General features: G+C 49.1%; 37 protein-coding genes and 1 pseudogene (2 of these 38 only partly in view). 8 read left to right on the plus strand and 30 right to left on the minus strand.

The features are described 5' to 3' along the window. From H608_RS22825 to H608_RS0117625, 12 genes are all read right to left on the minus strand, one after another. Positions 1–650, minus strand: partial view of a PKD domain-containing protein gene (locus H608_RS22825; protein ID WP_211227081.1) — the start only. 4,516 nt of this gene lie to the left of the window's left edge; only the first 650 of its 5,166 coding nucleotides appear in the window; the start codon lies at positions 648–650; its stop codon lies beyond the left edge, outside the window. 100 nt (positions 651–750) lie between these two features. Then, positions 751–11,445, minus strand: coding sequence for a right-handed parallel beta-helix repeat-containing protein (locus H608_RS22830; RefSeq protein ID WP_081658939.1), 10,695 nt, complete (start codon positions 11,443–11,445; stop codon positions 751–753). Positions 11,446–11,999: 554 nt separating this feature from the next. Continuing rightward, positions 12,000–12,890, minus strand: coding sequence for an alpha/beta hydrolase (locus H608_RS0117580; RefSeq protein WP_028788836.1), 891 nt, complete (start codon positions 12,888–12,890; stop codon positions 12,000–12,002). A gap of 60 nt (positions 12,891–12,950) precedes the next feature. After that, entirely contained in the window at positions 12,951–14,495 is a 1,545-nt protein-coding gene (locus tag H608_RS0117585) for a RagB/SusD family nutrient uptake outer membrane protein (protein ID WP_028788837.1), read from the minus strand. Positions 14,496–14,516: 21 nt separating this feature from the next. Then, on the minus strand, positions 14,517–17,714 hold the full coding sequence (locus H608_RS0117590; RefSeq protein ID WP_071836976.1) for a SusC/RagA family TonB-linked outer membrane protein: 3,198 nt from the start codon (positions 17,712–17,714) through the stop codon (positions 14,517–14,519). A 55-nt stretch (positions 17,715–17,769) separates the two neighbouring features. After that, on the minus strand, positions 17,770–18,969 hold the full coding sequence (locus H608_RS22835) for an alginate lyase family protein (RefSeq protein WP_051268422.1): 1,200 nt from the start codon (positions 18,967–18,969) through the stop codon (positions 17,770–17,772). A 17-nt stretch (positions 18,970–18,986) separates the two neighbouring features. Next, positions 18,987–22,403 (minus strand): MBG domain-containing protein, encoded by a 3,417-nt coding sequence (locus tag H608_RS0117600; protein WP_028788839.1) that lies wholly within the window; start codon positions 22,401–22,403, stop codon positions 18,987–18,989. A gap of 39 nt (positions 22,404–22,442) precedes the next feature. Beyond that, the gene (locus H608_RS0117605; RefSeq protein ID WP_028788840.1) at positions 22,443–23,726 is read right to left on the minus strand and encodes an MFS transporter; all 1,284 of its coding nucleotides are present in this window, start codon (positions 23,724–23,726) and stop codon (positions 22,443–22,445) included. Between the two features lie 19 nt (positions 23,727–23,745). After that, on the minus strand, positions 23,746–24,789 hold the full coding sequence (locus tag H608_RS22840) for a right-handed parallel beta-helix repeat-containing protein (RefSeq protein ID WP_051268423.1): 1,044 nt from the start codon (positions 24,787–24,789) through the stop codon (positions 23,746–23,748). 5 nt (positions 24,790–24,794) lie between these two features. Next, positions 24,795–25,145 carry a cupin domain-containing protein gene (locus H608_RS0117615; protein WP_028788841.1) on the minus strand — a complete coding sequence of 117 codons (351 nt, stop codon included), beginning with the start codon at positions 25,143–25,145 and terminating at the stop codon, positions 24,795–24,797. A gap of 34 nt (positions 25,146–25,179) precedes the next feature. After that, a complete protein-coding gene (locus H608_RS0117620) occupies positions 25,180–27,360 on the minus strand; it encodes an alginate lyase family protein (protein WP_155990233.1) in 2,181 nt (726 codons plus the stop codon). Positions 27,361–27,408: 48 nt separating this feature from the next. Beyond that, positions 27,409–28,164, minus strand: a complete 756-nt coding sequence (locus H608_RS0117625; RefSeq protein ID WP_028788843.1) for an SDR family NAD(P)-dependent oxidoreductase — start codon at positions 28,162–28,164, stop codon at positions 27,409–27,411. Between the two features lie 319 nt (positions 28,165–28,483). Here H608_RS0117625 and H608_RS0117630 point away from each other — a divergent pair, with 319 nt between their 5' ends. The 4 genes from H608_RS0117630 to H608_RS0117645 are packed head-to-tail and all read left to right on the plus strand — an operon-like array spanning position 28,484 to position 33,452. Next, a complete protein-coding gene (locus H608_RS0117630) occupies positions 28,484–29,521 on the plus strand; it encodes a LacI family DNA-binding transcriptional regulator (RefSeq protein ID WP_038008940.1) in 1,038 nt (345 codons plus the stop codon). Between the two features lie 7 nt (positions 29,522–29,528). Beyond that, on the plus strand, positions 29,529–31,817 hold the full coding sequence (locus H608_RS22845) for a polysaccharide lyase 6 family protein (protein WP_162142894.1): 2,289 nt from the start codon (positions 29,529–29,531) through the stop codon (positions 31,815–31,817). A 10-nt stretch (positions 31,818–31,827) separates the two neighbouring features. Then, on the plus strand, positions 31,828–32,658 hold the full coding sequence (gene kduI, locus H608_RS0117640; RefSeq protein WP_028788845.1) for a 5-dehydro-4-deoxy-D-glucuronate isomerase: 831 nt from the start codon (positions 31,828–31,830) through the stop codon (positions 32,656–32,658). A gap of 32 nt (positions 32,659–32,690) precedes the next feature. Next, the gene (locus H608_RS0117645; protein ID WP_028788846.1) at positions 32,691–33,452 is read left to right on the plus strand and encodes an SDR family NAD(P)-dependent oxidoreductase; all 762 of its coding nucleotides are present in this window, start codon (positions 32,691–32,693) and stop codon (positions 33,450–33,452) included. A gap of 207 nt (positions 33,453–33,659) precedes the next feature. Here H608_RS0117645 and H608_RS0117650 read toward each other — a convergent pair whose 3' ends face one another. Genes H608_RS0117650 through H608_RS0117665 form a run of 4 tightly spaced genes read right to left on the minus strand, consistent with a single transcriptional unit; the run spans position 33,660 to position 37,601 of the window. After that, positions 33,660–35,006: a T9SS type A sorting domain-containing protein gene (locus tag H608_RS0117650; protein ID WP_028788847.1), complete on the minus strand. Its 1,347-nt coding sequence runs from the start codon at positions 35,004–35,006 to the stop codon at positions 33,660–33,662. Between the two features lie 4 nt (positions 35,007–35,010). Then, positions 35,011–36,027 carry a hypothetical protein gene (locus H608_RS0117655; protein ID WP_028788848.1) on the minus strand — a complete coding sequence of 339 codons (1,017 nt, stop codon included), beginning with the start codon at positions 36,025–36,027 and terminating at the stop codon, positions 35,011–35,013. 34 nt (positions 36,028–36,061) lie between these two features. Further along, complete coding sequence (locus tag H608_RS23820; protein WP_051268426.1) at positions 36,062–36,847, minus strand: hypothetical protein; 786 nt, start codon at positions 36,845–36,847, stop codon at positions 36,062–36,064. Between the two features lie 25 nt (positions 36,848–36,872). Further along, positions 36,873–37,601 (minus strand): carboxypeptidase-like regulatory domain-containing protein, encoded by a 729-nt coding sequence (locus H608_RS0117665; RefSeq protein ID WP_028788849.1) that lies wholly within the window; start codon positions 37,599–37,601, stop codon positions 36,873–36,875. A gap of 148 nt (positions 37,602–37,749) precedes the next feature. On the opposite strand from H608_RS0117665, the gene H608_RS0117670 reads away from it, so the two are divergent. Continuing rightward, positions 37,750–38,385, plus strand: coding sequence for a response regulator (locus H608_RS0117670; RefSeq protein ID WP_028788850.1), 636 nt, complete (start codon positions 37,750–37,752; stop codon positions 38,383–38,385). Here the strand turns inward: H608_RS0117670 and H608_RS0117675 are convergent. The 6 genes from H608_RS0117675 to H608_RS0117700 all read right to left on the minus strand — a co-directional run bounded on the left by H608_RS0117675 (position 38,365) and on the right by H608_RS0117700 (position 46,145). After that, positions 38,365–40,281, minus strand: a complete 1,917-nt coding sequence (locus tag H608_RS0117675; protein WP_028788851.1) for a tetratricopeptide repeat-containing sensor histidine kinase — start codon at positions 40,279–40,281, stop codon at positions 38,365–38,367. The genes H608_RS0117670 and H608_RS0117675 overlap by 21 nt on opposite strands. A 137-nt stretch (positions 40,282–40,418) precedes the next feature. Next, positions 40,419–40,988 carry a hypothetical protein gene (locus H608_RS0117680; RefSeq protein ID WP_028788852.1) on the minus strand — a complete coding sequence of 190 codons (570 nt, stop codon included), beginning with the start codon at positions 40,986–40,988 and terminating at the stop codon, positions 40,419–40,421. A gap of 38 nt (positions 40,989–41,026) precedes the next feature. Further along, positions 41,027–43,345 carry a TonB-dependent receptor gene (locus tag H608_RS0117685; protein WP_028788853.1) on the minus strand — a complete coding sequence of 773 codons (2,319 nt, stop codon included), beginning with the start codon at positions 43,343–43,345 and terminating at the stop codon, positions 41,027–41,029. 57 nt (positions 43,346–43,402) lie between these two features. After that, entirely contained in the window at positions 43,403–43,708 is a 306-nt protein-coding gene (locus H608_RS0117690) for a hypothetical protein (protein WP_162142895.1), read from the minus strand. Positions 43,709–43,800: 92 nt separating this feature from the next. Then, entirely contained in the window at positions 43,801–44,700 is a 900-nt protein-coding gene (locus H608_RS0117695) for an NAD(P)/FAD-dependent oxidoreductase (protein ID WP_028788855.1), read from the minus strand. Between the two features lie 659 nt (positions 44,701–45,359). Beyond that, positions 45,360–46,145, minus strand: a complete 786-nt coding sequence (locus tag H608_RS0117700) for a DUF3108 domain-containing protein (protein ID WP_155990234.1) — start codon at positions 46,143–46,145, stop codon at positions 45,360–45,362. A 186-nt stretch (positions 46,146–46,331) separates the two neighbouring features. Between H608_RS0117700 and H608_RS22855 the strand changes: the two genes are divergently transcribed. Genes H608_RS22855 through H608_RS0117715 form a run of 3 tightly spaced genes read left to right on the plus strand, consistent with a single transcriptional unit; the run spans position 46,332 to position 48,517 of the window. Then, positions 46,332–47,375 (plus strand): sensor histidine kinase, encoded by a 1,044-nt coding sequence (locus H608_RS22855; protein ID WP_051268429.1) that lies wholly within the window; start codon positions 46,332–46,334, stop codon positions 47,373–47,375. Beyond that, positions 47,362–48,045, plus strand: a complete 684-nt coding sequence (locus H608_RS0117710; RefSeq protein WP_028788857.1) for a LytR/AlgR family response regulator transcription factor — start codon at positions 47,362–47,364, stop codon at positions 48,043–48,045. Before H608_RS22855 ends, H608_RS0117710 begins: the two co-directional genes overlap by 14 nt. A 55-nt stretch (positions 48,046–48,100) precedes the next feature. Continuing rightward, complete coding sequence (locus H608_RS0117715) at positions 48,101–48,517, plus strand: EamA family transporter (protein ID WP_028788858.1); 417 nt, start codon at positions 48,101–48,103, stop codon at positions 48,515–48,517. Between the two features lie 11 nt (positions 48,518–48,528). On the opposite strand, the gene H608_RS0117720 is transcribed toward H608_RS0117715, so the two are convergent. The 8 genes and pseudogenes from H608_RS0117720 to H608_RS0117755 form a co-directional block, all read right to left on the minus strand. Continuing rightward, a complete protein-coding gene (locus H608_RS0117720; protein ID WP_155990235.1) occupies positions 48,529–49,224 on the minus strand; it encodes a hypothetical protein in 696 nt (231 codons plus the stop codon). A 1-nt stretch (position 49,225) separates the two neighbouring features. Further along, positions 49,226–50,239 (minus strand): alpha/beta hydrolase, encoded by a 1,014-nt coding sequence (locus H608_RS22860; protein WP_081658941.1) that lies wholly within the window; start codon positions 50,237–50,239, stop codon positions 49,226–49,228. A 236-nt stretch (positions 50,240–50,475) separates the two neighbouring features. Continuing rightward, positions 50,476–51,531, minus strand: coding sequence for a helix-turn-helix domain-containing protein (locus H608_RS0117730; RefSeq protein ID WP_162142896.1), 1,056 nt, complete (start codon positions 51,529–51,531; stop codon positions 50,476–50,478). Between the two features lie 95 nt (positions 51,532–51,626). Then, positions 51,627–52,226, minus strand: coding sequence for a hypothetical protein (locus tag H608_RS0117735; RefSeq protein ID WP_028788861.1), 600 nt, complete (start codon positions 52,224–52,226; stop codon positions 51,627–51,629). Positions 52,227–52,241: 15 nt separating this feature from the next. Beyond that, entirely contained in the window at positions 52,242–52,829 is a 588-nt protein-coding gene (locus H608_RS0117740; protein ID WP_028788862.1) for a hypothetical protein, read from the minus strand. Positions 52,830–53,605: 776 nt separating this feature from the next. After that, a pseudogene (locus tag H608_RS23825) lies at positions 53,606–54,595 on the minus strand (glycosyl hydrolase 53 family protein); the annotation flags it as partial. 33 nt (positions 54,596–54,628) lie between these two features. Beyond that, positions 54,629–56,494 carry a heparinase II/III domain-containing protein gene (locus H608_RS0117750; RefSeq protein ID WP_028788863.1) on the minus strand — a complete coding sequence of 622 codons (1,866 nt, stop codon included), beginning with the start codon at positions 56,492–56,494 and terminating at the stop codon, positions 54,629–54,631. A 23-nt stretch (positions 56,495–56,517) separates the two neighbouring features. Further along, positions 56,518–57,671: the 3' portion of a glycoside hydrolase family 88 protein gene (locus H608_RS0117755; protein ID WP_028788864.1), read on the minus strand. It continues 94 nt past the right edge of the window; 1,154 of the gene's 1,248 nt are visible here — the last part of the coding sequence; its start codon lies beyond the right edge, outside the window — the gene reads right to left on this strand; the stop codon is at positions 56,518–56,520.

Below are 57,671 nucleotides of genomic sequence, written 5' to 3' on the forward strand. Positions count from 1 at the left end.
CGGTTCAATGTCACCGTAAAGGGCGCACCCGCGGGGCGTCCGCCCGGTGCCGCAGGCAGCTCGGAACGGGTAATTACCTTGGGAGTTACTTCGATAACGGTATTGTCATGCGAGGCCATTACATAGAAATACGTATTGGCCGGCTGGCTTCCATAAAAGTTTTTATTATTTAGCGTCGTGTATACATATCCGTATGCTTCCACAGGAAACAACATCGAAGCACCGGATGTTGCGCTGCCGATATAGTGTGCATAAGCCACGATGGGTGTAGTGCTCTCGATATGAATGGCCTTGTTGTAAACACCTTGTCCGCCATTGCCCGCGGGATAAGCAAAGTCATACAGGCGGCTGTCATACAAACCGGATTTGGGAATGTAATCCGAGATCGTCACCGTACCAGCCGGTACGTTATACGTGCGCGTCCAGGTATTAGCGCCAACATGTGAGGTAAGTGTAACAACCGCATCTTCCTCCGCACTGAAGTACAGCACCATCTCCTGGGAGTTGCCATTTTCAAAAAACCAGTTGAACGGATAACTCACCCAGAATTCCTTTCCGCGGTTGGAAAGGTCTTTCTGGCCCTGCACACAGGTCATCCACAAAAGACCGAAGCACAACAGTCCTAGTCTCGCCACCCGGTTTTTATTCATGTGAAGCTTCTGTTTAATGCGTTGCATAGCGGGTTTCTTTTTGTTAGCATTGGATTGATGCCGGGAAGGGATTGTCATCCCTCCCCGGCCCGATCCTTTATTATCTCAACAGGTTCACTGCGCCTTTGCGTTGCACGCGTGTACCATCTGTCATTATGATATCGATCACATACATGTACACACCGGAAGGTTGTTGCTTATTCTTGTGTGTACCGTTCCAGATACGATAACCACCATCAGCATCTCTTCCCGGATTCTTCACCTCGGCAATCTTCTCGCCCCATTGGTTGAAGATGGCTGCATGGACATCGCGGATGCTGTTACCATACACTTTCAGTTCATCGTTACGTCCGTCGTTATTCGGTGTGAATGTATTCGGAACGAAAATCTGATCCGTCACCGTTGTACCTGTCACCGGCAGTGATTCAGCCGGCAGACATCCGCCGAGTGCGCGCACCCGCAGCGTTACGCTTTGTCCTGTCTGCAGACCGGTGATGGTATGTGTAAGACCTGATGCACCGGATGAAGGAATTGTCCAGGTGGTACCACCATCTGTTGTTACTTCATATCCCGTTGCGTTGGTGATGGCCTCCCAGCGGAAGCGTATCTCATTTGTTCCTGCAAAATCTACTACCGCTACAGGTGTGGCCAGCGAAGGAAGTATGGTGATTTTCACTTCTTTTCTTGTCTGGCTGATACATCCGTTGAGGTTCGATTCCACGAAGTAAGAAACAGGTCCTGTTACGTTAGTGATCGTCCAGCTGCTGCCGGTGTGGAGCACCGTGCTGCTTGTTGCGGTAGCATACCATCTGTACGTGGCACCTGCTGCAGGGCTTTGCACATTGAAGGTTACACTTGAACCAACGCAGGTTGACAATGAATCAGGCGTGATGACTACCGCCGGACCGGCACCGATCGTTACTTCTTTCGTGGTGTTGGCGATACAACCATCCTGTGCGATGATATTGAAGGCCACATCGTATGTTCCCGTGGCTGCATAGGTATGGGTCGGGTTCTGCGTGTTGGCCGTTGCACCATTGTCATCAAAGTTCCAGTTCCACACACCTATAGGAGTACTGTTCGCTGTTGATGCCGTACCGTTGAACTGAACGGCATTTCCAACGCAGCTTCCGGTAGTGGTGAAATCGATCACCGGAGACTCTAATACGCGGATATTCATATTCGTTTCCATTCTTGCATTACAGCCGTCAATCTCGGGGTGTGTAATGAAGATCGGAAGATTGTACTCCCCTGCCTGACTGATTACAAAATCCTGCTGGAGTGTATACTGATAGAACCATGTTCCGCTGATCAATACCGAGTCGGCCGGCACAGGATTGGTCTGAATGCTGTCTGCATGCGGTGTCAGTTGCGGCACCTGGCTCAGCAGCCATTCGATCTGCGTAGGTTTCACGGATGTCTGGAAGGTGAGGCGGAACGGTGTTCCTTTACAGGTGTATGGTGTAGAAGTACCATTCGGGTTGAACACGTTGGTCAGCGATGGTGTACTGAACAGGTTGCGCACAGCGGTACCTGCGTTGTAACCATAACTTTCCACGCTGCCCAGACCGTAAGTGATGGCGGTGAAAGCAGAATCACTTTGTACAAACGTCTGACCGCGGGTAGCCGCCCAACGTTTAACTACCACTTTATAGCCGGGAACCACGTGATCGTAGACATGGTCAAATGTATTGCTTCCGTCGATGGTCAGCGAGTTAACGCCGTTGGAAGGAATGATCAGTGTTAAATACTGAACAGTAATTGCATATTGCGTGTTACGGTACAAGGCCACCTTATTGATACCCTGTTCGATCGGGCTGATGTAGATCATCTCCGGATCGAGTACGGCCGGGTTACCACACTCAGAGGTCGAAGACATAAACTGGGCTACCATAATCGGCTTGTCAGCCTCGATATAAGAAGCCTGGTTTGTATTGAATTGGTAGTAACGTCCGTCGATCAGGTTGGTTTGTACTACACCATTCACTTTCACTTCCGTTGAAGGATCTTTTACCGACACCTTGAAGATGTTGGTATGCATGGTGCTTGCCGAAGCTGAAGCCGATGTAGGAGCAGTAAGGTAACGTTTACCCCAAGCCCTGTACGGGAAGTTCTGCTGAATGATGTTATCACCGTTCAGTACAGGCACACCATCCGTACAACCGATAGCAGTACGTCCGCTTCCGGAGAACATGGCGATCGGATAACACTTGCCATTTTCGTTGGCAACAGATTTCACAATACTACCTGTCATATCGTAGCCCTGGTTGCTCGAAAATTTCTCACCGATCACCTGGTATACTTCGCCCTTATTCAGCCGGACAGTGAATGTCTCACCGCTGGAACGTCCACCTCTTGTTGGATTAGAAGGTGTGATCTGTACTACCGTGCTATCATAAGCAGCTACTACATAGAACCATGAATAAGAATCCCCCGTATAAGCCTGCTTGGATGTTAACGCATAATATTCGTAGCCATAAGTGCCTGTTGGCATCAGCATGGTTGCACCTGAACTTGCACTCGAATAAATGTGAGCATAAGCGGTTATCGGTTGATCACTCTGAATGCTGATACCTTTATCAGACAACCCTTCTTCCAGCAAACGGGAATCATAGAGCCCCTGCTTCGGCATGAAGTCGGAAGCGATTACCGTGTTAGCCGGTACTGTATAGGTTTTAATAAATGGCGTACCATACACACGTACAGTTACATTGGCCGGTGTAGCACCTGCGCCCAGGTAAAGTACAAGTTCCTGGCTATTGTTACCGGTCATGTAATACTGGTGACCATAGCCCACCCAGAATTGTGTACCGGTGTTGCTGGCCTCCGAAGGATCGAGTACGATCGGTGGCGGCGGCGGTGTGGTGCCATCGGTGAGACCGGTATATTTATCAAATGTTGTCAGGTTATCTTCCCTGATAATATTCAGCAGATCGTCTACCGTACTTGTCGCAGACACTTCCCATGTGTTGGCAGCATTGGTCCGTCCCAGTTTCACCTGGCTTTGGCGGGCAATGAAACCTTGCCATGAGTCGATATAGAATTGTTCCACTTTATGACCTGTAGGTGCAGTGCCGGTATGATCAAAGTCTGTATAGAAATACATGTAGTTCTGACCAGGCGCCAGCGACGTTGGTTGTACGCCGGAGTAACGGCGACCGGTTACGGTTGACGGTACAACACTTCCCCACGAGATCTTGGTTACCGTATCTGTTCCCAGCATAAATACCTGGGTGGTGTTGGCAACAGGTGCCGCAGGAATCGCCGTTAATGCAACAGGTACAGAAGTGGGCAGGAATTCATAGGCACCGAGGTCAGGTACACCGGCAGTGAGTGTTGTCGGACGCGCAGCACCGTTGATGTCAGTAGCGTTATCCGCCATTTGCACACCACGGCCATGAATAGCCCATACGTTGGGGCTTGCCAGATCCGGTTGCAGATCGTCAGATGCACCCGAGAATGCAGGCTGATAAACGATCGAGTTGAGATCCCATGCCACAGCATTGCGCCATGCCGGCAGGTCGGCCAGAATGGTTGTTCCGGTACGGATCAGCGTGGTGCCGCTCGTATAGAACATATTGTAGTCACTATAGATAAAGCGTGGGTTCGGCATATCCAGTATCCATCCGCCATTGGTATGACTGAAGATATTGTTCACCAGGTATGTCTGACCCGCTGTGCCTGCTGTCTGGTTGAAATAGCCGACAATATTCGTAGCGCTTGCCGCAGACGTGGCAGCATTCTGAACCGTATTGTTATAATAACGGATACCACCGGTAGTAGTACTATAGATACCATAAGCAGTAGCTCCGCTTGTCGCAACAGCAATCACGTTATTAGCGGCTTTGGCGTATGTACAGGACGTAACATACAGACCATATTGGTTACCCGTATTGGTACCGCTGGCAATTATCTTATTGTTGGAGAACTCGCCTTTGTCGTTGGCCGCGGCCTGGTTGCCGGTAAGATAAATACCATAGGTGGTCACACCGCTGCTGATAATATCGATTCTGTTGTTACTGATGCCATAAGCAGAGTCGCAATTAGTTGAATAGATACCATAAGAGCTTGTATTCTGAACACCGGAACGTGTGATGGTATTCTTGCGAATGGATACATCGTTGAGGTTACCCGCATAGATACCATAGTAATAAGAACCGGTTACTTTGTTGCTGTCGATGGCTACGCGAACCGGTACTTTGGTTGTAGAACCGGACAGGTAAACACCGGAAGAACCATTGGTGATCGTGTTGCCTTTTACGACCAGGTCGCTACCGGTCAATGTTTCACCAAATACGCCCACCACTGTTGTGGACGTGCTGGAAGATGCAGGAACATTGATCACGCAATTAACGATGCTGTCATAGGCGGCAGTGGCGGCAAATTGCACCGCACGTCCGTTGGTGGCGCTCTGCGCAACGATGGTCATGTTGCGGAATGTTACATACACCGCGCTGTCGAGCAACAGGGTATAATTATTCGCCGTAGTACCATCATAAGTCAATGTTACAGAAGCAGGGTTGCCATTCTGGCTCATGAAAGTAATGGTACTGCTTTCGTTGGCACCGTAGATTTTAGGAATACGTACCTGCTCGTTGTAGGTACCAGGTACGGCATGGAAACGAACCGAACCAGTGATACCGCACTGCATGGCCGCAACCGCTTCGTTGAATGTCTGGAAGTTGGTACCACCGGTGGCCACGGCCGGGTCAATGGTATAGTCACCTGCCAGCAACATCGGGTTGAAGCTGATTTGTACGCTTGTTGAATTGGCCACACCTGTACCGCACACGACTACTGCACGGAAGTAACCCGCAGCGCTTTGCAGTGTGTATTCGAATTCAGGACTGTAAAGGCTGTCGCTGATATCGGTCCAGGGACCTGTAGCGCTTTCAGCTACCTGCCATACATAGCGCTGGAATCCACCAACGCTGTTGCCTGTCAATGTCAGCTGGATCGAAGAACCAAGGCAAAGACCCGAGGCGGGACTTACCACGGCAACACCTGGCGTCGGTGGTGCCGTACAGGGAATAACGATAAATTCGTAAGCACCGGGGTCAGGTGTGGTGGTGCTGCGCGGTGTGCCTTCGATGTCGGTAAGTATACCGGCAGGCGCACCTTTATCATCCAATGTAGCCTGTGTCGGACGGAAGTTACCGGCAGCAGGGTTGGTATAGATCGGATCGTCAGTACGGCTGTTTGCATCCTGCGAAGTAGTGTTCTGCCATGCAGTCAATGTAGCCTGTGCTGCACCGGATGCATAACCAAAATTGCTGGCACCGGCCGCGCCATTTACCAGCACGTTGTTGTTATCCGAGGTAAATGCCGTGAGCGCAGTGCTGAAGTACATACCATACTTCGCACCTGTACCACCGCGGCTGATGGTGATAATATTGTTACGCACCTGGATGCCATCCGCTTCTGTTATCTGATACAAGCCATACGTAACGTTAGTCGATGTATTGGCAGTATTATCAAATGACAGCGTGTTGTGCAGATAGCGCGCATTGTTCGATGAACTGTTATAGAAACCGTAGATCGTACCCGCGCCGTTGAAGTCGTACAGAAGGTTGTTCGCAATACGCGTAGGCGCATTCGAAGGAGCATCATTGGCCGTCAGGTAAATACCATACATAGCGCTGGTATTGGTTGGAGCACCGGTAAACGGACTATGGATACGGTTGCCGGAAATCAGCGAGTTATTGCTTGTTCCGGTATGATAGATACCATAGAAGGTTGTTACCGCCGTACGTGACAAACGGTTGATGATATTATTCTGGATCACCAGGTTGGTAGAGATACCGGCATAAATACCATAACTGTAGAAGTCTGTTATTTTATTACCGATAAACTTGTTGCCAACGGAAGGTGTTGCGGCTACACCCATTTGGGTAATGCCATAGTAACCACCGGAGATCTCGTTGTTTTCAAACAGGTTGTTGTCACAGAAGGTGGCACCGGAAGTGGTAGCGCCGGTTGCAGACGAACTGATGATGATACCTGCGAAGTTTACGGTCGTTGCAGTATTGTTAAGAATCAGGCGGCATTTGCGGAAGGTGTTGTTGTCCGCGTTGTTGGTCATGAATACGCCCCATCCATATGTACCGGTTCCGGTGGCATCGATCACGAGGCTGTCGAACGTTACATAATCCGTGCGACGCAGACCGATTACGGAACGCGCATCGGCAACAGAAGAACTGAACTGGATCGTGTTGCCATTACCATTAAATGTGATGGTATTAACGGCAGAGCTTCCGGGAATTGTATCGAGCAGGAATTGTTCAACATAAGGACCGCTCATCGGTTCTACGTTGAATACGACAGGACCGGTGATACCGCAGGCCAATGCCGCTTTCACTTCGGTGAAATTCAGGAAGTCGGCGCCGCCGTTCTGGTCAATCACATAGGTACCGCCAGGCAGTGCAGGATTTACTGCCAGCAGCACAGGTGTGGAAGTGACCGAGTTGCCGCTACAGGTTACTACGCAACGGTAGTAGAAATTAGAAGTAGCCGTTACGGTAAATGACGGGTTGGTCAATACACCGCTCACGGGAGCATAAGTACCGTTGATCGTTGTGGAAGCTTCCCACTGATAGGTCTGCCCGTCACCGGTTGAATGACCGTCAAGACCCAGGGTAACGAGTGAGTTTTCACAAACCGGCGTTTCGGTAACAGTAGAAACACCTGGCGTAGGCGGGCTTGCGCACACGGGAGGTGCAAATTCAAACGCACCGATATCAGGTGTGGTGGCACTACGTGCCGCACCACGGATATCTACAGTGATCGCCGGCGTTACAGGAGCACCACGGTCATTGATTGAGGCGTTGGCCGGCTCAAAATTACCGGTGGCTATATCAACATATAAAGGATCATTGGAATAAGAGTTCGCATCTTTGCCCGTAGCTGCCTGCCAGGCCGCCAGGGTAGAATAGTTGCTCGCCCCCACATATCCCACGTAATTGTCACCCGTAGTAGTGAAATAATAGAAGTTATTATTGTCTGAAGTATAGGTTGTACTGGCTTCGTTCATATACAAAGCATACTTAGCCACACCGGGATTCTCCCGCGAAATGGTAAACATGTTGTTGCGGATCTGCAGGTCAGAAGCAGCCGTGGTCTGATAGAAACCGCGGATAATATCGCTGGTGCCGGTAGATGCGCCATCCAGGTGGATGGTGTTGTGATAATACAAAGCCAGGTCGGAACTTGTGTTGTAGATACCGTACACGCTGCCGCTACCGGTCAGGTTGTGGATCAGGTTGTTGGCCACCACGTTCTCTCTTCCGGAAAGTGCGTCTACCGCCGTAAAGTAGATACCGTAGAACACGCTTGTGCTGGTCGGAGCGCCACCGAACGGATTGCGGATCGTGTTGCGGGTAATCCGGGCAGAAGCACTCACACCTGTAAGATAAATACCATAGTGAGTAGAAACGGTTGTGCGGGCAGGACGTTCAAACAGGTTACTGTCGATCATTGCATCAAACGAACCATTTACATACAAACCATAAATGTAATAATCACGGATCTTGTTGCGGGTGATCTTGTTCCATGAGTTAAACGCAGAACCGCTGTTTGCCACCATGGTCATACCATAGTAACCGCCGGTGATGGTATTGTTATCAATGGTGTTGCCATCACAATTGGCATCGCCGGTTGTGGTTGGAGAAGTTGTTGAATTGCTGATGGCGATACCTGCGGAATTCGCAGCCGTAGTGCTGGTTACTTCCACATTAATGGTACAATTGCGGATCGTGTTGCTGTCTGCACTATTGGTCAGGTGAATACCCCAGCCGTAAGTAGCAGAGGAAGTACCGGCGACGATGGTCAGGTCCTGGATCGTTACGTGATCGGTACCATTGAGGCGGATCACCGCGCGGTCAGCAGAAGTCGGCGCGGCAAAGGCAAGCGTGTTGCCATTGCCACGGAAGGTAACCGTGTTCACAGACGAGGCACCCGGAATTTCATCCATGATCAGTTGCTCGTTGTAAGGTCCGGTAGCCGCCACCACATCAATTATCACCGCCGCAGAGATACCACAACGCAGCGCATTGTTCGCGTCGTTGAATGATTGGAAGTTGGTACCGCCTGTAGCCACACCCGAATTGATGGTGTAGTTACCTGCCATGCCCGGAGGCGTGATCACATCCAGCGGAGCGGAAGGCACCGCTGTATTCCCGTTACAGGAAACCATGATCCGGTAAGAAGTTGTTACCGACTGAGTCAGGCTGAGCGTTGTATTGGTAGCGCCCGCAATATCTGTCCAGCCGCTGCCTGTGTTACGCTGCCATTGATAAGTAAGACCTGCGCCTATCGATCCGCCTGTGAATCCAAGCGTGAAAGTAGTGCCGGTACATACGGGACTTTGTGTAGTAGTAACGGTGCCTGGAACCGGCGGGTTAACGCATCCTACAGGAGCAAATTCGTACGCACCGATATCCGGTGTGGTCGTGCTCCTTGTTGTACCTGCGATATCCGTTGTAATACCAACGGGCGCACCAAGGTTGTCCATGGCAGCATTGTTGGGAAAATAGAAACCGCTGTTCGGATCGAGGAACTGTGGATCTACCGATACGGAGGCAGCATCCTGCGTGGTGGCTGTTCTCCAGTCCGCCAACGTTGCGAGACTGGTTGCATTAAAGTACCCAACCGCCGCAGAAGAGCCGTTAATGAAAAAGTTGTTGTTATTGGAAACAAAGGTCGTAGTCGCCGTATTCATATAAATGGCCGTGATCACACCGGTGCCACCACGATTGAGTGCAACAATGTTGTTTCTAAATTCAATGCCTGCGGCCAATGTTGTCTGGTAAAAACCACGGATCAGATCTGTTGAGGTGGAGCCTGGTCTGTCTACGGAGATAGTATTGTGATAATAACGCACATAATCGGAACTGGCGTTGTAGAAACCATAAATAAAGCCACCACCGTTCATGTCATAGATCAGGTTATTGCTCACGAGGTTCTCATTACCGCTCGCACCATCTGCACCTGTCATGTATACTACATACACATCGCCGGCCGCAGCCTGGTTGCTGCCATAAGGGTTGTGAAGGCGGTTGGCGGAAAACCGTGTACCAGTGGTAACGCCGGTGTAATAAACCATGTATACCGTTGTACCGGCCGTACGTGTCGGGCGTTCGAGGTCATTGCCTTCGATCACGAGTTTATTGGTACCGGTCGAATAAATACCGTAGTAGTAGAAATCGGTCACTTTGTTGTTGCGTACGGTGTTATTCTGGATCTGGTTACCTGCCGTAGTCGTACCCATTACGGTGATGCCATAGTAACCACCGCGTACTGTGTTGTTTTCGATCAGGTTGCCATCGCTGAGAGAGCCCGCAGTAGTGGCCGAGGTGGCACTGCCGCTGACGGCAATACCGGCAAAGTTGGTAGAAGTAGTAGTGACATTGGCATCGATCGTACAACGGCGGATCGTGTTGGAGTCCGCGCCGTTGATCAGCTGGATACCAAAACCATAGGTACCGGCAGAGGCAACGATATTGAAGCTGTCGATTGTTACGTGGTCGGTTCCATTGAGTTTGATCACCGCGCGCTCGTTGGTATTGGCCGACGCAAATGCGAGCGTGTTGCCATTACCATTGAAGGTGATCGTGTTGGTTGCAGAGGTTCCGGCTACTTCCGGAAGGATCATTTGTTCGTTGTAAGTAGCATTGACCGTTACCACGTTGAATACAACAGGCCCCTGTATACCGCAGGTAAGCGCTGTCACCACGTCGGTAAAATTATTGAAGTTGCTGCCCAGTGTGGGTGCAGCTGAGTTGATCGTATATGTACCACCCGGCAGTCCCGCATAACCGGTAACCGCTATCGGCGTGGAGTAGGCAGTATTGCCGCTACAGGTAACAGCAGCGCGGTAATAAGTAACACCGGCCGGTGCGTTGAACGTGGCGCCCGGCGTGGTTTGCGAAGATCCGACATTGGTAAACGGACCACCGGCTGCGGCAGATGTCTGCCATTGATAAGTCTGGCCCGTACCGAAAGAGTTACCCGTCAATGAAAAATTCACCGGCGTGCCGGCGCATACGGCTGCAGAGTTTACGGTTGCGGTGCCTGCCGTGGGAGGCGCGGTACAAGCCGCGTTCGAGCCGTAAGTGATTTGTATGAAAGGACGACGGTCGTCGATCGCCGAGATGGAGTTGGTGGTTGAACTCAGCGTACCGGCATTGGCCAAGGTCGTCTGACCTGTGCCATAAATCCGGTTGGTTACCGTGGACCACATCCAGTCGAATGTACCCGTACTGGGGTTACCTGTTATCTGGTTGGCATCCCATTCCACCGATACTTCCATAGAACCTCCGGTGTATACAAATGGTGCCGTGAGGGTAAACGTAATATAGTCGGGCGTTGCTGTTGCAGGAATTTCCTGGTTGAGATTTTCGTATACCAGTACGGCCCCGCTGTTGAGGTTGGCCCAGGTTTCAGAGGTTTGCGCAAACTCGGTAGCAGCCGAGTTCTTCAGGTAAATACGCATAACGCCACCGCCAGTGGTTGTGGCAGTGTTATTTTTGACCCATCCCAATCTGATGATGTTGGCGCCGGAACCAATTCCTGCGGCGGACAATTCGTCGGCCGTGTACAGATAGACATATCGGCTGGCGTCGTATGCGCTGGAGGTTGAAGAGCGGTAAACAGGACCGGCATTGTATTGCGGTGTGCCAGCCGTTCCCGTATTGATGACCACTGTATTTTGCGCATAGCTTATGCAATTGAAGAGGCATAACAATGCTGCAAGTACAAAGGATTTACCATAACATGCAGTTACGTAGATTTTTCTCATAAGAACTCGACCGTTTTGGTATATATGTGTATTAAGTAGCCGTTTCAGTTTTTTCAAACAGGGCAAAACATATCCACCCAGCGTTCTATAAGAAACACTGCTCCCCCAGCAATCTTGTTAGTGATTTTTCTGCGTGCCTAACCCTGCCTTAATATGGCTCCTATTCCCCTTTTCAGGAGAGAAGAGCATCGTTAGTGGTGGATGCATATCCTGCTGTTCCGGGACATGCATTAATGGTAGCTATGCGGTTTTTCGGATATTCAGAACAATAACAGTAGTGATGTAGTACGAACAGCTGTAAATAAAGTCGTCGCAATGTTATAACAAAATCTTAATAAAAAAACCACACACGAATTAAAATTTGCGATTATTTTCTGCGGTTTTCTGCAACCGCTTTCATGCTTATTTTTTTGCATATCTATTACACTAAAGAACATTCCCTACCATTCTTCTCGACTTTGCATCTCCAGATTTTTTATTTCGAAATTTTTCTACCGCATCATAAAAAAAGCCGGCACTCATTGCCGGCTTTTCAATCGATGTAGTAACATCAATTATTTTGCGATGCCCAGTTTTTTCAAAAACGCGACAATCGACTTGTTCAGCTCCGAATTTTTTTCCTTCGTGAATTTCCCGTGCTCCCCTCCTTCAACGGTGATGAATTCAGTTTCCACGCCCAGCTCTTTCAACTTTTTGTGCAACTCTACAGATTGCTCGTGAGGAACAATCGGATCCGCGTCGCCATGTACGATAAATATGGGGGGACTGTTTTTGTTGACGTAAGTGATCGGAGAAACCGAAGCCACAAATTTCCTGTCTTTTGCCTTATCACCTAACCAGCGTTCGGCGGACCTGCTGGTAATACGTGTACCATATCCCCAATCCCACACGTCGGTAATACCATATTTGTCGATGATGGCTGCAACTTTGATATTCTCCACACCCGGACAGTTACCGTCGAAGCGGTGGTCATTGCCCAGCAGACCGGCCATCAAAGCCAGGTGGCCGCCCGCGCTGCCGCCCATTACCACAATGCGGTTAACGTCGATATTAAGCTCTTTTGCGTTTTTGATCAGGTAAATCAATGCACAACGGGCATCTTCAACTGCAGCCGGAGCTGTAGCCTGGCCGGTGAGACGGTAAGCGATGTTGGCTACCGCAAATCCCATTTTAAAAAATGTGCTGAAACCGGTCTGCGATTCTTTCGAACCCTTATTCCAGCCACCGCCATGTATATTAATGACAACCGCGGAAGGTCCGGCGCTTTTGGGAGGCAGGTACAAATCCATCTTTCCCTCCCAGTCTTTTGCTTTGGCATATACCACGTTCAGTTGTGAAGTGAATCCATCGGGATATTCTACCGGTTTAAATGCCGTGGTATCCTGTGCATGCAGCGACAAGCTAACCAGGCAGATACCCATAAGAGCCAGAAATGTTCTTTTCATATTTTTATTTTAATGCAATAAAACAATGACGAGGCGATTTGTTTTTTCGTTGCGGGCTCATCAGTAACCCGGATTTTGTTCGATCACCAATTGCGTGTTCGTGTCGATCTCGCGCTGCGGAATTGGCAGCAACAATTTCTGACGCGTAACATACCCCTGCAGTTGCGCCAGCGTTGGCGTAGGATCTAGATAGCGGCTGTAGTGCGTAGCGTACTCATCCGCAAAGTGATCTTTCATGACCTGTTCGGCAGTAATGGTCGTCATGGTTGTATTGAAACGCACGAGGTCAAAGAAGCGCTGGTTCTCGAACGCGAACTCGATACGACGCTCTTCGGCAAGCGCCTTTTCAAACAATGCGGTGGTGTTGATCACCGCAGGATCAAGCGCCGGCAATGAACGTGACCGTACCTGGTTGATCAATCCCACCCCGGCAGGAGAATAGCCTTGTGCCTCTGCCAGCATCAGGATGATGTCGGCATAACGCAATACCGGCCAGTCATTCTCTGCATCATCGGTAATGATCACGGGAGAGAAGAATTTACGTGTATAGAATTTAGTCGTGGCGCCTGTACCATAGGTAGCTATCAGCAATGCCCTGCGTGCATCCGTGGCTACTACCGCGGTATCGAGATCCGCAGTGGGATAGTTGAGACCGTCTCCATCTCCGTTGATCACGTTTGAACCCGTACCCAGCGGTGCAAAGGTGTTGGCGAAAGACGAACCCAGTCCGAGCCCGCCCGCTTTGTAACGTACGGCAAACATGATTTCGGAGTTCATCTCGTTGTTGATCGAGAATACATTGTTATAAGATGCCTGCATGCCGTAGCCACTATTGGTCATTACATCCTGCAGCAAGGTGATCGCTTCCGCTTTGCGGTTCAGCGTCAGGTATACTTTTGCCAGCATCCCTTTTGCGGCCCAGCTCGTAGCGCGGCCAAGATCGGCGGAAGCCATTTGTGTAAACTTCAACTGATTCATCCACTGCGAAGCAGTAGTGAGGTCGGCCTGGATCAATTTATAAATATCTGCCTCCGGTACGCGGTTCATGGCTTTTGATTGCGCCGGAGAAATAGGCTCGTACACCAGCATTACACCACCGAACAAACGTACCAGGTTGAAGTAGTGATACGCACGGATAAACAGCGCTTCACCCGCCAGTTGTTTACGATCGGTTTCCGTAATCGGAATACTGATTGGCGAAAGCGAAATACTACCCGCAGCAGGATCATACACTACGCCGAGACGTTGAAGGATGATGTTGGCATTGCGGATGTTATTATAGGTAGCCAGCCAGTAATTGTAAATGACAGGATGCGATGTGTTGGGGATAAACATATCCAGGTCGCTGAGCTCACGGTTGGTAGAAGCCGTACTCGCAGGCGCCCCTTGTTTAGAGTTGTCCGTCCGCAATTCCGTCAGTTGCCATTCATACAACATCGGGCGCTGAAGGCCGTTGTAAGCACCGGTAAGACCGGCCTTCACTTCCTCCACGTTTGTATAATAAGTACCTGTGTTCAGGTTTGACTGCGGATAAAGATCGATCACTTTTTTGCAGCTCATTAAACCGAGCCCGCAAAACAGCAAGAGATATTGTAGCTTTTTCATATTGTAGTTATTGAGCGTGGTTTAAAAATTAACATCGATACCGAACAGGATGGTACGTGGCATTGGAAAGCTTCCGCGCTGATAACCATCCAGCAGAGAACCTGCATACGGTCCGGAATTGAATCGCGCTTCCGTATTGATACCACGATAGCTTTTCGGTGTATGGAAAAACAGGTTTTGTCCGGAGAAATACAATCTTGCCGAGTTCAGGAATGTGCGTTTTACAAATTTGGCCGGCAGCGTATAACCGATGATCACCTCACGCAGCGCCCAGTAAGATGCATCTTCCACTACATAATCGGTCAGCATCCAGTTGAAGCCAATGGTAGAATAAGGCGTTTTGCCATCACCGGGGAACATCGGGCTGATCCAGCGGTTCTGGTTGTAATTTTTATTGTAACGTTTTGTTTCGTTATAGTTCGGATCGCCGTTCACCAGCTGACCACCCTGACTTCCCTGTAACATGAAGCTCAGGTCAAATGCTTTATAGGTAAGGTTGTTAACGATACCCCAGGTAAAATCGGGATAAGGATTACCGATATATGTACGGTCATCCTCATCGATACGGTTGTCGCCGTTATAGTCAACGAGTTTCAAACCACCTGGCACCAGCATGTTGGAAAGTGAAGTGGTGAGACCGCCCGCCACAGCCTGATCTATCTGTGCCTGTGAAAGCCACACACCGTCGGTTTTATAACCAAAGTATTGTACCAGCGGACCACCTACAATATTGCGGTAGATTTCTGAACGCTCACCAAGGTTGGTCAGGAATTTCTCATCCGCCAGGTTCAGCAGTCTGTTGCGATTATGAGAAAGGTTGGCCGATGTTGTCCAGCGGAAATCTTTCTTACGGATATTATTTGTTGTCAGTTCAAATTCGATACCGCGGTTACGCAGCCTTCCGATATTGTTCCAGAACAAAGGCACACCTGCAAAACCCATGGTCGCCTGACGCAACAACAGTTGATCTGTTTTGGATTGATAAACGTCTATGGAAAGATTCACCGCATTGTTGAATACACCGATATCGATACCACCATTGAACTGGAATGTTCTTTCCCAGGTGATATCAGGGTTGGAAAGAATGTCGCGTGATGGCACCTGGCCTACAACAGATGTACCGGTTTGTGCACCCAGTGGATAGTTGGCTGCATACAACAGATCCACGAACGCAAAGTCTACAATACGATTGTTACCCGTTACACCATAACTTCCGCGGAGTTTCAGGTTGCTGATCCAGTCAGCCTTATTCATAAACTTCTCTTCGGTCAGCACCCAACCGAGTGACACCGATGGGAATGCACCCCATTTTTTTCCGGGAGCAAAGTAAGAGCTTCCATCGGTACGATAGCTGGCAGCCAGCAGGTACTTGTTTTGATAAGCATAGGTAACACGGCCCAGTACAGATTGAAGACCGATCTGGTTGCGCAGGTTAAAGGTTGCCGTTTTATTCTGATCGATCTGCAATGCCGTGTTAAGGGTAGTGATGTTATCACTGGGATAATCCACACCGGTGATCTGCTGATCATTGATTTTGGTTTGCTGTACCGTATAACCGGCCAGCACGTTGAACGAATGATCTTTGATCTTTTTGTTATAGGTCAACAGGTTTTCCGAGAGTATATCGGTGAACAGGCGGTTGTTATAAACACCTTTGTTGATATCCCCCTCACGATTGGAATTACGTTTGGCAAAGTCAAGTCCTACCGTATAGTTCACGTAGAAGCTGGCCATGCTTTTGAAATCAAGACCGGGAAGGATATTAACCGTAAAATCGGCAGAGCTCAGCATACGGTAGTCGTTGGACGTAATTGAGCGTGTTTCCAGTACTGATTTAGGTGAGTTATTCGCCGTATTGAAAGGGTCTACGTTTGAGGTGCTTGTCCAGATAGAACCATCCGGCATCATCCCGCTGTACATACGTCCGTTGAAATGTCGTGCCTGTGCAAAATCGCCGGGACGGATATTCGCCCATATCGGCGTCTGGTTGACGAAAGCCGCGGTAGCATCTGTGTGATATACCGGCAGGAATGATTGGAAACGAACGAAATCGATGTAACCGGTTGACGGGCGCTCACGCTTGATATAAGAAGGGTTCAGGTTAAACGTCATCTTCACGCGTTTGCCGAGGTTGGCATCGAGTTTTGTACGCAGGTTGAAACGATCGTATTCACTGTGATACATCAGACCCTGATCGCGCTGGTAGCCGCCGGAAATGAAGTAACGGATATCTTTTTTACCACCGGATACGTTCACCATCAGGTTGCGAACGGTTGCATTTCTCAGCGCTTCCGACTGCCAGTCGGTTCCCTGACCACCGAGCAAAGTTTGTTCGATGATATAGGCTGCTCTTTCGTTGTTGGCAATGATCTGTGTAGGCGTGGGCGGTGTAATGCTCGGATCTTTGGCTTTCAGGGATGCTTCATAAAAGAGCATATTGGTATACTCTGTGGTAGTCATCATCGGATAAGTTTTGTACGCAGTTTTGGCGCCGGTAGAAAACTTAACGGAGTATTTAGGTTTGTCAGCCTTACCACTCTTGGTGGTAATGATGATTACACCACTCGCGCCGCGCGAACCGTAGATCGCTGCAGAAGCCGCATCTTTCAGTACTTCTACCGATTCCACGTCGGCCATGTTTACAAAAGACAAACCATCGGGCACCGGGTGACCGTCTACCACTACGAGGGGATCGGCACCGGCATTGATAGAGCTTGTTCCCCGCACACGCACTTTAGGATCCGAACCAGCTTCAGAGCTGACATTCTGGATCTGCACACCGGCAATTTTACCCTGCAATGCCTGGTCGAGCCTGGATACCGGCGTTTCATCCAGTTTCTCATTCCTGAATTTTGAAACAGAGCCTGTCAGGTGCGATTTCTTCTGTGTACCATAACCAATCACTACTACTTCATCCATCGAAGCAGCGCTTTGTTTAAGGATAATGTCGATCACTTTCTTATCACCGATCTCGATGGTCTGTGATTCGTAACCCACATACGATACGATCAGTGTTTTGGCATCTGCGGCAGCAATGGAGTAGCTGCCGTCTTCTTTAGAGGTAGTATTCACTACCTTCTTCCCGGGAGCGGTAATCGTTACGCCCGGCATTATTTCGCCGAACGAATTGGTCACTTTACCCGTGATGGTTTTATTCTGTCCGGATGCCGCTGCCCCAAGCAACAGCAAAACGAACAGCGTGGACAAGCATCGTAACATTTTCATTGTTTTGAGTTTTTTCTTATCAGAAATCGTTAGTTAGTGTTAGTATATGTCAGGGATAGAGCAAATTGATCAGCAGGCTTTCACTTTTGTCTCCGGCCATGCGTTTCACGCTCGCCTTGCAGCTTTTGCAACCAAAGCGATCCCCTTCCATCAGCAGTCCGAAGCTTTCTTCATTGGGATAAGGTTTGATCTGCTGACCTTCCCATTTCTTTTCTTCTTCGAGATAGGGACGCAGCGCGGCAAAACCTTTGGCCAGTGATTTACCTGATGGCGTTTTGTAGTTCCAGAAATCAATGCCGGTGTGCCCGGCCATTTTTGCTATTTCAAAAAAAGCATCCATAGCAAATACATTGTAATGAAAGGAGATGGTACGTTCCATTTCTTTTGGAAACAATCCCTGCTCATCCTGCTGGACATCGAGGCGCTTGCCGGCATTCTCCACGATCTCTTTGGCGAGGCTTGTACTGTCGATGAACAGGGCCATAGAAAGACGTTGTGCATCGTACCAGGCGCCGTGATTGTTGGGTGCCCGCATTTCATCGCGGCCATTCTTGCTGGTCTGCATCCAGGTGAGGAAATCGGCGAACCAGCGTTGCATGCCAGCCTGATCAGCCGCCTTCCATTGTGATGAAGTTGCCAGCAAACCAATTCCATCAATCAGCTTAACAAAATGACGCGTATCGATCAGTCCTGCCCCTCTCCCATCATTCACTCCTTTGACCATCTGACCATAGTTCAGGTTGGGGTTCATGCGGGTGGCTTCGTCGAGAAACCATACGCGCAGTAGTTTTGACGCATGTTCTGCGTAAGCGCTGTTACCTGATAAATACCACGCGAGTGATAACTGGTAAACGATATCGCAAAGCCGGGGCAGGTATTCTTTGTCTTTGAATTCTTTTACTTCCGGGTTCGTCTGGCCGTCTTTACGCATATAAGGAATACCATCGGGCTTTGAAGGATCGGGCCAGAAGTAAGGTGCAAGGCTCATGTAATCGTGCTTGTCACCGCTCGGGGGCGTCATTGCTTTTTCCATCACACTCACCGGTCCGAACTTCAATCCTTTGTCCGCTTCTTTCAGCAGCTTCTTGTAAGCTGGCATCAATGCCGCATCCGAAGAAGCAACGCGGCGTTTTGCGGTGGCAAGGCGTTCAGCATCCAAGGCAAACACACGCGGCTTCTTTTGCGCGAAGGCTGAAAGCGAACAGCCCATCATCAGTATCAGTAGCCAGTAACCTGTTTTTTTCAACATGGATTATGCTTGATGTATTAGTGAATGATTTGAACTTTTTTACGCAGATCCAATTTACCGTTGCGGATCACCACCACATATATACCCGACGGAATATCCGCTACGTGAATGTTGAGGTTTACAAATCCGGCCGGCATGAATGAGTTACGTTGCCTTACCAATTTGCCTGACAGATCATATAATTGTACATCTGCAAGAGCCGGTTCTGTTACATAGACCCGCGCGGTCAGCGTTGTGCTGCTGCTCATGTACACATTCATGTCTACGGCATCTTTACCCGCAGCAGGATAAACGGTCAGACGTCCGACCACAGCCGTTACGTTATAATTGTTGGTGACCGTACCGGTTGGTGTCACGGTGTAATAGCCGGCTGCCGAGTTGATATCGGCAACAGTTGAAGCTGTTGGCGGCGTGGTCAGCGAGCCTGCATTGTCACCATTTACAAAACCTGTGTAAGTGATCCTGAATTCCGGATTGGGTTGTCCCTGCAGGCGGCTGGTATCATTTATCCGGATCGTGAGATTAGCTTTGTTCACAGTCAGTGTACGGCTCACGCTGGTAGCCGGGAAGTAAAACACATTACCTGCCTGCGCTGCCGTGATAGTAGTAGTGCCTGCGCCAACAATTGTTACCGTATTACCTGTCACCGTTGCCACAGCAGGATTGCTGCTGGTGAAAGTAATCGGAATGGTAGTGTTGGTAGAAGTCGCTACCACCGGGAACGCTGCATTACCATAGGTTTTAACGATCAGGTCGTTAAAGGTGATGGTCTGTGTGAGACGCGGCTGCACGGTCAGTGTACCGGGTACAAACGTGATCTGGTAGTTATTGGAAGTGGCTCCCGCGACATTGATCGGATAAGTACCGGGCAACGAGTTAACAGTAGCGGTAGTAGTGAGTGTCGCCGGTGTGAGCAACGCTGAAGATGTCTGGCCATATACAAAACCTGTATAAGTCGCGGTAAGCGCCGGCATCACATCATCCTGCACTTTTAATTTATCGTCTGCTTTAATAGTGAGCGGCGCTTTCAAAACGGTCAGTGTTTGCGTAGCACTTTCTGCGGGATATACACCATCACTTGCCTGGGAAGCAGTAATGGTCGTTGTGCCTGCACCAACAATATGAATGCTGCCCGCTACAATGGTAGCTACAGCCGTATTACTGCTGGAATAAGTGATCGGCTGTGTGGTATTGAGGCTGGTGGCACCACCACCGAAGTCGGCTGCACCATAAATTTTATCGGGAATAGGATTGAACACAAACGGATCAACCTGTGGTATAGCGCCTACACTGAAAGCACCAAACGTGCTCACAGAAGCGGAAGCCGTATTATTGGTATTATCTCCTGTACCAAGCGGCAGGGAGAAAGCTGTACCAACATTACGAATCACGCCGATATCAGAACCGGGAAGTGTGGTAAAGGCCGAACCCTCCAGTCCGGCTGTCCAACCGAGTCGAATATCTGCGCTGCCCGAACCGGATAAGCGGTTGACATTCCAAACTGCATTCACCACTGTTTGTTTTTCCAGCGCTGTGAAGGCAGTGCCATTGGGCTGGCCGTTGGTGGTAATTCCTTCGAAAGTATTAACCACAAAATCAGAGGCCGCAGATGGCGTAACAGTCACGGGCAGATAAGAAGTTGCAGAACCAACGGGTAGAACGGTGGCAGTGGTGATACCATCGTACTGCAATACTCCTGCTTCACCATTGGTTGTGTTGGCAGCAGTAACAACATATCCTGTACCAATACTTCCGTCGATAAACGCGCCGGTACGGATATGCACTGTATCATTGGCCGGCACGGTGAGTTTGTTATTCAGTGTAAGATGATGGAAAATATTCAATGTGCGGTTAAGCGTAACCGGCGCATTGATGTGTACGTAACCGGCATTCACAGGTGCTTCGCCCGATCCGGATGTGATACCAAGCGGCGCATTGGTGGATGCATTGATCACATAATTTGTTCCGCTCTGGAATGTTTTGGTATTCCTCACCACAACAGAACCAGTGAGGCTGTCCATACCATTCGGGTTGGAAGTAGTAAGTACGGCGGTATCACTGCTGTATACAAAAGCCACACCTGTTCCGCTGGACAAAATAGGTTGTGATAAAGAAATAGTACTGTTACCGCCGGAGAAACCCACAACGGAAGTATTGGGAGCAATGCCCGGGCCGGTAATCTTCAGGCCGGTGATGCTTCCGATGCTGCTTACGCCGGTGATCTGGTAAGAACCTGCTGCGAGGTCGCCGTTGCCGGAAGTAGCGGTTGCATTGACACGGGAAGTGAACGTACCCTCGCCAACCAATTTGTATGTATTGAAATTTATTTTACCATAAATATTAACGGCCGTATCCAGCGCTGTGATATCGCGTTGTAACGTCACATTCGCCGTAGCCGCAACGGTAAGGTAAGGAATGGTGAATGCGCCGGAACCCGATACAGTCTGACTGGCGCCACCAAGCACCACAATATTGTTGCGTACGGCCGCCTGCGCAGAGAAAGTACCGTTCACGATCACATTGCCTACGATCGAAGTATGACCGGAGCTGTGGGTAATGAAACTTCCGCCTGCCTGTACATCCAGGTTTTCTATGCGATAAACAGGACCATCCGCCGCGAGTACCGCTCCATTCTCCACAATGATGTTAGCAAAGAATTTTGTATTGAAAAAAGAACCTGAGCTTGGAGGGTTGCTTACTTTATGATACCAGTTACTGCCGGAGCGGAATTCAATAGCAGAAAATGCCTGCTGGTTGCCCATCGGACTGAAACCTCCGAGATAGTTGAGATTGGCACCTGCCTCGAACACCACGCCTTTCTCCACACCCTGCGTAGCACTGCCGAAAGGATAAGAAGAGGCAGCTGTCATGTTTACATTGGCATTGCTGCCATTTGCAAACACGATCGTTCCCCTGTTCATCGCCACGAGGCGTCCGGAAGACACACCATTGATATTAACCGTACCGGTTATGCGCGCAGTGGCAGGCGTGCCGGCAAGGCCAACCTGGAATACAAAACTTTGTCCGGCTACGTTATTGCTGATGCTCAGCGTTGAGCCTGTATTTACCACCAGGTCATCATCGGGAGTAGCATCACCGTTAACGGTAAAAGTAGAAGTACCGGAACTCGCACGACCGAGAACGAGCGTGGCATTGTTTTGCAATACCAATTGTCCGAAGCCCTGTGAACTGGTGATGGCCGGCGTTACGGTACCTGTAGCGGGAGCAGCGCCGCCGATATTGCTGCCGTCGATGATAAGACGATCAGCCGTATTAGCCGAAGAACGCGAAGTACCGGATCCATTGAGTTGCGTGTTCCAACTGGCACCGGAAGTCCAGTTGCCGGTGGCACCGCCAACCCAATAATAGGTCGCCTGACCGTGGACCAGGCCTGCAGTGAGCAAACCCAGGAAGATAAATACAAACTTTTTCATATAGCAGCTTTTAATAAATGGTGGACAGATTCCCGTCAGTTAAGTTCTTTTGGTTTTGGTGGTAATAAAAGTGATACAGAACCAGGCTAAAGGCACCATGAATGCAGCCGTCACAAAAAGCGTGATGTAGCTGGTTTTGGTGATAATGGGCACCAGGAAATTGATAATAATAGTACCCAGCACGGCGGCTGTGCCACCAAGCCCGGATACGGTACCCACGTTTTTGCCATGGTAATAATCAGCAGGTAAGGTTTGAAGATTGTTGATCAGAAATTGAAAACCGAAAAGTGTGGCGCTGATCAGTGCAATCGCAAGGTTTACATGAGAAGACAATTGATCGAGCGAAAACGCTGTTGCGGCCAGGGCAGCCAGCATAATTGCCGCGCCGATCGTAATGGCGCTTTTGCGTGCTTTCGCCGGTGCGACACCTCTCCGTACAAGCGCCGAAGAATAAAAGCCACCCAGCAATCCGCCGACTGCGGCAAACAGGTAAGGCACCCAGGCAAACGCTCCCACTTGTTTGATATCAAATTCGAATTGGTCTTTGAGGAAGGTAGGTAGCCAGATCACAAACACCCACCAGATCGGATCGATAAAAAAACGCGAAGTGATGATGCCCCAGGTATTGCGGAAACGAAGCAGTTCTTTCCAACTAAGCACTTTAACACCGGCAGTTCCGTTGGCACCGGCAGTATCTTTATCCAGGATATGATCCTGTTCTTCTTTGGTGATCCAGGGATGTTTATCCGGTGTGCTTTTATTGATGAGCAGCCAGGGAATTACCCAGAGGATGCCTAATACGGCTATGCCGGCAAAAGTAGCGCGCCATCCGTAGGAAAGGTACAAACCTGCAATTACCGGTGCGGCTACCACGGAGCCCATGGACGCGCCTGCACCAAAAATGCCCTGCGCAATAGCGCGCTCCCGCACGGGAAACCATTCGGCATTGCTCTTCGTCGCTCCCGGCCAGTTACCGGCTTCACTTACGCCCAACAGCATGCGGAACACACTGAAAGACGCCAGCGAACGGGCTACCGCGTGTAAGGCAATGGAAATGCTCCAGCCAACGATAGACACCACCATACCCATGCGGGTGCCGATCGCATCCATCATCTTGCCGGTCAGCGTCTGTCCAATTGCATAGGCTACGAGAAAGAAATTGGAGATGAGACCGAGCGCAGCTTTGCTGTTTTCATCAGCAATCCCGAATTCTTTATAGATGTATGGCCACATGATATTGATCGCGCTACGGTCAATGTAATTGATGATCGTAGCCACGGCAATAAGCGTGATGATCCACCAGCGAAGTCCCTTTACTTTCATGCCTTTGTTTTAGATCCGGTTAGTTCGTCAGCGGAATGTTTGCCACGCCGCTGCCTGCTCCCGAAACTGTATTGGAAGTGTAAACCTTGTTTCCTGTTGTAGTGCCGTTGCTGCCGCTCAACTGTATATTGAATCCATAGCCTGCGGTATTGACGGTGCACTGATTGCTTTTGAAAATATTGTTGTTGCCCCAGCCTGAAAGCACCACATGTACCTGGTAACCGTCTTTGAAAATGGTGCCGCCGGGATTAAATCCTGTATTGCTTTCAATGAGGTAGTTATTTCCTTTTACATCGATCCAGCTATCGCCGCTGTTGGCACCCGTGATACCGGTGGCATCGAAATAATTATTACGGATAATGCCCGCGGTTGTACCCTCTTTCACATCGATACATTCCGCCGTTACGTTCGGACCAATATGGTTGTTAAGCACCTGGTTGGAATCGCATTTATCGGGCTGGCCATTGGTATAGCTGGCCCAATTGCTTTTAGCAGAACCGATATAAATGCCCTCGCCATAATCAGGTGTCTTCAGGCCTACATGCGATACCGTGCAGCGGCGCACCGTATTCAGGGCGCTGAATTTGCGGAGGTGAATACCTTCTTCACCGATGTTGTTAACGGCAAGACTGTCGATCTCGCAATTGCGGATGCCATCTGCCATCAATCCTTTCAGGCCATTGGTCAGTGTGATCCCTTTTACAATCCAGTAAGAAGATTGCAGGTGCAGTACATAACCGGTTTGAATGCTACCGGCATCCAGCACTGCCTGGCGGCTGCCGCGCAAAGTGATGGGGTTGACAGCGGTACCATCTTTTCCCGCGGCCACTACAAACTTGCCGCTGTAGGTGCCGTTGGCAAGAATGATATCATCACCCGGACGCGCATCGAGCAATGCGGCTTTCAGTTGCGATGCCGTACTTACGTGCACTGTACGCAAAGGAGCACTGGCCGTTTGCTCAACGGGAGCCGGTGTTACAGGCTCGTTGCTGCCGGAAGGAGTATTACTCTTGGCGCAACCCAGCAATGCTGCTGCAATGATCAGGGAAAAGAGATGAGTCATGTTGATTATTTTATAAAGTCTTCGCGCATGGGGCTGAACATGTCGATCAATACACCTGCTTCCAGGCATACACAGCCATGCAGCAGATTTGGCGGAATGATGTAGGCATCACCGGCTTTCAGAATTTTTTTCACACCATCGATCTCCACTTCAAATACACCGCTCTCCACGTGTGTGATCTGTGAATGATAATGCTGATGCAATACACCGATGCCGTTGGTGTCGAACGACACTTTCACGAACATCAGTTTTTCGTCGTAAGCCATGATCTTGCGTTTCACACCTTCGCCCACGATTTCCCAATCCAGTTCGTTGTCCTCAATAAACACCTTTACAGTTGTCTCGCTAGTTCCCATTTTGTGTGGTTTGTTATGATTTAATTTTTGATTATTATAATTGTTTGCCGTCGTACCATACAGCATACGGGCCCTGCCAGTTGCCAACGTCGGGCAATTGATGTCTCGTGCCTGCTTTCGCATCGGCATTGGCCTGAGCGATCAGCAACCGCTTCCCTCCTATCATGATTTCCGCAACCGTATACGCTTCCGTATCGGTGAGCAGTTTGATCTGTTTAACGGCGGAATAAGCGCCGGAAGAAAATTCAGCTACGGGATCAAATTTGCCGTGTATCTCCACCACGTTTACAAAAGTGGCATTATCGGTCTGCTGACGGATGATATAAGAAGGTTCGTGACGCACGTTGAAATTAGGATCGCCGGCTCCCGAACGCGTAAAGAACAAAGAAGCCTTACCGCGAATGAGTGAGGAGATACTATAATATGTACGGCCATTCAGGAAGGTCAGTTGCGCCAGCGTATCGTTTACATTTGCCTGCGCCTCTTTCCACAAAAACTGATAACCGTTCTTTTCACCCAAAGCCTGCTGTTGACGGGTGAATGCTTCGTATTTCGTACCCGCACTGATCAGATGACCTTTGTAATGGAATGGCAGATCGTATTGGTGTTTTGCCGCAGATTTTACCTTGAACAGATCGGCCACCAGTCTTTGTCCGCCGGGCATATCCAGCAGATACAGCGTGCGATTCATCTTCACACCGCTGTAAGCATTTTCTTCTTTAGCCGCTACAACCTGTACCGCTTTCCTGCTGATATCGCTGAATACTTTATCGGAATGATATTTTTCACCGATTTCTTCTTTTCCGTTGAAATGGCTGTTCTCGTCTACCACCAGGGTATTATGCGCAATCGTCTGCGATGCATACTTTGTATTTTCCGGCAGATAGCGCCCTCCGTATTTTTGTTCTACACCAATAAAACGCACGGAACCATAATCGCTGATGATCTCATTTCCTTTATCAAAAAGATTGAAGTTGAGTTTATCGAAATGGCCATGTGAAAGACCATGAGCGGAGTATTTATAGATCAGGGTTGTCAGATCGTTACCGGCTCCCGCGCGCAGCAGGCTTATGCCGCCTTCATCACCTTTTACACCGTCGGTATATTCAATCGAACGATAAGGATAGGCGTCCGGCATTTTTTTGGAAGTGGCCATTTCTTTGGCAATAGATGCTCCGCCACGGCTGAGCAATACCTGGTTTTGTTTACCCGCCACATACAACAATGCGCTGTCGCGTCCGTATACATCCCAGGCAATGTCTACTGCTGTTACCAGTTCATTGGTGGTATAATCTTTTTCTTTCAACGCATCATTGAGCGGGAAGAATGTTCCGTCGAGATTTGTCTGCTGCAGTCCGGCGAGCAGAGCTTTGCGCAGGATACTGTCGCGGTGGCGGAAGATGCCAAGCGTTGGTCTCGAACGATGCAGTGCGTTGGCAAAAAGATAGTAAGGAAGAATGGCATAACGCACATAATAAGGTCCTTCCGTATAGTATCCATCGGGAGAGAAAAGTCCGTCGAGTTGTGCCAGGAATCCGCTTTTCCCGTCTTTCTTTGTGCCGTAAAGCGCCATGTCCACATAATCCTTGTTGTCGGTAGCGATACCAACAATGCCCACACCTGCACAGGCCCACACACCGTGGTTGTGAATCAGATCAAACCAGGAAGCGAGATCTTTGGTGAGGTACTCAACCTCCGGTTTGAAAGCGCCCTCTTCTATGCGTTTGCGCTCGGCCGAAGTAAGACTGTTGTGCACGAGATCATACGCAATGCCTGCATACACCAGCCAGTTGGCATCATTGAGCGCCTGCCAGAAAATATGTCCGGGTGAACTGCTTGTCGCCTGCGGGTGTTTGGACAAGGCCGGGTTTAGTACGGCGTATTTTAATAAAATGTCTTTTACCAATGTGGCATAACGGCGATCGCCTGTTATATTATATAACAGACCGGCGTTGAACATCAGTATGTAGTTGGCTTTGTGACGGTCGTGTGTATAACCACCGGCAGGGTCTTTCGGGTAAGGAACGTCGACGTCCTTTCCGAGCCACGCATCTACCTGCGACTTGATATTGTTGTAAGAAGATGTAAGAACCGGGTAGCGGTTGAGTCCCATCCGTACGTCCAGCGCATCCTGACGGTTGAGAAAGGTTACCGGGTGCTGCGCCTGTACGGCACCAGCAAAGGATAAAAAGATAAAGGCAATCAGCAATCGCAAAGCAAACAGTATTAAGGAACGGCCGGTATGGCTACCGGCCGTTACCGGTTATGCAAAATAAGTTCCACCATTGATCTCCACACTTTCACCGTTGATGAAAGAGGAAGCATCGCTGGCCAGGAAGAGCACGAGATCACCTACTTCACGCGCTTCACCTTCACGGCGCAAAGGAGTGGCCGCCGCCACATTGGCGCGCACTTCAGGCTTGGTGAATGTGTTGTGAAAAGTAGTATTGATCATACCCGGGGAAATGCAGTTCACACGGATACCTTTCGGACCGAGTTCTTTTGCCAGGCCACGGGTCAGTGTAAGCACACCACCTTTTGCGGTAGCATAAGCGAGCGCACCAAAACCGCCGCCATCGCGGGCTGCCTGCGAAGCAAAGTTTACGATGGCTCCGCCAGAAGGAATATGTGGCAGTGCAGCTCTAGTTACCATATAAACGGATTTCAGGTTCACCGCCATAACCGCATCCCAGAATTCTTCGTCCAGATCACCGAGCAGCTTACGACCCAGGATACCACCTGCTACGTTCACTACAATATGAATTTCCTGGCCAAATGCAGTCACGGTGGCTTCGATCAGTTTGGCCACATCTTCCGCTTTGGTCATGTCGCCCTGCACACCGATGGCTTCACCACCTGCTTCTTTGATCAGCCGCAGGGTTTCGTCACCAGCTTCCTTACTACCGAAATAATTAACACAAACCTTAGCGCCGGCCGCAGCCAGCTTCAGCGAAGCCTGCTGTCCGATATCGCGGCCACCACCGGTTACAATCGCTACTTTTCCTTTTAATGAATACATACTGATTGAACAGAATTAAAGAGTAAAATAATACCGGTCAGTTTGCCAGTATATCCCGCCGGCTCTTTTAACAGAAGAAGGAGAATGGATCGAATGGCAAACTTTCCGTTGTAATATTAAGCCGTTTTGTGCCGGTAGCTTTTTTATCCGGTTCTGGAAATTTTTTAATAATCCGCCGGATTGATAGAAAAAATCAATCGAAACGGGTCCGCAATTTAAGAAAATACAAAAATTAATTCCCGATAACGTTACCGGCAACGCTACCGGGATTTCCGTAACCATCTTTATCCTAGCTTTATCGCCTGATGACTTTTGCCATATGAACAAACCCGCTACAATCAAGGACATTGCCCGCCAGCTCAACATCTCTATTTCAACGGTATCGCGCGCGATGCGCAACGCACCGGATGTAAATATCGAGACGCGCAAAGCGGTAATGGCGTTGTCCGAAGAACTCAACTATCAGCCGAACAAGCTCGCGCTGAGCCTTAAACAGAAACAAACCCACAACATCGGTGTATTGGTTCCCAACCTGGATTATGTACTGGCCACGATGGTCAAAGGCATAGACGAAGTGGCGCTGGAAGCCGGTTATACCGTGATGGTTTGCCAGAGTAATGAATCATTCGGACGTGAAATCGTTAACATGCGCCGCCTGCTCGACAGCCTGGTGGACGGTTTCATCATTTCCGTTTCGAGTGAAACAAAAGTGTTCGATCACTTTCGCAAAATCCAGGAAAAGCAAATGCCGATGGTCGTATTTGACCGCATGACGCCCTTCCTGCAGGCGCCGGGTGTACGTATCGACAACGAAGACGGCGGTTTTCAGGCTACCGAGCACCTGATCGAACAAGGTTATAAACGCATCGCCATTCTTGCCGGACCTAAAAATCTCGGTATCAGCAATGAAAGGCTCGACGGTTATTTGCGTGCCTTGAAAAAATACAAGATGAAACCGGACCAGGATCTCATCATCTATTGTGATTTCAATCAGCACTACGCTTACCTCGCCACGCAGGAATTGCTGCAGATGAAAAAAAGACCCGATGCCATTTTCACGATCAGCGACCGCATGGCCATCGGCGCCATGCTTGCCATCAAGGAAAAAGGATTGCGCATGCCGCAGGATATCGGACTTGTCGGCTTCAACAACGAACCGGTTGTGAGCCTGGTAACGCCCGGCATCAGTTCCGTGGATCAACCGGCCTTCGAACTCGGAAAGATCGCCGCCAAACTTTTTATCGAGACGATGCACAATGAAAGCGACATGAGTCACGTGGAAGAAGTGCTGAAAGTAAAACTGATCGTCCGCGAATCATCCCAACGAATTGTAACAAAAAATGGAAGAACTAAATAAACGAACTATGATACGATTGTTGTCTGTCCTTACCGGTTTGTTAATGAGTGTTGCCCTGTATGCAGGAACCATCATTGTAAAAACGCCCGCTGAACTGAAAACCGCCGCTGACAAAGCGCAGCCCGGCGATGTGATCATCCTGAAAAACGGTGAATGGAAAGATACCCGCCTTACGCTCAAATGTGAAGGCACTGAAAAACAACCGATCACTTTCAAAGCGGAAACAGCCGGTAAAGTACGCCTCACCGGCAACTCCTGGCTCAAGATCGGCGGTTCCTATATCATTGTCGATGGCTGGCTTTTTGAAAATGGCTTTGCAGGCAGCAACCCGGTGATCGATTTCCGCGCCAACAAAAACACGGTGGCCAATAACTGCCGCGTAACCAACACGGTGATCAACGACTTCAACAATCCCCGCCGCATGGACGAGAACTACTGGATCTCTTTCTCCGGAAAAAACAACCGTCTCGACCATTGCAGCTTCCGCGACAAGAAGAACATGGGCGTATTGCTGGCCGTCATTCTCGATGACGACCGCAGCCGCGAAAACCATCACTCCATCGATCACAACCATTTCGGCCGCCGCCCGCCACTGGGCTCCAATTCCGGCGAGATCATCCGTGTCGGCGTTTCACAACACTGCCAGTTCAATTCCAACACACAAATCACCGACAACTATTTTGAATACTGTGATGGCGAAACGGAAATCGTTTCCATCAAGTCCGGCGGCAACGTGGTACGCGGCAATGTTTTCAAAGAATCACAGGGAAGCGTGGTATTGCGCCACGGCGATAACAATACCGTTACCGATAATTTGTTCCTGGGAAATGGCAAGCCCGGAACCGGTGGTGTGCGCGTGATCAACAAAGGTCAATGGGTGGTGAACAATTATTTCTATCAATGCCGCGGTGTCGATTTCCGCTCACCGCTTTCTGTGATGAACGGCATTCCCAACTCACCGGCACACCGGTATGTGCAGGTGACCGACGCGGTGATCGCCAACAACACATTTATCGATTGCACACCCGCTTCTTTCTGTGAAGGCAGCGATGCCGAAAGAACATTGCCACCTGACAATGTATGGCTGGTCAACAATATTTTTTACAATAACACTGACTCGCTTATTTACCGCGCATTCGACGCCACGAATGGTTTCAATTTCGCCGGCAATACCGTCAATAAAAATGTAAAACAGGAAGTCGACAACGGCTTTGCCAAAACACCCTTCAACGGGAAGAGCTATGCGTTGTATGCATTGCCCTTACCGGCGATGAACCAGATGGCTACGTTGAGCGATTCGCTGCAGCAGGTGGCCAGCCAGCGTTTGGGTCACCCACTCTCCGAGCAGGTTGGTTTCAGAGACGGCGGATTGATTCAGCAATTGCGTAAAAACATTGCCACCTGTGGCGCGCCGTGGATCAAAATCAACGCAACCGGCAAGCAGCCTGCTGCCATTACGGTCAATTGCCGCACGGCCGATGATGTGTACAAAGCATTGGAAAAAAATCGCCCTGTAATTATAAAACTGACCGGCAAACAATACGATCTTACGCGTCCGTTTGTGATCGGCAGCTACGCACGTTTCACCGCCGGCGCCAATCAGTTTGTCAATATCACTACACCGGCAGGCCAACGCAGCGCTTTTGAAATTGCTGGCAATGGTCATCTTGTGTTGCAGCAGATCCGCCTCGATGGCGCGGGCGTAAAAGCTACTCATTTCATTGCCAGCAATCACGAAGGCAGTGCACAACATTACAACCTCGAAATCCGCAACAGCGCGGTACGCAATCTTTCGGATGCCAATGGCTGTACCAGCATTTTCTATGCCTATAAATCGATGCTGGCCGACAGTTTCGTGGTGCGTAACAGTGTTTTCTCCAACAACCAGTGCCGCGGCTTCATCATGGATGAAGAGAAAGACGATAAAGGCTACTACAATGCGGAAAAGATTACCATTTCCCAGAATATATTTGAAAAACAACGCGGCATCCTGCTGCAGGTATACCGTGGCGGCAACGATGAAAGCACGCTCGGGCCGCAACTGACCTTCAGCCGCAACAGCATTACGGATTGCAAAGCGCCGGACAACGCGCCTTTATTTGTGTTCACAGGCGTGCAGATAACCGATATCTTTGCCAACCAATTTACCAATGCCAACCCTTCGGCAACGCTGATCAGCTATAAGGATATTGTAAGAGCGCGTCACCGTTTCGCACAGAACAATCTCACCGGATCCGGCGAATTGCAGAAGAATGGCTTTGTCACCGAAACCAATAACACGATCAATTCACATTAAAAAAAATAGCATGAAGATTATTCACCAGGTACATCCCGAAGATTTTGTCCGTTATACCACGCAGCAGATACGCGACCGTTTCCTGCTGGAAAGCCTGGTGGTAGCCGACAAAATCGAATGTGCCTATACGCATTACGATCGCATGATCGTGGGAGCAGCTTATCCCGTTAAAGGTTCTCTCAAGCTTGGCACTTATGACCAATTGAAATCAGAAAACTTCCTCGACCGCCGCGAGATCGGCATCATCAACATTGCCGGCAATGGCCGCATCACAGTTGATGGCGAAGCCTACGATCTGGAAAAACAGGATTGTCTTTATATTGGCAAAGGCAAAAAAAACATCACATTCGAAAGCGCAGCAGCAGACGCACCGGCGAAGTTCATCTTCTTCTCCTGCCCTGCTCATAAAGAATGTCCCACACGCCTGATGAAACCTGCCGAAGCATTGCCAGCCGAACTGGGAAGCCTCGACAATAACAACCACCGCACGATCAACAAATACATCCATATGGATGGCATCGAAAGCTGCCAGCTGGTATTGGGTGTAACCACTTTCAAAAAAGGAAGTATCTGGAATACGATGCCCGCGCATCTCCACGACCGCAGAATGGAATCTTATTTCTACTTCGATCTGCCCGAAGGTCAGCGTATCATCCACTTCATGGGACAGCCGCATGAAACGCGCCACATTTTCCTGAACAACGAACAGGCCATCCTGTCGCCAAGCTGGAGCATCCACAGCGGCACCGCTACGGCCAGCTATTCATTTATCTGGGCAATGGCCGGCGAGAACATGGCCTTTACAGACATGGACCCCGTAAATGTGCAGGAACTTCAATAAACAATCATCCATCTTTTATAAAAAAAGAAAACATGCTCAATTTCCGCGTAGATGGTAAACTGGCCCTCGTAACAGGCAGCAGCCGGGGCATTGGATTGGCGATCGCTACAGCGCTCGCAGAATCGGGAGCCGATATCATTGGTGTAAGCAGCAAGCTGGAACCCGCAGGTTCCGCATTGGAGAAGGCCGTAACCGGTGCAGGACGTAAGTTCTACGCTTACCAGGCCGATCTCAGCAGCCGCGAATCGCTGTATACATTTATTGAAAAAGTAAAAGCCGATCATCCGCGCATCGACATTCTCATCAACAATGCCGGGCATATCATGCGCGCGCCGGTGGCCGAACACCCTGATGAATATTGGGACACGATCATCAACATCAACCTCAATGCACAATTCATTCTCACACGTGAAATAGGCAAACGCATGGTGGAACAAGGCGCAGGAAAAATCGTATTTACCTGCTCATTGCTTTCCTTCCAGGGCGGGATCAATGTGCCGGGTTATGCAGCGAGCAAAGGTGCGGTATCCTCACTGCTGAAAGCCTTCTCCAATGAATGGGCCAAATCAGGCGTCAACATCAATGGTGTGGCTCCGGGATATATTGCCACAGACAATACGGCGCAGCTCCGTGCGGATGAAGAGCGCAATGCAGCCATCCTCGCACGTATCCCAGCCAACCGCTGGGGCACACCCGAAGACATGGCCGGAGCATTTGTATTCCTGAGCTCTCCCGCATCAGATTATATGAATGGTTCCATTATTACCGTAGATGGCGGATGGATGGGCAGATAATACAAATGTGAAAATTTGAAAGTCTGAAAATTTGAAAATGAAATACAAGAGAGGCTTTTGATCCGGACATCTGCACTGGCGTACATAGATAGTAGATCCAAGAGGCGAAAGCCGTCAGACAAAAAATATTTTGAATTTTTACTTTTGAATTTTGAATTAATAAAGCCCCGCAAACGGGGCTTTATTTGTTGTTAAAGGTACCTGCTATTACTCTTTAACAAACTTGAGGGATTCCAAACCTCCTCCATCGTAAAAAATCTTTAACACATAAACGCCTGCTCCAAACTGATCAACCGGTATACGTACCAGGGAATTGCCGGCCGACTCCTGTTTGCGCAGCAACAGAAAACCTGCCGCATTGTATAATGCTAAATGCGCGGCACGTTTGCCTTGCGGTATCGCAACATAAAGCGTATGCTTTACCGGGTTGGGCGCAATACTTGCCGCCTTCAATCCCGACAAATTCATCAGTGATATAACATTGGAATAAGTAAACCGGTTATCGTCGTCGGTCTGACGGATACGGTAATAGTTCATGCCAGGGTCAGGTTGTGTATGTGTAAACTGATAATAACTGGTTTGCTGGCTATTTCCGGCAGCGGGCAATTTGCCCACTGCGCGGAAAGCCCGTCCGTCCGTGCTATGCTCGATAAAAAAGCTATCTGTCTGCGACTCCGATGCGGTTGCCCAATCGATCTTTGCGCCTTCCGTTTTCATTTCTCCACGTACATACAACCAGGTTAATGGCAATGGTGTGCCGTAGTTGAAAGGCATCCAGGCATTGAGACTCCACGGGTTGCTGCGGCTGCGAAGATGGATAACATGTGGCCCCTGGCTAATAGCAGCCAATGGCACCTGGAAGGAGATATTGGCCACATCCGTTCCGGAAGTAAAGCTCACCAGCCTGCCATTTCCGTATCCCGGGTCATTGTCTATGTAATATTCAATATCCGATAAAGGTTGCAGAGGTCCGGCGGAAGGATAAGACGTCATTTGCGTATTATCAAAATAGAAAATACCGGTAAGGCTCCATTGCCCTGCCTCATCACGGGTACGTACATACAACTGATGAATACCCGGAGCTGCTTCGGCAAGATTGATGACCACGGGATGCGCCTGCAAATCAGTTGTGGCAGGCAGTGCAACCGGAATACCATTACCGAAACCGGGATCATTGTCCAGGAAATATTCCATTTCCCTGATGGGCGCCGCCGTTGCGGCTACAGGATAATCTTTTACTGAAATATTGCTGAACACAAACGTGGACGTCAAACTCCAATGTCCTGCATCATCCTTAGTACGTACATAGAGACGGTGCACACCGTCACGCAATCCGGTAAGGTCTACCGGTACTGTCAAAGATGCCACATCCGTAAGAGCAGGCAACGAAATACTCCTGCCACTGCCAAGTCCCGGGTCCTCATCGAAAAAATATTCGGCTTGTTGCAGCATGGGTCTTGTTCCGGATACGGGATAACCTGGTTGTGCCGCCGCAAACAATATCATCAACAGGGAAGCGCCTGCTAATACATTTCTTTTAAACACATTTCTCATAACATCAATTGTTGGAGCGGGTGCTCAGGGTTACAGTCATGGAGGTGGCAGAGGATGGTACGTTTGCGGGTACACTCATAGCATACACAGATGGTATCTGGGGAATGCCACTCAACCGGTACGGATCGCCCGTACCAAAAGCGCCGATATCAGGTGTAACGCCATTGACCGGTTCACCCGCGCCGCGTGCGGGAGAAGTAGCGGTCAACTGATAGCGCGCATCAGCCGATCCGGTATTGACAAATACATCCGCCAACGACCGGCCAACGATATTGAAAGCACTTGCCGGCAGGGCAGCTAATATAGGCGCGCTGCTGTATTGCGACATATTATACCGCACTGTGCAGTTCACAAAGACCGGCGCATTGATGTTTGCAAAATAATTGTTGCTCACATAGGCGTCCGCAATCCTGTTAAGACCCAGGAAAATATTATTGCGGAAAAGCATATTGAGTCCTCCACCAAAATTGGTATTCTGTGTAACGATATTATTGCGAAATACAAGCCCGTCGAGCATAAAACCCGTGGAGAACGTTACATAATTAAGCATATTCTGCGATATCTCCCATCCGGTCATGCGCGTGTTGGGGATCGCCGTGCCGGTAGAATAAACCGAAAGTGAACAACGCGCTATTTTAATATTGTCCACCGATGACCCCGCATAGATCTGGTTTAAGCGCAGGCCATAAAACTGACTCCCCGATGCAAGTGAATCCAGTGTAATGGAATTGATAGTAGCCATCAGCGTAAGTACCTGCAGGCCGGAGTTTTCATTGAGCAAATAACCCGGACCAAAAAAGATCAACCGTTTAGTGAGCGATGTGGAAACCGAATAATTATCTGCAGAGCCTTCAACATAAACGGTATCGCCATCAGATACATGTCCGTTTTGAATTAACTCGTTCAGCGTTTTAAAATCAGCCTGTATCCCCGCTGTATTGTTGACGCGCCACACCATTGCATTGACGGGAAGAAAACCTGCTGCCAGCAGACAGGCGATGAAAAAAAGTTTAAAGTGCATGTTGTTTATCTTTTAATTAATTAGCTTAATGGAATTATCTATATGCCTTCAGTGCATTGCGGAGACAGTTCAGTTGTTTCCTGGTGACGCCATATCGGTCCGTCACGGCCCACACAGCGTCGCCTATTTTGGAATATATTTTTTGCCATTCCGGTTCTATGTAGTCCTCCGCAAATACATCCCACGGATTGCGATGCCTGGTCAACCGCAAACCAGGAAGATCGCGAAACTCTTCAAGCAATTTAAGCAGCGAAGGATCTGTGGTTACTACGTATTGATTATACATATCCCTGCCGATCGGGTAATTGCGCGTGTCGGCGTCGAAATTTTCTTCCCAGGGAAATCCGCGGCGCTCGTTCAGACAAGCCACGCCTAAGTATATGGTCGTTGTATCGCGCCCACCGCCGCCATTGATGGTGGGTGGCACCGGCACCATAAAACGCGTAATGTTCAACCCGTTCTGCAAGCGTCCTTCTTCCGTACTCACCACAATAAGCCCCGCCGGAAATTCAACATTTACCGTACCACCTCCAACGCGCTCGTTCACAAAACTGATATCCGCATAAAAAGAATTGGAAGCGCCATACAGGTTATCCGGTGAAGGGTTAAAGCGATAATGCGGGCGCCGTACAATGCGGATGCCGTCGGGCAATACCCACGCATTGCCAACCGGATCACCATCCCTACCGCCGATGCCGGGTTGATTCGAAGAAGGAGCAATCACAATTTCAAAATCATCTTTATTTTCGGGGGACTTATCGCAGCCTGTAAGGCACAGCATCCCTCCAATGGCCAGCAGCCAGTATTGCAGAAATTTCATACTTATTTTTTGGGAGAAGAAAAGATCAGGATTCGTACAAGTACTCGAGCTTTGCACAGTTGTCGCACTGCCCGGCTATTTGCGGTTCAAAATTCATTTCGTAACTATCACTGAAACGCTCTGTTGTGTTCCAGGTGCGCAGTAGCACCGACCTTCCCTGGTATCGCGCCGAAATGCGGTAACGTCCTACCGGCACCCCTTTTACCTGGTGACCATCCGCCGCCCTGGTAATGAACGCGGCGATGGTGCTGCCGTCCACTAAGGGGCCGAGTGGTTGAAAAGTGAATTCAATAGCCGACGGGTCGGGAATACCTGCTCCGGGATAATTATCAATCGTTACCAGCCCTCCATAGTTGCCTGACAAAGGCTGTTGCATCTCACCGGCCAGACGCCATTGAAAATTCCGGATAGCTCCTTCACCACCAAAACCGGTAGCCTCATCCGGATGCAGATAAAAGGTAAACCGCTTTCCATGATAGCTCACTTCATGCTGGGCAAACGCATACCAGGAGCCGTTGGGAATGGCGATCCTGTATTCACCAGCCGTGTTGGTGCGCGCGGTAATGTTGGAGTTAAAAAAAATACTGTTGTCGACAATGATCCTCACGTTACTCAGGGGATTGCCACTGGCGTCCCAAACAGTTCCACGAACGATTCCGCGATCAGCACGTGTGCCACCGTCATCGGAAGACTTTTTGCAGGCGGCTGTCAGCAGGACAGCCATCAGCATAATGGGTAAAAAATTGTATCGCATAAAATGGTCTTGATTAGACCACAAAACTAGCAGACTATACAAAGCCGCTTTTCAGGGGAAAAACGGAATTAAAATAATTACGTAGTACTACGTATTCCATCTAACGCCCGCGGATGCTATATCTTTGCAGCAGTTTATTACACTACTGATGCCACTTAAAATAGCCATAGCAGATGATCACGAACTGATCATCAGAGGATTTGAAAGCATGCTGCAAACCTTTACGGATTGCGAATTGCTGTTCACCGCCATCAATGGAGAAACACTGCTCCGGAAGTTGCAACAACAACAACCCGATATTTTGCTGCTCGATATACAGATGCCGGACCACAATGGTATCGATTTGTGCAAGAGTATTACATCAACCTATCCTGCCGTGCGCATCATGGCATTGACCAACCTTGAAGAAACGCATTATGTAAAGAAAATGCTTCGCAATGGCGCAAGCGGTTACCTGCTGAAGAGCGCAGATCCAACTACCCTGCTCAAGGCAATAGATACACTTTCCAAAGGGGAACAGTTTATCGACGAACGCCTGCAGAAAATGTTGCTGGCGGAGAGTATTACGGGAAAAAGAAAAAGCACACAGGTGTTGCTCACCCGCCGCGAAACAGAAATACTCCGGCTGATTGCCGAAGAGTATACTAACCAGGAAATAGCGGACAAACTTTTCATCAGCCTGCGTACAGTTGAAACGCACCGGCTCAATATTTCGCAAAAGCTGGATGTAAAAAATACGGCAGGGCTTGTGCGGGAAGCTTATTTACGCAACCTGGTTTCCTGATTTCCTGTTTACTGCCAGTGCAAGAGAAATGGCCGTACCATTTCCCGGAGAAGATTCGATCTGGTAATCGCCATTCAGCAGTTTTATTCTTGCCAATAAATTATACAACCCGATACCATTGCTTCGAAGCTGCGCCGCATCAAAACCTTTCCCGTTATCTTCTATCACCAGCGAGAGCTGATCATTTTCCATTCCCAACTGCACGAGCGCCTGCGTTGCCCCTGAATGTTTCTGGATATTATTGACTGCTTCCTGGATAACCCGGTAAATCAGCAATTGCGATTCCTCCGGCATACCGGGTAGTTGGCCGGTAATATATACCTGTATCTCAAGATGATCGTTGCTCACCCGCGCACAGTAGCTTTTTACGGCATATTCCAATCCTTCGCGAAGCAAAATTTCCGGCGCCAGGTTATGCGAAAGACTCCTGATCTCATGAAGGGCATTTTCTACCAGGTCCACGGCTTTGCCGCACAGCGGTGCCTTGCTTTGATCGATGCCAACCTGTAATGTATACAAATGCATTTTTGCAGCAGACAGGGTACTGCCTACGCCATCGTGCAGCTCGCGTGCCGTACGTGTACGTTCCTGCTCTTCTCCCTGCAACCGGGCCTGCAGCAAGGCCGCATTCCTTTTGGATTGATTGGCTTTTCTTTTTTGCTTACGCACAAGATAACCACCGGCAACCAACAGCATCAAGACAACGATAAGCGCGATCGCCAAACCGATCCACGCATTCTTTCGCTGAAGCTGGTTGTGCTGCTGGCTCAACCGTAATTCCTGCCTGGCAAGCGTCTTCTCTTTATCGGAAGTCTGGTAACGGATCTCCAGTTCCTGCACAGACATCCGCGTGGCATGATTCACCAGCGAATCATTCAGCTCGGTATATTTTTGCAAAAGGTCAAATGCCTGTGCCGGCAGGTTCAATTTCGATTTGATCTCAGCGGCCTGCTTATACAATTCGCGTAATTCAATTTTAGATAAATGTTCTTCCGCGAGTGACAATACGCCATCGATGTATTTCCCTGCCAGTGACAACTGCCCCATAGCCTGATACGTACCTGCAAGTCCTGACAGAATACGCACTTCGTAATCGTCGGAAGCTTCCTCATTAATCATCTCACGCGCTTTCTCATATGCATCGATGGATTCCTGATAGCGTTTAAAATGCCGGTAAATTTCACCAAGATTAATATAGGCCGTCATCGTGGTGGCCTGTGGTGTTTTATGCTGCAACAGCAGCGTCTGACGGCTGTGGAGCAATGCAGAATCATAATGTCCGTTCAGTACTTCGCTCACGGCCAGATTGACAAGGCTATTGGCAATCTGCACCGAATCATCCATTTCCCTCGCCAGCGCATATCCCTTCCGGGCATAGTGCAGGCTTTTTTCTTTATCCTTTAATTCAAAAAAAATAGAAGCAAAATTGGAATAGAATTTCTGCATCGTCTGCCGTTCATTCAATTGTTCAGCTATCTCCAATGCCGATACGAGGTGTTCGGTAGCCGTGCGCATCATGCCTTTTTCCTGGTATTGCAGCGCCATGTTGTTAAAGGCATTTGCTTCTTTCCTTTTATCGCCGGTCTGGCGGGCAACGGTCAGTTGTTCCGTCGCCACCTCAAGCGCTTCATCGAAGCGAAGCTGGCTGTAAAGCAAACCGGTATAACGGCCTGTGTACTCCAGGAAGCCGGGATAGAATTCGATGGAACGGGCGAGCTGTCCGGCTTGCTTATAAAAGATCTCGGCCGAGTCCAGTTTGCCGGCCGTCCAGCTGGTTCTTGCACGCGCCAGCAAATCATTGACAGTAGTGGTATCGCGGTCATTACTTCCAAAGCAATGGAAAGCCGGACAAAGCAATACCAGGAGCAGGTAACGTTTAGATAAGGAGTTAAGCATGGTTGTAAGGGATGCAGGTCGTAAAAATAGCCGAAACCGGCAAACATAGGACAACCGGCCATCCTTTTACCCTTTAAGAAAAACATAAAAAAAGCCCGCCGTTTTTTGCGGCGGGCTAACATTTGTAAGGAAATGAATTACTGTACGCGGGTAACGAAGTTCACTTCGATATCTGTCCCGGACTTGGGACTGTCTACAGCATCTGCGGCGGCTTTACCGGGAGGATTGCCGGGATAGTGGCGCAGTACAACCCGGATAGAGCCGGTTGCTGCGGCAGTGGTGGTCCAGGTACTGGTGAGACCGACAGGCACACCGTTGCTGTCGTTGTCAAGATTGGAAACCGTGATATTGCTGCCTGCAGCAGGGATGTAATAGAAGCGGTGCGCATCTTTTTCTTCTTCGATCTCGGTCGTGATATCGTCTACCGGATTGGCCGTAACGTTCAGCAACTGCACGCTCACATTATAAGTCTTTGATGGAGCCAGTACGATATCCTGTTGCACAGGAGCCAGTCCGCCCGGACCATCCGCATCCTCAAACTGATAAGTGAGCGTAGTGCCACCGCCCACGGGTACAAAGGTGAGTTTCATGGTGGTGATCACTTCTTCATCATTTGTTTCTGTTTCGTCCTTATCCTTTTTACATGAGGTCAATACCAGGCCTGTTGCGAATGCTGCAAAGGCAATTTTCATTAACTGTTTTTTCATTTTCGTTGATTTTAAATAATGAGAAGAATGTATGATTATTATTTATTGCCATTATTAATGGGCACGCGTAAGCGAAAGCCGATGTTGCGTCCCTGCTCATCCGTGAAATAGCGCATGCTGTTTAAATAATCGCGGTAACGCGTATTGAGCAGGTTCTGCACACCTATGCCAAACGTCAATGGTACATTGCCGGCTTTCACCGTAGTAGAAGCATTGAGCGCTATCAGATCGTAAGCGGCAGGAGGTGCTTTATAGTCTTGTTTACCATTTGTTTCGTCCGGCACGCGCCGCTGACGATCCACATGCTGCCAGCTGGCCGATATATAACTGTCTTTCCATCGTCCTTTGTCCTTGAACTGGTAGGTAAGTTCATTGGTATAACGATTAGAAGGCATCCAGATCAGCCAGTCGTTGCGGCTACGGTCTTTGGCATAGAGAATGGAAAGTTTTCCTTCCCACTCGAGGCGTGGAAGAATTTTGGCAGTCAATGCCAGATCGGTTCCGTACAGCAGTGCATTGGTCTGCGTGTATTCAATCAGCGGGAACGCACCCGCAATCGTCAATACGGGTTCATCCGGACGCGGTTGCTGGTAAATAAAGTCATGGATATAATTGGCATAAACCTGCCAGTCAGCGCTGAACTTTTTAGACGGTGCATCATAACGCACACCGGCTGTGCTGTTCAGCGAACGTTCGGGTTTGAGAAAAATATTTCCTTTTTCATACGTAGCCGTTCCGTGGTGAATACCATCGCTCAGCAATTCATTCACATAAGGTGCGCGGGTGGACAAACTGATGCCTGTCTGTATGCTCCACGGAGCAGATGGCCGGTATTGCGCCTGCACGGATGCAGCCAATGTCGAGAAAGAGAAATTATAATCGAGCGTATCGCCATTGAATTTCAGGCGGCGCGTATCGATGTTTTTCGCATCATAACGAACACCCGCCTGCAATTCCCATTTATGCTTACGCCATTTCTCCAACGCATAGGCACCAATCGTGTGGGAAAAATAGTTGGGAATGAAATAACGTCCGCTGTAGCTGTTGTCCTGTTGCATGAACGACACACCGGCCATGCCGGTAAAATTGCCGATACGCGGATGTTCCCAACTCAGGTCTTCGGTAAATGTAGCAATGGAGAGATCAAGTTGCGGGCTTGTGTTGGACGAACTTCTTACGATATCGTACTCCCGGCGGTGATTGAACTGTCCTGCTACAGAAACGGTAAACTTATGTTCACCTAAAGAGAAGCCCGATTTTATTTTTGCTAACTGATGGCTTACCTGCTGATAGGGACGGTTGATCGAATAAGTCTGTTGGCCCAGGAAAACAGGATCAGGTTTTTCCGCATTGATCGCATTTAAAAGATCCGTCAGGTTGCCAATGTGTGAGCCGGGAAAGATGCCGATCTTGGTATTGAACTGGCTGTAGAAAACTTCGGTATTGAATTTTTCCTTTTTCCAACCTGCGGTCACTGAAAAATTCGCTTCGCGGGAGGCGGTATTGTTAAGACGGTAATCGGGCGTATTGATATTGCCCCCCTGGCGGAATGTGCCTTGCAAACGGTAGCGGAATGCCGGCACTTTTTTCAGTTGCTGCTCCCATACACCGGACATCACATACTGCCTGTTATTGGTAAAATAACCGGTATTCAATTCGGCAGCATACCCGGGTTGATCGCGCAAAGGACGCGGCTCCACGAGAATAACACCACCAATGGCATCGGAACCATACCGCAATTCATCCACGCCTTTTACCACCGACAATTTGCCGGCGATGAATGGATCAATCTCGGGTGCGTGTTCATTTCCCCACTGTTGACCTTCCTGCCTTACGCCGTTGTTAATCGTGAGCAAACGGCTGCTGTGCAGACCATGTATAACAGGCTTGGAAATAGTAGAACCTGTTTGCAACAACGTTACGCCGTTGATACGGCTGAGTGCTTCGGCCAGTGTTTTGCCACGCGTTTCTTCCAGGTCACGGGCGGTGATCTGCTGACGTCCTGCTGGTTTGGGTTGTTGTGATTCCACCACGATCTCCCCCAATGTTTTGCGCGCGTGTGGCAACAAAAGATCGAGGTGCTGATCGCGTGAAAGGACAATACGTTTTGTTTGAAGATCACAGCTAACGTGCGTAATCTCCAGCGTATAGGTGCCGGGACAAAGATTGGTAAAACGGAAATCTCCGTTCTGATCCGTGAATACCTGCTGACCTGTTTCCTGCAACTTTACAGTAGCGGCCGCCAGTTTCTCACGTGTATCAAGGTCTTCGGCATGTCCTGATAGCGTTAACGCACAGGTTTGTGCGGAGCTCTCCCCGACCCAGACGGCCAGAAAGAGAAACAATAAATACTTCAAAGCTGAAAAATTGAATAAACAAGAGTGGACAGCTCATTGCTGCCATGTAAAGGGAGATCAGCCCAGTGAGGGCGGGCCACGTTGGGCATGCACACGATTAACAGCGGTAAGGATCACAGAAGTCCAGTCCGTCTGTTGAGGTGTATAAAATGAGCGCGGAATAACACTGACCGCTATCTCATCTTGTTCGGTGAAGGGGGAAGTAGCAACGAGTTTGTTGCAATCGCATTGAATACCGGTATCGCGCAGGTGATATTTGCCATCAAGCGGAATATCACACACCGCCGTGTCGGTATGACCGGCAAAGATGTCGTGCCAGTAGCGGCGTGGCGTGGTACTGATCGTAAAAATCAGCAACAGCATCAGCGCTAATAAGGACCGTATGGATGATTTGTTCTGCAAATAATTTTTGCTACTTAGTTGCAAAACTAGGGAATATTTGATAAAACGGCCATTTATATAAAACTTTCTTCCACAAGGGCTCTGTTAATAAGCGCACCGGCCCTGGAGCCTGCACTCACGGCAAGGCTAACCGAACGCATTGGGTTACAATTGTCGCCAGCCGCATAAACTCCTTTTACGGTTGTTTCCTGGAAGTCATTTACCACCAGCATTCCCGTGTCGTCCAATTGGCAACCCAACTGTTCAGGAGCCGGACAATGTTGCCGCTTTGGTGCGTGTGTATACATTACTTCAAGTGGCAATACCTGCCCGTTGGCAAACTCTACGCCGTGTAATCGTCCGTTATCATGATGAAGACGTATTACTTTATCGTGGATAATGTCGATGCCGTGTTTGCGGATCAATCTCTCCTGTTCTGCATCCGGTTCGGGGCCGCCGTCGGTCAGCAGGATCAATTTTTTCGTCCATTGGAAAAGCAGGCGGCTCATTTCAAAAGCGGCAGGACCGGAAGCAAGAATACCTGTGAGGCGGCCTTTCACTTCATAGCCGTGGCAATAGGGGCAATGTAAAACGGATTTGCCCCAACAGGCCTCCAGCCCTTCCGGTTTGGAGAGCTCATCGTACACGCCGGTGGCAAATAAAATTTTGCCTGCGGCAAAATCTCCTTCATGCGTATTGACGATAAAATTTCCATTGACGCCGGTTACACTTGTTACGGTAGCATTTGTCCATGTAATAGTTGAATAAGCTGCTACCTGGCGGCGTGCTTCTTCGCGTAATTGAGCGGGTGGTACGCCATCGCCCAGCAAAAAATTATGGGAGAAAGGCGTGAAGCGGTTGCAGGGTTTTCCGTTATCGATAATACGTACGCTACGCAATGAGCGGCCGAGTGCCATGGCCGCGGAGAGACCGGCATAACTGCCGCCTATGATGATTACTTCGGAGTGGTCCATTGTAAGATTTTATAAATGCAACAATGATGCAAATATAGGAAATCTTATTAGGTTGGCACTACTCTTTTGCCTGTGCGTGTCTTGCGATATGGGGCACTCCGTTTTGTTGGTTCGTGTATACACGAACCAAGGGGAAAGTGGGAGCATGAGCATCGCCCCCGGTGCGTGTATTATGCACAGCACCGCGTCTTGCGATATAAGGCACTCCGCTTTGTTGGTTCGTGTATACACGAACCAAGGGCGGTGGGAACATGAGCATCCCCCGGTGCGTGTATTCACGCACCGCGTCTTGCGATATGAGGCACTCCGCTTTGTTGGTTCGTGTATACACGAACCAAGGGGGAAAGTGGGAGCATTCTCACTAACGCACCGGAATCGTGTCCGGCAATTTGCAACACCCCGTTTTTGTTGGTTCGTGTATACACGAACCAAGGGGGAAAGTGGGAGCATTCTCACTAACGCACCGGAATTCGGGTCTGGCAATTTGCAACACCCCGTTTTTTGTTGGTTCGTGTATACACGAACCAAGGAGGAAAGTGGGAGCATTCTCACTAACGCAGTGAATTCGTGTCCGGCAATTTGCAACACCCCGTTTTTTGTTGGTTCGTGAGGACCCGAACCCAGGCAACCTTACACCTTACACCCTACACCTTACTCCCTCAGCCTTTATAATCCAGCTTAATCTTATACCGGTATATCTTATCATTGATCAACTGCTCCATCTTAATCACTTCCCTGGTACGTTTACTGATCCAGAATTTTTCCTGGTTGCCTTTTTCCGTATGGGTCAGTACCCAGCAATCCACTTTCCAGTTGTCAAATGTTTCGAGTGTTTCCGAAGCGGCGACTGTATAATGCGCTTTGGTCAGTGGTGCAGCAGTGCCGGGGTCATAAAACGGAATTTCGAAGACGGCACCCTCGCGGAACGGCAGCAGCGGAAAGATTTCCAGGTCCAGGTGCCAGTTCAGGCAAAATGAGTCTTTTGCCGTAACAAAAGCATTCCAGCGCTTCTTGGTGATGGCGGCAGTGTCTTTCTGTGAAATCTCTTTTGCATTTTCCCGGATACGTTTCTGTAAAAAATCAACCTCTACCATTCCTGTATTTTTCCACCAGAACTGGTGTTGCAGCGGCTCCATGGTCGCCGCATCATTGCCAGACGAAGCCGTATGCAATACAGAGTCCTGGTCTTCCCAGGATTGATAGATATTTATTACAGGCCGGTTATTCAGCAACGTCCGGGTCACTTTTCTTGTCCATATGTGCTGATAAGATGAAGGTTTATCTTTATCCATTTTGATATAAACAAAGTAATGATTGACTCCCGGTTTCAGGGCGGCCGTTTCCAGCATTCCCCGGTTAACGCGGATAGTATCGCCGGCAGACACATTGGTTACAAAGCAGCCAATTGCCAAAACAAGCATCGCCATTGTCTTTTTCTTAAGCATGTTATTTTTTTACAAACCTGAATAAAAGCCCTGTACCGGTCAAGAAGAAAATGAAAATCAATTACCCTTGCTCAACATTATTAGTAGACCCAAATCTTGTTTTCGTAGACCTTTGATAGAGCGCGATGGTTCTTTGCATTGCAGAAAGCGGAAATCGCATAATTTACGAACGGCAAATTGTTTCCAATGAACGGCATCCTAAAAAAGTCCTGGTTCACAAGTATTCTGATCATTCTGTCCTACCTGGGATTCTGGGTGATCGTGCTGCAGTTTGCCGGTATGCAGAAGTTCTGGGATGGTTTCAAGTACTATCTCTGGCAGGTTCTTTATATCGGCGCCACCGGTTTTACATTGTATCATTTTGCTTTTCCCTTGCTCCGGCAACGACGCACTAAATGGCTTTTTCTTGTTGTGGTACTATCATCCCTGCTACTCATGACAGTTGGTTATATTGGCTGGATATGGCTGGGAGGTATGGTCAATATTTTACAGAACGATCCGCGCGATCTCCGCAGCGCCGATTTTATTGCCCGCACGCTTATCTTCGAAATTTTCAGCCTGGCTTACTTTGCGTCGATCCGTCTTTATATCGATTCCGTGCAACTGCGCCTTGCCCACAAACAACTCGAAGTAGAAAGAAAAATATCCGAACTTAATTACCTGAAGTCACAGACCAACCCGCATTTTCTTTTCAATACATTGAACAATATATATGCACTCTCACGCAAGAACTCCGAAAAAGCACCGCAAAGTCTCCTGAGATTGTCCACCCTGTTGCGGTATATGCTCTACGAAACAAGTGCGCACCGCATTCCCGTTCAAAAAGAAATTTCCATCATCGAAGATTATCTCCAACTCGAGAAACTCCGGTATGATGGCTCGCTTGAGCTGAACTTTACGCATGACCTGGAAAATAAAAATGCACTGATTCCCCCGCTGATTCTGCTGCCCCTGGTAGAAAATGCTTTTAAACATGGTGCGTCGGAAACACAGCATCGCCCTTTTGTTTACATCAACCTGAGCATAAAAGAGCAACACCTGTATTTTGTAGTAAAAAATTCTTATTCAACTGAGGAACTGCCACACTCCGGTTACCGTGGCATAGGGCTGCATAACCTGCAGCAACACCTGCGATTATTGTATACAGATTATTCACTCGATCTTAAACCGGGAACGGATTCTTTTAACGCCTCACTCATCATCAACCTTTCGTCACATGCAAGTTTATAATTGTATCATTATTGAAGACGAACCGCTTGCGGCGCAACTGCTACAGGAATACATTGCGCAAATACCGCAGTTACGGTATACCGGACATTACCGCACTGCTATGGAAGCATTGATTCCTTTGCAGGAACAAAAAACAGATATTCTTTTTCTTGATATCCATCTGCCCGGTATCAAGGGCTTCAATTTTCTGCGTACACTGCATCGCGCGCCGGCGGTGATTGTGACTACGGCTTATCATCAATACGCATTGGAAGGCTATGAGTTAAACGTAAGAGATTACCTGATCAAACCGGTATCATTTACCCGGTTCAGCCAGGCCGTCACCAAAGCCATCCCATCCTTATCAGGCTTACCTGTCAATACGGCCAAACTTCCTGAAAGCATTCTTTTGCCCGTAGACCGGAAAAAGATCCGGCTGGAACTCGACAAGATCCTTTATGTGGAAAGCAAACGTGAATATGTACAGGTTGTTACGACCGGCGGTGAATACATTTCCAAGATCACCACGATGGAAATGGAAGAGATGTTACCCCAGCCCATGTTTCAACGCGTACATCGTTCATTCATCGTATCAATGGACAAGATCACTGCTTTTTCCAAAACCAGGCTGGATCTCGGCGCTTATTCTATTCCCATCGGTAAGTCGTACCGGGCACGCATTACGCTCTGACACAGGAACGCTTAAAAATGCACCGTGAAAGATCTTTACCTTTAAGAAAAAAGATATGTGGTGGGTATACGCGATCTTATCGGCATTCTTTGCTTCGCTGACAGCCATCTTTGCCAAGCTGGGGGTTGCCAATATCAATAGTAACCTGGCAACAGGCATCCGGACCATCGTCATCCTGGTAATGGTATGGAGCATCATTGCGGTACGCGGCGAAGCAAAAGGCATCAGTCATTTATCCAAACACACTATTTTCTTCCTGGTGATCTCCGGGCTGGCTACGGGGCTGTCCTGGCTCTTTTATTTCAAAGCGCTGCAGACTGGCCCCGTATCGCAGGTAGCACCGGTGGATAAACTGAGTGTGGCACTCACCCTGTTGCTGGCATTCATTTTTCTGGGCGAGTCGTTTACCCTCAAAACCGCAGTGGGTGCGTGTTTGATTATTGCCGGCACGATGGTGCTGGTGATAAAATGAACAGCCAACAGCTATTTCTTTCCGGCATGAAATGCCCGGTTGATTCCGATCTGCCCATATAGTGGTAATGTAGGAGAATGTTTTAAATCCTGCTCCATCATTTTACCACCGCGGAGGTAAAACAACCAGCGACGACCCGCATGAAAGCCGGCCTGCACGCCATAATAAAAATTACCACCAGTCGCCATGTACCAGCCGTCTCTTGCCGCATAATTCTCGCGCATCTTTTCCGTGTGACGAAGCTGCGTCACAATCGCTTTATCAAACCCTGCTTCCGCCGCTGCAAACCACCTGCGTTTGTAATAACCGCCCGTAAGTGCCAGGTCGCTTCCAAAACCAACCATTCTTACCAGATCATTCTGGTATCGTCGCGTTACAAACTGCACTCGTGCCGAGAGAGCCCAGGGCCCTGTTCCGGTCACCCTGATCTGCCCGCCTGCCTTTACTTTCCAGTCGTCCATCTTTTTTTCCCCATAGGGAAAAGAACATTCGACACCCGTAATTACCGGACGTTTCAGCATCCGCGTTTTATATCCGTAAACAAAAGAGGATACCACGCCGAAATCCGCACCGAATGTGGTCCCCACGATATGCTGCTTTTCTTTGTTGCCTGCCGACCAGTTGTTTACCTGCGCGTGCATGGGTTGTGTGGTCAATAGAAAAATATAAACCGCCGTTATATATCTGATACAAGAAGTCGTTTGCATGTCATCGTGATTTAAAATAGGTGATCAATTTGGGCAGGGTAACAGTTGTCCACGCATTTGCATTGGTAACAATGCCGTCGTGTCCCACACCCGGAACTTTCGTTAATTCTTTGACAGGAAAAGCGGAAGAAACGTGTTGTGCCCAGCTATCTGTATATACTTTATTGAGTTCGCTGTAAAAAAACAATACGGGCTGCCGGTAACTGCCGATTCCTTCGGAAAAATCGATTTTATACTTCCCGCCCATATCAATCAGGGCGTTGAACACCACGGCTCCATTTCGCCAGAACGGCGCTACATACTCCGGACCTGTATTATCGTTACGCGTTGCGGTGAGTCCCATTTTATAATCCATCAGCTCATGATCTTTGGCTGTCAGGAATTGATCCAGTGCGGTAACATCGTTGAGTGTTTCGCTGAAAAATTTAAACGACCGCGATTCTTTGATATAGGTTTCCACGTCTGCCCATGTGAGTCCGCCGGGTTCCATCACTACCAGTCCGTTGACCAGGTTGGGATAGCGGCCGGTAAACCCGGTTGCCAGCATGCCGCCCCAGGAATGGCCCAGCAGGAAGACTTTCTGGTCAGGCTTGACGCGGTAATGGTCTATCACGGCTTTGAGTTCGTCGTACACCAGGTGGTTGACCACATCCCGCCCTTCGCGGATATAGGTATCCCGGCTGAAACGTTGTGAAAGGCCCGCACCCCGCTGGTCGTACAACACCACACGGAAGCCGTGATCCGCCAGATCTCTGAAAGGAAGCAGGTACCGGTAATCGGCGCCGGGGCCGCCGTGCAGGGCAACAACCAGCGGACTATCTACCGTACCAAAAGCTTCGGTGTGCAACAAGGCTCCGTGTATAAGGGCGGAAGGGAGCGATGAGTCTTCGTCAACAGTTTTCGGCACCAGGTTTCCATCTTCGTCCAGCGGGTAGGTTTTACATCCGGTGAAGACAGCCGCCGCGAGCAATATCAACAACATGCGGCCTGATCGACGGCACAATTTTTTTAGCATAAATAAAAATTTAGGCAGCAAAACTAACGGCTACTGTCCGCGCAGAGGGTGCATAAGATAGCATGAGACAATCAGGCAGTCGCCTGATAAACAGATGAGTATGTGGAATGAGACGTTGAGTATGAGGGATGAGACCCGCTTGAAATGTGTAAATGTGCCCGCCTGCGGCGGGGCCATGTGGAAATGTGTAAACTGCAAACCCGATTTCATTTACACATCTTCACATTTACACATTTTCACATTCTATCCCTCAGGTACTCCGTCGGTGTAAGACCCGTGTGTTTTTTGAAATTGCGATTGAAGGACGCTTTGGAATTGAAACCGCAATCGTAGGCTATGGACATAAATGTATACTGGTTGTTCGTTTCTTTGCGCACTTCGTCGAGGAAGGCGTCGATCCGGTAGCCGTTGATCAGGTCATAAAAACTTTTCCCGGTCTGCGAGTTGATGACTTTGGACAAGGTATTCGGGTGCATGCCTGCCAGACGCGCCAGATCGGCCAGCGTAAGTTCCGGATCGCGGTAGGGACGTTTTTCGTGAAGGATACATGTGAGCTGCGCAAAAAGACGGGCCAATTCCGGATCGGAGGTAATTACTTCATTAGCCACCGGTGGTATTACTGGTGTGGCCGTTGCTTCAACTGCCGGCTCCGGGTGACGGTAAGTGGCTCTCGTATAACTGAACACCTGTACCTGGCGCACACCGAAGTAAGCTATCCACAACAGGAAGATCGCCACCGATCCGTAGATCAGCATATCATCCTGCACAAACAAAACGATGATCCATACAACAGCCATTCCTATGATCAGGTAAAGCAGCCAATTGAAATTGATGCGTTCGGTATTGGAAAAATCGTGCTTGAGATTGCGGCGGAATTTCCGGAGTAATAAATAAGCCAGCGAAATATAAACGAGTCCGCTGATAAAAATACAGATCAGGTTGATAAGCAGCCGTGTTTCATAACCCCGGCCACTCTCCTGCACAATTGATACTTTTTCCCCGAAGGGAAAAAAATAAAAATCAAGGAATAGCAATTCGCAGATCAGCAGCGGTAAAAAATGCAGCAAATCTTTCCACCGGAACCGTCTCGACTGCGTCTGATAACGTACATACAAATACAAACATGGCCCCTGCGTCAGCGGAAGAGGAATACCAAACACCGTTAGATCGGGAAAATGCAGGTATTCATTTGTTTGCACGAGATAACGCGAAACAAGCAATACACTGATGAGCAGCAACCATATCACCAGGACATAATCAGCAGACGACTTTTCCCGCTTGGTAATAAGCAAAAAGGAAAGAAAAAAACCGATTGTAAACGCGGATGAATAAAGCCACTCCATTGGCAGCTAAACTACTTGATTTACCCGGAAAAAATTCAGTGGACTTACCTGTTCAGGTAAGAACGCCCCTTTATGAAGTGCGTTCTCCGTTCCCATTTATTCCATCTGCCCGGAAATTGTTTGACCCGGATGGTAAAGCCCTGCCGGTAAAGGTTTTCACGCCAGTTGCCATTCAACAGGAACGAATAATGAAAATGCAAATCGATCGTAAGCAGGGAAAACCCGAATGAAGGGCGCAGATAATGTTGCCCGTTGGTAAGCTGATAAAGATAGTCGGTGCGGGCGCTGAATGGCATAAAGAATAATGGCGGAAACTGGGCATACTCGCCAAATAGTTTGATAGATTGGTGCACTTTCCCCCGTACCGGCGTGGCGCTGTATCCTAATCCCCAACTCTTCACACGTACCATCACCAGGCCGCGGCCATGATCCCAACTGACACCACGTGCGCGTCCGAAACTCAATCCATACTCGGTTTTGCGGGCAAAATTGACCTCCTCGCCAATGTAAAAAGAGTTGCCCCAGAATTTGCTGTGTGTTGGCCGTTTAATATGCCAGTAAGTACTATCCGCCGTCCACAAGCTGTCGCGTTGCGCCAGGCAGACACCGGTATTTAACAACAACAGTAATAAAAAAAGGCGCATAAGGAATTAATTATTCTAACGAAAACGAGATGTGCCCAGGAACTGCTTCCGTTCCCAGTTTTTCATACCGATGAATTGTTTCAGCCGGATGGAAATTCCATGCCGGTAAAGATTTTCCTGGCGGGACTGATTGAGCAGGAAGGAATAATTGTAGGCCACATCCACAAATACAAAAGTCAGCCCGACGGAAGGTCGCAGGTAATGCTGCCCGTCGCTCATCTGATAAATATATTCTCCACGCAATAAAAAATCACCGACGAAAAAGGTAGGAACAAATCCAAACTCCCAGAAGCCTTTGATACTCTGACGCATGGTTTTATGCGCCACGTCGGTCAGTGCATAGTTGACACCCCAGCTTCTCATTGTCATGAAGAAAAATCCCTGCGCGGCAATTGCGTTTAGTCCTTTTGTACGCCCAAGTCCGAGCTCAAACTCTTTGTTGCGCGCAAAATTTACACCCTGTGAAAGATAAGTGGAATTGCCCCATAATTTATGTTTAACGGGATTGATCACCTGCCAGTTGCCGCTGATTATCGTATCTCTTTGCTGAGCGTGTGCGCACACAGCGGTTAAAAGCAGCATTGCAAGAAGAAGAGCTTTCATTGGCTTGAGTTTAGGGTGAATGCGGCAATAGACGACTGGATCGGCTGGCTGAGGCCCCCTAAGCCGTCAATCGTGAATCGTCAATCGTTAGTAAAACAGGTATGGCTCGTTCCCTGAGGCCGATACTTCGGCCCTCGAAAGGGCTTGGCTGTTTTACTTATAACTTATTACTTAAAACTTACAACTCAAATGTACCCAACTGCTCCAATAAAAAAAGAAGTCCTCCGTGAAGACTTCTTTTTTGTCTGCGAACCCGCAAAATATCACTGCTTCCAGAATTCCACATCGTCCATGCTGCAATAAGTAGCGTTGCCGGCCGTTTGCAAGCCGATCGTGCATTGCCCGTTCGTTACATTGATATTTGTAATTTTCACTTTCTTCCATCCGGGACTTACCGTGATGTTTTGATTGATCTGTGTGCCACCATAATCTTTTGCGAATAGATAATTGCTCACCATCGCAGCAGGGCTCACCACCCAGGCCTGGAAAGTATAAAGTCCGTTCGTAAGGCCTGTGATGGTCTGACTGGTACTGACATTATAAGCGCTGCTCTTCCAGTGTGTCAACCGGAATGCACCGGTATGCGGATTGGTCTCTGTGTAATTTGCATCGGGATTGCTGCCGCCGGTTACCCAACCGGTGGCACTTGTTACGGCAACCGTATCCAGTTCGAAACCCGGATTGTTTATATACGCAAACCCATCCATGCCTACGGTCGGGCGTTTCAGCGTGGCATGAAAAATACTCCGGTTGGTTGGCGGGTGATCATAAGCTTCAGGCTCCCAGTAGTACACCCCCAAACCGCGATTACCGGGCAGACTGCTGACATTATCGATCAGGGTCTCGATCATCGTGCGCGCAGTTTTCGGATCAGCTTGAAAATAACCGCACTCCGCTACCATTACCTCTTTGTTATATACCGCCACCAGGTCCTGCAGATTTGCGTGGGTGTTGCTCATCACCGCAGCATAATTGACCGTAGGATAAACAGACACCGCCACTACATCAAACGTAGCACCGTTGCTGATCAGGCCATCCAGTACATACTTGCAGTTCGTATTATCATTTCCTTTGGAAAAATGGACGATTACTTTTATCGCAGCATTAAATGTCTTCACCGCGTCATATCCCGCTTTGTACAATGCCGCAAAATTCGCCATGTTGCCCGCTGTTATGCTACCCATCGGCCACAACATACCGTAGTCTACTTCATTGCCTACCTGCACAAAGTCGGGCGTCACTCCTGCCGTTGCCAGCGCATTCAGACAAGCGGTAGTATGAGAAGCTACGGCAGCTTTCATTTGTGTAAGATTGTAGCTGGTCCAGGCGGCAGGAATATTTTGTTTTTTAGGATCGGCCCAGCTATCACTGTAATGAAAATCGATCATGAGATTCATGCCGGCATTTTTTGCCCTGACGGCCTTGGTCACAACATCGGCTATACCGTTGTAAAAATCAGGACCGGCAGGGTTTACCCATACCCGTAAACGAATGGCGTTGATATTTCTTTCTTTGAGGATCGTATACAGATCCTGTTGATCTGTGGTGTTGTAAAAGAGATCACCGTCGTCTTCCATTTCCGTAAGGAAACCGATATCGGCGCCCCGGAGAAAAGTATAAGCGTTGGTACGTGCATCGATCGTTGCATCACTTTCCGTTTGGAGGACAGGCTCATTTGCAACCGGTTTACGGCACGCGGTCATGAGCAGGATTCCGGCAATAAGAATCCCCGGGCGGCCGAAGCCGCCAATGGCAAGCACTTTCATGGTTGTGTATTTTAAGGATGAATGATCAGTCCTTTACCATTGATCCAGACTTTTCAGGTCCGATCTCCGGATGGTGATCCCTTCGCCGGGAACCAGCATAACATTATAAGCCAATTTTGTGTTGGCAGGCACGGTCACTTCAAATCCGATCAGTGTGGTACCCGGATTGACCGCGTCATAACTCCGTGGCGGGTCGGTACGCCAGGTAGTGAGTTTTACATCGGGAATGCCTATAACACTCAAAATCATTTTCTGTCCTTTCGACGTCAGTTGCGCCTGGTTGCCATCAACCAGTGAAACGGTTGCCGGCGTGAGCATGGCCCAGCGGATCACACAAATGCTGTCACCGGTTTGCAATTCGTCGCGCACATTCACATACTGACCATTGGTGATGGCAATGCCGCGTTGTGCGCTGGCAAGATCCCCGGCATAAGCAGCCGACAGATCGAGCACGGCGCGCATATTGAGCGAATCGTCGGAGAACTTTATCAGTGGTGCATCGGCTTTCACTTGCTGCAGATGATTATTAACCGTCAAGGTGCTGTGTGCATAGTTGGTATAACGAAATACCTGCCAGCGTTCCGAGTGCTGCGACATATCCCAGATGCTGAGCCCGGCCGACTCAAGCGAATTGTACTGCTGCATGCCGAGATCGGCGGACCAGCGCACACCATTGGCATCCATCACGAAAGATCCGGCGTCCATGTGCCCGTGACTAACGGATGGTGTGCCGCCTTTGAAGCCGACATAGATGCCCTGGTTCTTTTGCCACCCCGACCGCATCATCACTACCTGGTTATCTGATTTACCCGACCATGTTTTTGCTTTGGGCGATGTGATGTTGTCTGCGCTGATTCCATTTGCCCATATCAAAGCGGCAGGCAACAACCGGTTGGTGCGTGCATTGAATTTCGATTCCTGCAGGTATTGCTTCTCGATATATAAAAGCGACGGATCTTTTTGCCGGTCGGCAAACCAGAACATCGCGGGTTGCAAACCTTCAAGGCCGCCCGCATCGGAATAGTTAAACGGCAATCCGCTCTGGCTGATCAGGTGTTGATAAAAGGCAGCGGATTCCAGGAAGCCCGGTTTTTCCGCCAATCCGAAATCCGTTCCGAATATCTTTTCAAGGGCACTGATAAAAAACACATTGAACGATGTACCGTAGCCCCAATAGCTATAGCCTTCCTTATAGTTACCGGCAGGTGCATATTCCGCCATGGGTTTTTCGATACTGGCCAATGCGCGGAGCAACAACTCCTGCGATAACTGCGGCTGCTCTTCGTACACGGCCAATGCACCATAAGTAATGCCCGCATTGCACACCTGGTTCCAGTTGTTATTTCCCCGCAACCATCCATTGTATTTTGAATTTTGTGACGGCAGCAATCCTTTTTCAATAATGGCTTTTTTGATCACTGCTTTTGACTTTTCCGGCAAATCGTTATACAACCAATCATACCCGATGGAAACGGCCAGGGTCATTTCCGCTACATCCAGGAAATGATCCGGGTTCCAGTCGCGGAAATTGCAAACGGCGAGCAACTCTTCTTCGCAGCGGGAAACATATTTCTTTTTACCGGTGGTACGCGCAGCATAAGACAGAAAAAAAATACGACGGATGCTTTCACGGGACACCTGTAATAAACGACGCCCGATCATATCGCGCTGCAACGGATATTTCTGTAATATCGAATCGCTTTCGCGGATGATTTCATCGTGTACTTTTTTCCAGTTGGCATCCGTTTTCACAAGTATTCTGATACTTTCTTCTTCGCCTTTGAGCAACAGCAACCGCGGATGCGCCGGTATTTTTTCCCAATCCGGTGCAACAGCCTGCGCGTTTACCGCAGCAGCGAACAACAGCAGCAGGCATATGCCTGACAAAAATTTCCGCATCTGAGTTCTTTTAATGATATTGATCAGTTCAGTTTTTTACCGTCCAGGAGATTTTTATACCGGTTCAGTGCTTCAACGTAATAGTAATCTGCATATACCAGCGGCACATCGATCTCGGAACCGTGTGCGATGCTACCCACACTGTGTTTCAGTAAAAATCCACCATTGCCGCCCAGGGACGCACGATACACATCCGAGCCCAATGCATGCAGTATTTTAACCGCCACATCTTTGTATACCTTCCCGCGCTCGCCGGCAAACGTACTCAGCTCCAGCAATGCCGAAGCCGTTATAGCCGCTGCCGATACATCACGATAGTTGGCAGGTGTCATCGGCGCTTTGGAACGTGCGCCCGGTGTATAGCCGTTTTGATTGGCATTAAAATCCCAATAGCAAACTTTATCGGAGGGCAAATCCGGATGATTCACATAGTAGTCGGCCATTTTGATAGCGGTGTTCAGGAACTTTTTGTCTCTTGTTTCCCGATAAGTCATGGTGAAACCATAGATACCCCAGGCCTGTCCTCTCGACCAGGTAGAGTTGTTTGCGTAACCCTGCGCCGTTTCGCGCGCCAGAACCTTCCCTGTTTGTTCGTCATAACATACCACATGATAACAACTGCCATCGGCGCGGAGCTGGTTCTTCATCACATTTTCCGCATGCGTAACGGCAATTTTTCGCAGGCGTAGATCATTGGATGCATTCGCAGCAAAAAATAATAATTCCAGGTTCATCATGTTGTCGATGATCACCGGGTAATCGTATTTATTTTTTCCATCCCAGGAGCCAAACTTATTCCAGGAGCGAATGCTGCCGGTCTTTTCACTGAATCGTGTGCTCAGCGAATGCGCGGATTGTATCAGCAGTGATTTATAGCTTTCATCTTTTGTCAGGCGATAAGCATTGCCGTAGCTGCAATACATCATAAAACCGAGATCGTGATGTTGGGTAAATGTCTTCAGTGATTCCAGTTTTGCCGTCCAGGCAAGCGCCTGCCGGCGAATGGAATCGCTGCCTGTTGCCTGGTAGATATACCACAGGGTTCCCGGAAAAAAACCGGAGGTCCATTCGTATTTATTGCTCAGCTTCAGTTGTCCCTTATCGTCTGTGGTACGGGGAAAAAGTGTATCGGTCTTATTGGCTTCGGAAAGCATGTTCCAGGTTTGCGCCTGCGCAA

The organism is Terrimonas ferruginea DSM 30193 (assembly GCF_000425585.1).
Lineage (GTDB): Bacteria > Bacteroidota > Bacteroidia > Chitinophagales > Chitinophagaceae > Terrimonas > Terrimonas ferruginea.

What these genes read in the sequence shown, in the direction of transcription:
- H608_RS22830 (WP_081658939.1), bottom strand. Translation starts at nt 11,445, where the DNA reads ATGAGAAAAATCTACGTAACTGCATGTTATGGTAAATCCTTTGTACTT.
- H608_RS0117665 (WP_028788849.1), bottom strand. Translation starts at nt 37,601, where the DNA reads ATGCGATACAATTTTTTACCCATTATGCTGATGGCTGTCCTGCTGACA.
- H608_RS0117715 (WP_028788858.1), top strand. Translation starts at nt 48,101, where the DNA reads ATGTGGTGGGTATACGCGATCTTATCGGCATTCTTTGCTTCGCTGACA.
- H608_RS0117605 (WP_028788840.1), bottom strand. Translation starts at nt 23,726, where the DNA reads ATGAAAGTAAAGGGACTTCGCTGGTGGATCATCACGCTTATTGCCGTG.
- H608_RS0117720 (WP_155990235.1), bottom strand. Translation starts at nt 49,224, where the DNA reads ATGCAAACGACTTCTTGTATCAGATATATAACGGCGGTTTATATTTTT.
- H608_RS0117590 (WP_071836976.1), bottom strand. Translation starts at nt 17,714, where the DNA reads ATGTTACGATGCTTGTCCACGCTGTTCGTTTTGCTGTTGCTTGGGGCA.
- H608_RS0117585 (WP_028788837.1), bottom strand. Translation starts at nt 14,495, where the DNA reads ATGAAAAAGCTACAATATCTCTTGCTGTTTTGCGGGCTCGGTTTAATG.
- H608_RS0117710 (WP_028788857.1), top strand. Translation starts at nt 47,362, where the DNA reads ATGCAAGTTTATAATTGTATCATTATTGAAGACGAACCGCTTGCGGCG.
- H608_RS0117690 (WP_162142895.1), bottom strand. Translation starts at nt 43,708, where the DNA reads ATGCTGTTGCTGATTTTTACGATCAGTACCACGCCACGCCGCTACTGG.
- H608_RS0117600 (WP_028788839.1), bottom strand. Translation starts at nt 22,403, where the DNA reads ATGAAAAAGTTTGTATTTATCTTCCTGGGTTTGCTCACTGCAGGCCTG.
- H608_RS0117700 (WP_155990234.1), bottom strand. Translation starts at nt 46,145, where the DNA reads ATGCTTAAGAAAAAGACAATGGCGATGCTTGTTTTGGCAATTGGCTGC.
- H608_RS0117695 (WP_028788855.1), bottom strand. Translation starts at nt 44,700, where the DNA reads ATGGACCACTCCGAAGTAATCATCATAGGCGGCAGTTATGCCGGTCTC.
- H608_RS0117580 (WP_028788836.1), bottom strand. Translation starts at nt 12,890, where the DNA reads ATGAAAAGAACATTTCTGGCTCTTATGGGTATCTGCCTGGTTAGCTTG.
- H608_RS22860 (WP_081658941.1), bottom strand. Translation starts at nt 50,239, where the DNA reads ATGCTAAAAAAATTGTGCCGTCGATCAGGCCGCATGTTGTTGATATTG.
- H608_RS22835 (WP_051268422.1), bottom strand. Translation starts at nt 18,969, where the DNA reads ATGTTGAAAAAAACAGGTTACTGGCTACTGATACTGATGATGGGCTGT.
- H608_RS0117650 (WP_028788847.1), bottom strand. Translation starts at nt 35,006, where the DNA reads ATGAGAAATGTGTTTAAAAGAAATGTATTAGCAGGCGCTTCCCTGTTG.
- H608_RS22845 (WP_162142894.1), top strand. Translation starts at nt 29,529, where the DNA reads ATGATACGATTGTTGTCTGTCCTTACCGGTTTGTTAATGAGTGTTGCC.
- H608_RS0117735 (WP_028788861.1), bottom strand. Translation starts at nt 52,226, where the DNA reads ATGCGCCTTTTTTTATTACTGTTGTTGTTAAATACCGGTGTCTGCCTG.
- H608_RS0117630 (WP_038008940.1), top strand. Translation starts at nt 28,484, where the DNA reads ATGAACAAACCCGCTACAATCAAGGACATTGCCCGCCAGCTCAACATC.
- H608_RS0117680 (WP_028788852.1), bottom strand. Translation starts at nt 40,988, where the DNA reads ATGAAAAAACAGTTAATGAAAATTGCCTTTGCAGCATTCGCAACAGGC.
- H608_RS23820 (WP_051268426.1), bottom strand. Translation starts at nt 36,847, where the DNA reads ATGAAATTTCTGCAATACTGGCTGCTGGCCATTGGAGGGATGCTGTGC.
- H608_RS0117750 (WP_028788863.1), bottom strand. Translation starts at nt 56,494, where the DNA reads ATGCGGAAATTTTTGTCAGGCATATGCCTGCTGCTGTTGTTCGCTGCT.
- kduI (WP_028788845.1), top strand. Translation starts at nt 31,828, where the DNA reads ATGAAGATTATTCACCAGGTACATCCCGAAGATTTTGTCCGTTATACC.
- H608_RS0117655 (WP_028788848.1), bottom strand. Translation starts at nt 36,027, where the DNA reads ATGCACTTTAAACTTTTTTTCATCGCCTGTCTGCTGGCAGCAGGTTTT.
- H608_RS0117625 (WP_028788843.1), bottom strand. Translation starts at nt 28,164, where the DNA reads ATGTATTCATTAAAAGGAAAAGTAGCGATTGTAACCGGTGGTGGCCGC.
- H608_RS0117645 (WP_028788846.1), top strand. Translation starts at nt 32,691, where the DNA reads ATGCTCAATTTCCGCGTAGATGGTAAACTGGCCCTCGTAACAGGCAGC.
- H608_RS0117615 (WP_028788841.1), bottom strand. Translation starts at nt 25,145, where the DNA reads ATGGGAACTAGCGAGACAACTGTAAAGGTGTTTATTGAGGACAACGAA.
- H608_RS0117740 (WP_028788862.1), bottom strand. Translation starts at nt 52,829, where the DNA reads ATGAAAGCTCTTCTTCTTGCAATGCTGCTTTTAACCGCTGTGTGCGCA.
- H608_RS22855 (WP_051268429.1), top strand. Translation starts at nt 46,332, where the DNA reads ATGAACGGCATCCTAAAAAAGTCCTGGTTCACAAGTATTCTGATCATT.
- H608_RS0117675 (WP_028788851.1), bottom strand. Translation starts at nt 40,281, where the DNA reads ATGCTTAACTCCTTATCTAAACGTTACCTGCTCCTGGTATTGCTTTGT.
- H608_RS0117670 (WP_028788850.1), top strand. Translation starts at nt 37,750, where the DNA reads ATGCCACTTAAAATAGCCATAGCAGATGATCACGAACTGATCATCAGA.
- H608_RS22840 (WP_051268423.1), bottom strand. Translation starts at nt 24,789, where the DNA reads ATGACTCATCTCTTTTCCCTGATCATTGCAGCAGCATTGCTGGGTTGC.